Below are 57,671 nucleotides of genomic sequence, written 5' to 3' on the forward strand. Positions count from 1 at the left end.
TGTAGCCAATGTTTACATTGTCTACTTTCATGCCTAGTAAAACTTCAAAACGATCTCTATGGTGTTGTTTAAATATGTTATTATAGGTAAATTCTGTTCCGAAAATAAACAGGGCAACCAAGGCATAAAAGCCTAAAATTTTGTACCAATTAAACCTAAAAAATCTTTTTCCTCCTCTATAAATTATATAGGCTGTAACTATAGAAATAATAATAAAAAGGGAAATAAACATTGTATTTGCTCCAAAAAAAATAGTGAGAACAAATAAGGCAATTACAGCTGCTCCCAATAGAATATAATTAAGCGTTAAACCTTCTCTATTTAGCACAAAAAAGAAGGATAGATAGATAAGTGCAGAACCAGCATCTGGCTGTAAAGTGATTAGGAGTGCCGGAAAGAAAACAATGATAAAAGCTTTTATTTGATTCTTAACCAACTTAAAGTTGTATTGTCTATCACTTAATAATTTAGCAACGGCTAAAGCTGTACAAGCTTTCACAAATTCTGAAGGTTGCAGACTCATAACGCCAAAATTAAACCAAGACTTAGCGCCATTAATTTCATTTCCGAGGGGAAAAGTAAGAGTAAAGAAAAGATAGAAATAAGGTATAAAATACTTGCAAACTTTTCATAAAATTTGAATTAAAGAAAAGAATACTTATGATCAAAGGAACACTTAAGCTAATCCAGAGAATTTGTTTTCCATATTTTGTAGAGAAATCTAAGATTTCATGATTTTCTTCGGTTTTAGAGGTTGCAAAAATGTTTAACCATCCAAAACCAACTAAAATTATATATAGAAAAATAAAAGCCAATCTATACCTGCAAAAATATTATTCTTTTCTTGACGCATTTTTTTATCTTTTGGTGTTTGATTATTATACGTCTCTTGCAAACTCATCATTAATATATTTCGCTCTCTGTATTCGTTTGCTTCAGAAATACTACCGTTTAAATATTTTTCTATTAATAAACTCGTAATTGGAGCTGCAATTGTAGATCCAAAACCACCATTTTCCACAAAAACGGCGATTGCAATTTTTGGATTATCTTTTGGCGCAAAAGCAATTAAAATAGAATGGTCTTTTGCTTGAACCTTAATACCGTCAACCATTTTTATAGAATTTTCTGATGTTCCTGTTTTTCCACAAATTTCAATTCCCTCAACCTGGCTCCATCTTCCGGTTCCTGTTTTAAAAACTTCATGCATAGCTTCTATAACTGGTGTAAAATACTCTTTGTTAATGGTCGTTTGTTTTTTAGACGTAAAATCAGGATTGTTAATTATTTTTCTATTGATTTTTTTAACAATATGTGGTGTGTAAAAAAAGCCTCTGTTGGCAATAGCTGCTGTGAAATTTGCTAATTGAATAGGAGTTGTTAAAATTTCTCCTTGTCCAATTGCATTAGATATGGTTGTAGAAGCGCCCCAAGCATATTTATATCTGGCATCATAATAACTTGCATCAGGAATTAATCCTTTTTGACCTGCAGGTAAATCATATCCTAAGTAATTACCTAATCCAAAGCTTGTTATGTGCTTGTTCCAGTTGTTTAATCCTTGAGAAGGTTTGTTGTTTTTTTCTATAATTTTTTTATAGGTATTAGAGAAATAACTATTACAAGATCGTGCAATTGCAGTATTTAACCTGATAGGAGAATTGTAAATTCCACAATGGCATTTCATAAATGCATTAGCGCTTCTTCCATAGCTGTAACCCCCAAAACATAAAAAGGAAGTTTGTTCTGTAATAACATTTTCTTGTAAACCAATCAACGCATTCATTATTTTAAATGGAGATCCAGGAGGATACGCAGCCAATAATCCTCTGTCATAGGTCGGTTTTTCAGGATTATTTGGGTCCATTAAACTAGCGGAGTTTATAGAGCGTTTTCTACCAACTAACATATTTGGGTCATAAGAAGGAGAAGTCACTAATGCTAAAATTTCTCCCGTTGATGGCTCGATAGCGACAATACCACCGCGTTTTCCATTCATTAATTGTTGTGCAAATAGCTGTAAATCGATATCTATTGTTAGTGTTAAATCTTTTCCATTTTCAGGAAGCGTGTCAATAACACCATTCTTATAAGAACCAGTAACTTTATTAAAACGATTTCTTTGTAAATATTTTTTCCCTTTTCTACCTCTTAAAACGTCTTCATATTGTTTTTCTACACCATCTTTCCCTTCTAATTCTCCAGATTGATAGTAATCGTTTTTTTTAGCTTTTTCTTCATTTACTTCACCTATATAACCGAGCACATTGGCTGCCGCATTTATTGGATAATTTCTAATGATTCTTTTTTGAATATAAAAACCATTGTATTTGTGCATTTTTTCTTGTAAAAAAGCAAAATCTTCTTTGGCTAATTGCTTTAAAAATACGGATGGTAAATAAGACGCATAATGTTCAGCTCTTTGAAATCGTATTAAAAAATCTACTTTATCAATTTTCAAAAGGTTACAAAATTCTAGTGTATCTATTGCTCCTACCTGATTTGGTTGCACCATAACATCATAAGAAAGCTCATTTGCAACTAATAATTTCCCGTTTCTATCATAAATATAACCACGCTCAGGATAATCATATTCAATTTTTACAGCAGCATTATGAATTGGATTGTAAGTCTCCCCTTTTATTATTTGGAGTTGAAACAAACGACCAATAAAAATTAGCCCCATAAGGGTTATTAAAAAATAAAGTAAAAAACTTCTGTTCATTATTCGTTTTTGGTAAAAATATAAGTTCCTAAAAAGTACAATGTCAATGTAAAAATACTTGAGAACAGCGTATTTAATAGTACGTTGGAAAAATTTTGAAAACTAAAATTAGCAAAAGAAAAGTAGATTAAGTGGTGAATTAATGTTAAAGTTACAACAAAGTTAAAATTTTTTCCAAAAGACTCTGAACTTAGCTTAAAAAAAGAATAGTCAGTTTCAACCTTTCTGAAGTATATTCGAACAAAAAATAATCTTAAGTAGGCGATAAATAAAATTGAAAAAGCATGAATTCCTCCAGAATCAGAGAAAAAATCAATAAAAAGGCCAAGTAAAAAACTGTAAAAAAGAAATGGAATTCTATTGCTTTTTAATGGATATAAAAAACGAAAGTAATATATAAATAAGGATTTATATACCCAAGAAACAAAATGTTATTCAGAACAAAAACCTGCAAAAAAAGTAGGAATAAAAATAATGCCACTATGTTAAATGGTTTATTCATTTTGTGCCTCTAGGGTATTAATTTCTTCTTTATTAAAATTCTTTACAATATATACAAAACCTAAATTACTCATATCATTAAAAAGTGTAACATTCACTTTATTGTCTACGGAGTTTCCTTTGTTTATTTCTGATATTGTACCAATTAAGATTCCTTCAGGAAAAATAGTTGATTTCCCACCAGTTTCAATGGTATCTCCAATTTTTAGTGGTGCTTGTCTTGGAATGTCAGAAAGTTGAACTGTATTATAGTTTTTGCCGTTCCAGCCTAAAGTGCCAAAGTAATTACTGTTTTTTAAACGCGCATTAATTTTACTATTTCTATTTAAAATAGATTGTATTCTCGCATAACTATCAGAAACATTGTCTATAATACCAATAATTCCTTTGCTATTAATTACAGCTATTTCTTTCTGTATTCCTTGGAGTTTACCTTTATTAATCGTTAAAAAGTTAAACTCTTTATCGTAATTATTTTTGATTATTTTGGCAGTTGAATAACTATATTTCTGTTGATATTTAGTGGTGTCAATTGTAATAGTATCAATGACAACAGTCTCTTTATTAATATTTAGCAATATATTTTTTCTAAAAGATTTTTTAACCGAGTATTTTCTTCAGCTAGAAATTTATTTTCTGATTTTAAACTCCAGTATTCTGAAATATTTGATGCTTTCAAGTAGATGCCACCAGTTATAGCATTAGCGGAGTTTACAAATTTGCTTTTATGAAAATCAAGATTATTAAATATTAAAGCAAGTGCAATAAACTCTAATAATAAAAAGAATAGAAAATATTTAAACTTTCGAAAAAAATAGATGAGTTGTTGCATTGTTAAACGGTAAGAATGCTAATTCATTAAAATATTTTTGTATTTTTTTAGTTCTTTTAAAGCGATTCCTGTTCCACGAACAACAGCTCTTAAAGGATCTTCTGAGACATAAACAGGTAAGTCTGTTTTACGAGACAAGCGTTTATCTAAACCTCTTAACATAGAGCCACCACCTGCTAAATAAATACCAGTATTGTAAATATCTGCGGCTAATTCTGGTGGAGTTTTAGACAAAGTTTCCATTACAGCATCTTCAATTCTTAAAATAGATTTATCTAATGCTTTCGCAATTTCTCTATAAGAGACTTGTACTTGTTTTGGTTTACCGCTTAATAAATCTCTACCTTGAACCAGCATTTCTTCTGGCGGCGTATCCAAATCTTCGGTTGCAGCACCAATTGTAATTTTAATTCTTTCGGCGGTAGTTTCTCCAACATGCAAATTATGTTGGGTACGCATGTAATACATAATGTCGTTGGTAAATAAATCGCCCGCAACTTTTACAGATTGATCACAAACAATTCCTCCTAAAGCAATTACTGCAATTTCGGTAGTACCACCACCTATATCAATAATCATGTTTCCTTTTGGCTCCATAATATCAATACCAACACCAATTGCCGCAGCCATTGGCTCATAAATTAAATAAATTTCTTTTGCATTCATGTGTTTTGCAGAATCTCTTACAGCTCGTTTTTCAACTTCTGTAATTCCTGATGGAATACAAATTACCATTCTTAATGCAGGTGGAAATAATCTCTTTTTTATTGATGGAATCTGTTTAACAAATTCCTTAATCATTTCTTCGGATGCTTGGAAGTCAGCAATAACTCCGTCTTTTAAAGGACGGATTGTTTTTATATTTTCATGGGTTTTTCCTTGCATTAAATTGGCTTCTTGGCCAATAGCAATTATTTTACCAGTAATTCTGTCTCTAGCAACAATAGACGGGGCATCGATAACAACTTTTCCGTTGTGAATTATCAATGTATTTGCAGTCCCTAAATCGATTGCAATATCTTCAGTCATAAAATCGAAAAAACCCATAAAATAGTATCTTGTTTTGTCTAAATGTGTATGTACAAATCTACTAAATATAATTTGTATTTTACATTAAATTTATTAATGTTTAAAATGTCTTGTTCCCGTCATAACCATAGACAAATTATTGGCGTTACAATAGTCTACACTTAGTTGATCTTTGATAGACCCTCCAGGCTGAATTACGCTTTTAATACCAGCTTTATCTGCAATTTCTACACAGTCTGGAAATGGGAAAAATGCATCACTAGCCATGACAGATCCACTTAAATTGAAACCAAAATTAGTGGCCTTTTCAATTGCTTGGTTTAAAGCATCAACTCTGCTCGTTTGGCCCGTTCCACTTGCTAATAATTGCTTATTCTTAACTAAAACAATTGTGTTGGATTTTGTATTTTTACACAACTTAGATGCAAATAATAAATCAGCCAGCTCATTTTCAGTTGGTTTATTGTTTGTTGCATAGCTTAAATCCGCTAATTTGTCTGTAATATGGTCTTTATCCTGAACCAATAAGCCGTTTAATGAAGTTCGAATTAATTGATTAGGTAATTCAACTTCTTTCTGAATTAAGATTATTCTATTTTTTTTCCCTTTTATGATGGTCAAAGCGTCATCAGAAAAACTTGGGGCAATTACAACTTCGCAAAATAACAAATGAATTTCTTTAGCAGTTGTAGCATCAATTTCTGTATTTGCAATTAAAACACCGCCAAACGCAGAAACAGGGTCTCCTGATAAGGCATCTACGTAAGCTTGTTTAAGTGTTTCTCTTTGCGCAAAACCACAAGCATTATTATGTTTTAAAATTGCAAAAGTTGGTGCTTCTCCTTTAAACTCTGCCATTAAATTTACAGCAGCATCTACATCTAGTAGGTTGTTGTAGCTTAATTCTTTACCATGTAATTTATCAAACATTGCATCTAAATCCCCAAAGAAATATCCTTTTTGATGAGGGTTTTCGCCATAACGTAAGGTTTTTGAAGTTTGATGACTCGCTTTAAAAACAATTTCATCTTCATTAAAATAATTGAAGATTGCAGTGTCGTAATGTGAAGAAATATTAAAAGATTTTGCAGCAAATTTCTTTCTTTGTTCAATGCTTGTTACTCCATTATTTTCTGATAGAATTGATAAAAATTCTTCATATTGATCCATAGAAGAAACGGTAAAAGTATCTTTAAAATTCTTTGCTGATGCTCTAATTAAAGAGATTCCGCCAATATCAATTTTCTCTACAATGTCTTGTTCTGATGCTCCAGAAGCCAATGTTTTTTCAAATGGATATAAATCAACAATTACTAAATCAATTTGCGGAATATTGTATTCTTTTAATTCAGCACTATCAGTTTCGTTGTCTTGTCTGTTTAAAATACCTCCAAAAATTTTTGGATGTAAAGTTTTTACTCTTCCGCCTAAAATAGAAGGATAAGAAGTTACTTCATCAACAGGAATCACATTGATCCCTAGTTCTTTAATGAATTTTTCGGTTCCTCCTGTAGAGTAAATAGTTACATTTAATTCGTTTAGTTTTTGCACAATTGGCGCTAAACCATCTTTGTGAAAAACCGAAATTAAGGCAGATTTAATTGTTTTTGAAGTGCTCATTTAATGTTGTCTTGTTAAGCATACAAAAATACGTAAACATTGAGTGAATCACAATAAAAATATAGTAACAAATAAGGCACCAGTAATCCACAATAAATTTAAGCAAATTTTGTTTTTCTTTTTATCAAAAGGCAAGTTATTATTCATCATTATCTAAAAAATTTCGAAACCAAATAATAAATTGATCTAAAAAAGATTTCTTTTTTATAAATAAATTAGATTCGGGATTCCTAGAAGAAAAGGCAGAAACAGATTCTTGTTTTCTCATTACTTAAAAATTTGAGTCACAATAAGCATGCTATCCCTAGTGGATTTGAGCAAAAATGAAATATTTCCCAACAAAACTATAGAATTTTTGATAATTTTTCGCAAATATATTCCAAAAGGCGCTCATCTTTTTCTGTAAAAGTGTTTGCTGTATGAGAATCTATATCAATTTGACCAATATTTTGTCCAGCAACAAAAATAGGAATCACAATTTCTGATTTCACTTTCCAACCACAAGAAATGTAGTTTTCCTGTGCTGTAACGTCTTGAACTACAAAGTTTTTGTTGCTAACGGCAACTTGACCACAAATCCCTTTTCCGAAAGGAATAATTGTGTGCTCTGTGGGCTCACCAGTAAATTGTGCTAATTTTAATTCTTCTTTATCTCCGTTTTTAAAATAAAAGCCAACCCAATCATAGTAAGAAATTTCGCTTTCTAAAAAATCACAAATCGCTTGTAATTTTTCTTCTTTTGTTGATTTTGATGCAATAATAACATCTATCTTTTGTTGTAAAATAGTTATATCCATATTTCAAAAATTGACTACAAAAGTATATCAAAAAAAATTATTTGATTGTGTTATTTGTTTTTTTAGTAAAAATCTAGAAGAAAATAAATAGGAGTCAGAGTTTGAAATTCTTATCGTAAATTTACAACTAGAACATGAAACAACTATTCACTAAAATATCGACTTTTCTGTTAGCATTCTTTGTCCTTTTTTCTACGTTCTCGTTTACGGTAGAAACGCATTATTGTGGCGATTTATTAGTGGGTGTTTCTTTTGTTGGTGAAGCTGAAAGCTCTACAATGAGTGCAGATTTAGCTGCGTGCGTAAAAAGGGATAACTGCTGTAAAGTAGAAATTCAAAAAGTTGTTGGCCAAAATCAATTGAGATTTCATCAAATAGAGAAGCTGTCTATTAGTAAACAACAGTTTATAGCCCTTTTTTTTGTTTCTAAGAATGATTTATTTACAAAAAATAAATCAAAAAATAAGTTTTACAAAGATTTTTCTCCGCCTGATATTTGTTTAGATTATCAGATTTTATATCAAACTTTTTTAATTTGATTCTTATTTTTTAATAACAGTGATCATCTTTTCGGATGATAAAAACGTATGTTATTCAATAAAAATCAAAACATAAAAATGAAAAAATAATTATAAATAGTTTCTTGCTATTTATTCCAATCCTAGTCTTTTCTCAAGCAACTTTTACAGGAAAGATTATGGATAAAAATAATTCCATTGATAATGCAGGTATTTCTGGCGCTACGGTGCATTGGCTCCATACAAATGTAAGTGCAGTAACCAACGAAAAAGGGTGGTTTACCATTGCTTATAAGGAAGAATTTAAAAAATTAGTTGTCAATTATTTAGGGTATAAAACAGACACCATAACAATAAATAGTTTGGAACCAATTCATCATTTTTTAACCGCAGAAAGCGAATTAGAAGAGGTAACTATTAATACGAGGAGAAAAGCAACTCAAAAATCTTTTTTCTCAACGGCCAATATGTTTACGGTAAACGCAGAGGAATTATTAAAAGCTGCTTGCTGTAATTTGGCAGAAAGTTTTGAAACAAATCCTTCAATCGACGTTAGTTTTTCTGATGCGTTAACAGGAACAAAACAAATACAAATGTTGGGTTTAACGAGTCCTTATTTGTTAATTACACAAGAAAATATTCCTTCAATTAGAGGAGCATCGCAAGCATTCGGACTCACATTTACACCAGGAACTTGGGTAGAAAGTATTCAAATTTCAAAAGGTGCAGGTTCTGTAGTAAATGGTTTTGAGAGTATTTCCGGACAAATAAATGCTGAATTGGTGAAACCTTTTAGCGATAATAAGTTCTTTTTAAATGCGTTCGGATCTGCAAATGGACGATTCGAATTAAATACACATTTTAATGAAAAAGTTTCAGAGAAATGGCAAACAGGTTTGTATGTGCATGGAAATTATACCGGTCAAAAGTTTGACATGAATGATGATAATTTTTTAGACATGCCTATATCAAACCAAATAAATGTAATGAATAGATGGCAATTTACGGATGCAGAAAAAGGTTGGGTAAGTTTTATAAATGTTCGCTTTTTAAAGGATGAAAAACAAACTGGCGAGCTTAATTTTAATCCAAAGATAGATAAAGGAACAACCAATTATTGGGGAAGTGAAATTGATACAAAACGTTTTGAAACATCCGCTAAATTAGGCTATGTTTTTCCTGAAATGCCTTTTCAAAGTATTGGTTTTCAAATTGCGTATAGCAACCATGAACAAGATTCTTATTTTGGATTGAATATATATGATATTCAACATGAAAGCGTGTATTCTAACATTATTTTTAATTCAATTATTGGTGATACTAGAAACAAATTTAGAACAGGAATTAGTTTTACCTATGATCAATTCAATGAACTTGTAAACACGACAGATTTTAGTAGAATGGAAAATGATTTTGGAGCATTTTTTGAATATGCATTTGATAATTTAGATAATTTTAGTCTAACAGCAGGTGTAAGAATTGATAGGCATAATTTATTAGGGACTTTTATAACACCAAGATTACATCTTAGATATGTGCCTTGGGAAAAAGGTGCTTTTAGAGCTTCTGTTGGAAGAGGAAAAAGAAGTGCTAATATTTTTGCGGAAAATCAGCAATTATTTGCAAGTTCAAGACAAATAAATATTGATGATATTGGTGGAAATATCTACGGATTAAATCCTGAAATTGCATGGAATTATGGAGTTTCCTATTTGCAGCGATTTAATTTATTTGATAAAAAAGGAGATATTACCTTTGACTTTTATCAAACAAACTTTCAAAATCAGGTAGTGGTAGATTGGGAAAATCCGCAGGAAATTTCTTTTTATGATCTAAACGGAAAAAGTAGTGCCAATAGTTTTCAAGTTGAGGTAAATTATACACTTGCAGAACAACTTAATTTAAGAACGGCATACAAGTATTTTGATATTTCTACGGATTTTAAAAACGGTAATTTGCAAAAACCAATTCAGCCTCAAAATAGGTTTTTTGCAAATATTTCTTACGAAACTTATTTAGAAGATGACGGCAAACAATGGAGGTTTGATGTTACTTTTAATAATATAGGTAAACAACGTTTGCCAAATACAAGCTCTAATCCTGCTCAATATCAATTGCCAGTTTATTCGGATGCGTATCAATTGTTAAATTCACAAATAACAAAGGTATTTTCGAATAAGTTTGAGGTGTATATAGGAGCAGAGAATTTAACAAATGTTCAACAGAAAAATCCTATTTTAGCAAGCGATGCTCCTTTTAGTCCTTATTTTGATAGTACAATTGTGTATTCTCCAATTTTTGGACGCACAATTTATGCAGGATTAAGATTTAAAATTAAGTAATTTAAAAACTAATAAATAATTACATATTGCTTCAAACGAGTTTATAAGGAACGAATAGATTTATATCGAGAAGTTTTTAATTTTATCGATCTATTTTCTTTCACCTAAAATCCAAAGAAAACATTAAAAAAGTATAACTAAAAAAATCAATAAAAAATGAAAAAAATAATATTCATAGTAAGTATCGTAATGATTGGCTTTTCAGCACAATCACAAGAAATAAAAAAGAACAAAAATGCTAAAGTATCTTTTGAAGTGGATGGAATTTGCGGCATGTGTAAAAAAAGAATTGAAACTGCCGCTTTACAATCGAAAGGTGTAAAATATGCAATTTGGAGTGTAGAAACTCATCAATTAAATTTAATTATGGATGAACGTAAAACGGATTTAAAAACCATACAAAATGCTATTTTGGAAGTTGGTCACGATGTTGTTGGTTTTGAAAATAAGAAACTAAAAGCCACAGACGAAGCTTATAATTCGGTTCATCCTTGCTGTAAATACAGAGATGAAGAAATTGTTTTAGACCATGAAGGCGAGTTGAAAAAGCAAAAAAAGGAGATTAAAAAGAATTAATTTGAACTATTATTTTTTAAGTTAAATAATGATATTAGATAAAAAACATACAGAAGATTTAGAAATATTAGGTGAAAAAATAAAACTTGGAGAAAGTAGAAAGCTTAATTTTAATACTGCAACTTTATTTACAGGCACACCAGTAGAAGTACCCGTATTTATAGAAAGATCAATAAATCCTGGGCCAACCGTTTTAATTACAGCAGGTATTCATGGGGATGAGATTAATGGAATGGAGATTGTTAGAGAAATTTTAACCCATAAATTAAACAGACCTATAAGAGGAACAATAATTTGTATGCCAATCGTTAATATTTTTGGGTTTATTAATAAATCAAGATTTTTTCCTGATGGTAGGGATTTAAATAGGCAGTTTCCTGGAAATTCAAAAGGATCTTTGGCAAGTAGATTTGCCTATAATTTTTCTAAAGAAATTTTACCGCTTGCGGATTTTTGTCTAGATTTTCATACAGGTGGGGCAGATCGTTACAATGCAGCACAAATTAGAATAGAACAGGATAATGAAGTTGTCGCTAAATTAGCATCTATATTTAATGCGCCTTTTACCTTGTATGGTGATCAAATAGAAGGTTCTTACCGCGAATTGTGTAATAAAATGAACATTCCGATTTTGTTAAACGAAAGTGGAAAAAGTTTAAGTTTAGATAAAGTAATTTGCAAAGAGGCTTTAAACGGAGTGAAAAGAGTTCTGGCTCATTTAGAAATGTTGAATCCAAAAATTGAAGTTCCAGCAATTGTTAAGAAGAGTATTTTTATAAATGACACGCATTGGATGCGTGCTGATTGTTCTGGTTTTTTACACATAAAAACAAACTTACAGGATTTTGTAACTAAAGATCAATTGATTGCTAGAATTTCAGATCCTTTTGGAGCTGTAAGTCACCCGGTTTTAGCAACAAATGATGGGTATATTATAAATATTAATCAAGCACCAATGGTGTATCAAGGAGATGCAATATTTCATATTTCCACCAAGACTGAGTAGCTATAAATTTATTAGAAATAAATACGTTAGGCATTTTAAAAAGTAAAAGCTCGAGAATTTCTCGAGCTTTTACTTTTATTTACAATAAATTGAATTACATCATTCCTGGCATTCCGCCGCCACCCATTTGCATTGAAGGCGAATCTTCTTTAATATCTATCAAAGCACATTCTGTAGTTAAAATCATCCCAGCAACAGAAGCAGCATTTTCTAAAGCAACTCTAGTTACTTTTTTAGGATCTATAATCCCAGCTTTTAGCATGTCTACATATTTGTCATTTTTAGCATCATAACCAAAGTTCTTTTTACCTTCTAAAACTTTATTGATAACAACTGAACCTTCACCTCCAGCATTTTCAACTATAATTCTTAAAGGAGCTTCAATTGCTTTGTTTATAATTTGAACACCTGTACTTTCGTCTAAGTTTTCTGTAACTATTTTTTCTAACACTTTTTTAGCACGTACAAATGCAACTCCACCACCAGCAACAATTCCTTCTTCAACGGCAGCTCTTGTAGCATGTAAAGCATCGTCAACTCTGTCTTTTTTTTCTTTCATCTCAACTTCAGAAGCAGCACCAACATATAAAACAGCAACTCCACCAGCTAATTTAGCTAAGCGTTCTTGTAGTTTTTCTTTATCATAATCTGATGTTGTAGTTTCGATCTGAGCTTTAATTTGACTAACTCTTGCTTTAATTAAAGCAGCATCACCAGCACCATTTATAATGGTAGTATTGTCTTTGTCTATTGTTACTGTTTCAGCAGTACCTAATAAGTCTAAAGTTGCGTTTTCAAGAGAAAAACCTCTTTCTTCAGAAATTACAGTTCCACCAGTTAAAATAGCGATATCTTCTAACATTGCTTTTCTTCTGTCTCCAAAACCAGGAGCTTTTACAGCAGCAATTTTTAATCCGCCTCTTAATTTATTTACAACTAAAGTAGCTAAAGCTTGTCCGTCAACATCTTCTGCAATAATTAATAAGGGTCTGCTAGATTGTGCAACTGGCTCTAAAATTGGAAGAATTTCTTGTAAGTTAGAAATTTTCTTATCAAACAATAAAATATACGGATTTTCTAAATCAACAATCATTTTATCAGCATCAGTTACAAAGTATGGAGATAAATAACCTCTATCAAATTGCATACCTTCAACCACGTCAACATACGTTTCCATTCCTTTCGCTTCTTCAACAGTAATTACACCTTCTTTACCAACTTTAGTAAAAGCAGTAGCAATTAAGTCTCCAATAACATCATCGTTATTCGCAGAAATAGCAGCAACTTGTTTTATTTTTTCTGATGAATTTCCAACTTGTTGTGCTTGTTTTGCTAAATCCGCAACGATAGCAGCAACCGCTTTGTCAATACCACGTTTCAAATCCATAGGATTTGCGCCAGCCGCAACATTTTTTAATCCTTCTTTTACAATTGCCTGTGCAAGAACAGTTGCAGTAGTCGTTCCATCACCCGCTAAATCATTAGTTTTTGAAGCAACTTCTTTTACCATTTGAGCTCCCATATTTTCTAAAGGATCTGATAATTCTATTTCTTTTGCTACAGAAACACCATCTTTAGTAACTGTTGGTGCACCAAAAGATTTAGAAATAATTACATTTCTTCCTTTAGGTCCTAACGTTACTTTTACTGCATTTGCTAAGGCGTCAACTCCGCGTTTTAAGCCATCTCTTGCGTCAATATCAAATTTTATGTCTTTTGCCATTTGTTTTTATTTTGCTTTTAGCTGTTAGCACTTGGCTTTTGGCTAAAAAGAATTAATATGAATTTTGTTTTTTTTGCTAAAGGCTAGTTGCCAAAAGCCAATTTCAATTTATATAATCGCTAAAATATCAGATTCACGCATCATTAAATAATCTTTGCCTTCTAATTTTAAATCAGAACCACCATATTTACTATATAAAACAGTGTCACCAACTTTTACAGTTAAAGGTTCGTCTTTTTTGCCAGTTCCAATAGCTACGACAGTTCCTTGTTGTGGTTTTTCTTTTGCATTGTCTGGTATAATTAATCCAGATGCTGTTCTTGTTTCTGCTGGAGCAGGTTCTATAAGAACTCTGTCTGCTAAAGGTTTAATGTTTAATCCCATTTTTTATATAATTTTGATTAATTAAATTAAGTATTATTAATGATTTAATGTTCAGAAACTATGCCACTTGTTTTAAACTGACATTTTTTCGTACATTGAATTTAAAGCTAAATTTTGAACATAAAAAATGCCAACGTGTCATTTACGTTGGCATTTTTTAAGTTCTTTTTTAAAGATTACTTTACCGTGTCTTTAGTTGTAGAAGTTGTATTATTTATAGGAGTTGAGGTAGATTCAATTCCATCTAAAGTATTGTCTAAATTAACATTATTTGATCCTGCTCTAGGAATCGCAAAATTTGATAATAAAATCAAAGCAAACATTGCAATACCAAGTGTCCAAGTTGTTCTGTCTAAGAAGTTATTTGTGTTTTGCACACCACCTAAAGATTGCGCTCCACCACCTCCAAAAGAAGAAGATAAGCCTCCACCTTTAGGATTTTGAACCATAACAATTAAGATTAAAGCTATTGCTACAATCAAAATTAGAATTAAAAATGCTGTATAACTCATGATTTATTTTTTTGTAAAATTTGTATTCTTTTAATTTGGTCTGCAAAGAAACCACTTTTTTCTGGATATTTCAAACTTAAAATTCTATAAGCTTGTATTGCATTTTCATATTTCTTTTGTTCTAGATATACTTTTGCTAAAGTTTCTGTCATTAAAGACGAATCTTGTTTGTTCTGAGTAACTAAAACACTCAAGTTCTTATCTTTTGATAAAGGCGCTATTTTCGGATTATTTTCTATAAACTTCTCAATGATACTCTTTTTTTTGTGAGCTTCATCTGTTGCAGTTTCTTCTCTAATAATGGGTGTTTTTGTTGATAATTGCAACCATTGATTAAAAGAAAAAGTCTCTGATTCTGTAAACGGAATAGGTTTACCAATTTCTAATTTTTCTTCAGACAATTCTATCGGTTTAGAAACTGTTTCAGGTACTATTTCAATATTTTTAATTAAATTATCAGAAGGATTTTCTTCTAAAGTTATTGCTGATATTTCTGGGTGATTTTCTTCTTTTTGAGTATTGTTGAATACTTTTGAAGTTATAAAATCGAACAAAACAGTTCTATCAGTTGTATGAGCTGCCGTTACTTTTAATTCGTTATTGTATTTAAAACTGTTTTGATTTTTTAATCCTTTTAAATACAAAACTCTAGCCGATTGAAAATATGGGAATTCATCAATTACAGACTTTAATTCAGCAGTTTCTAGTTGCTTAATTAAATGATTATTTTCTATGAATTTTATGATAGTATTTGATTCCAAATTTTTAAATTTCTTCTAACTTCTTAGGTTACCATTTTGCAACGGAAGCATTAAATATATCTTGCGTAAGTCGTTCTACAATTTCATCTAAAGCCGCTTCTAAAACACTTCCGGTAAGTTGAGAATTTGCTCCATAATCAGAATAAAAAGAAAATGTTTTTTCGAAATCGTCTTTAACTTCTAATTTATTTATAAAACGAACATTTACAGTAACGGTTAATCTATTTTGAGCTGCTGTTTGGTTCGATGTTCCACTCATTGGTGTCACTCTATACTCTGTAATTTCCCCGCTAAAATGTAAATCGCCGTTAGAGCCTGTAAGCGTTAAATTTGTTTGACGTGTAAATAAATCTTGCAAGTCATTTGTAAATCGCTGTGTTAAAACAGGTTCTACTAAAGGAGCTTGATTTTGGAAAAAATCTATCTGAATTGTTTTTGCATCACCAGTATTTCCGCCGGTAAAAGAGTACGCGCCACAAGCAACTAATAATAAGGTGCTTATTGAGAATACTGTTATGTAGAATATTTTTTCATAATTTTTTAAATGTCCTCGATACAATTTTGATGAAAAATCAAAATCACTCGAACGGATAATTTTAACATAAGCAATTCAAGGGCTGATCAATTAAACGATTCTTTAAAGATCATATTGTTTTATTTTTCGATAAAGAGTCCTTTCAGAAATCCCTAGTTCTTTGGCTGCTAATTTACGTTTATTACTGTTTTTTTCTAGAGATTTTTTAATCATTTCAACCTCTTTGTCTTGTAAAGATAAAGATTCATCTTCTTCAATAGTCTCAATAAAATCATACTCTTTTTCTTCGGATGAATTTTGAGGAATATTTAAAACTTCAAAATTTGAATTTTTTGAATTGCTGCTGCCGTAAATTTTTTCAATTAATTGATGATTTTCTTCTTGAACTTCTTCAATATTTTCATTTTTCAATAAACCTAATGTCAACTTCTTTAAATCGCTGATATCATTACGCATGTCAAATAAAATTTTATACATGATGTCACGCTCGGTAGAGAAATCATTCTCTTTCTTGCCACCAATAACTGCAGGGAAATTCCCTTTATTATTAGGTAAATATTGTTGCATTTTTGCACCGGAAACCACTCTTTCTTCTTCAATCACAGAAATTTGTTCTGCTAAATTTTTTAACTGACGAATATTTCCTGGAAAACGATATTTTAATAAAATAGCAACCGCATTATCATCTAATCGAATAGAAGGCATTCTGTATTTTTGCGCAAAATCTGATGCAAATTTTCGAAACAATAAATGAATATCTTCATTACGATTTCTTAATGCTGGCAAATGAATCTCAACAGTACTTAATCGATAATATAAATCTTCTCTAAATTTTTCTTTTTCAATAGCAGATTCCATATTAACGTTGGTCGCAGCTACGATTCTAACATTTGTTTTTAATACTTTAGATGAGCCTACTTTTATAAACTCGCCATTTTCTAAAACACGTAATAAACGAACTTGAGTTGTTAAAGGCAATTCACCAACTTCATCCAAAAAAATTGTGCCGCCATCAGCAACTTCAAAATATCCTTTTCTGTCCTGAACGGCGCCTGTAAAAGAACCTTTTTCATGACCAAAAAGTTCACTGTCAATTGTTCCTTCCGGAATTGCACCGCAGTTTACGGCAATATATTTTGCGTGCTTTCTGTGTGATAATGAATGTATAATTTTTGGAATATTTTCTTTTCCAACACCACTTTCTCCGGTAACCAAAACAGAAATATCTGTTGGTGCAACTCGTACCGCTTTTTCTATAGCTCTATCAAGTTGCACATCGTTACCAATGATGCCAAAACGTTGTTTTATTGCTTGTATGTTCTCCATGAATAAGCCCCTTTTAATTTCCCCAAAGGGGAAAACACTCTTGTGTTAATATTCTCTTCTTTTTTTTTGACCATAACAGTTCCCTTCGCTTGGGAAGGATTAAGGATGGGCTTTAATTATTATCAGAATACCCAACCACAGTTCCTTTTAAGGTTGCGGAGGTACAATCTTCTACTTTTAATAGTACAAAATCACCTAATTTATAATCGTCTTTTGGAAAAACAGCTACGGTGTTTTGCGTATTTCTACCTTTCCATTCATTCGGATTCTTCTTAGAAGTTCCTTCAATTAAAAATTCTTCAACCTTACCTAAATGTTGCTGAGTTCTATACAAAGCGTGTTCTTGCTGTAAATCTATAATTTCTTGTAATCTTCGTTTTTTAACTTTATGCGGCACATCATCTACCATCTTCTTAGCAGCTAAAGTTCCGGGTCTTTCAGAATAGGCAAACATAAATCCGAAGTCATATTTTACATACTCCATCAACTCTAAAGTATCTTGATGATCTTCTTCGGTCTCGCCACAAAAACCAACAATCATGTCTTGTGATAAAGACATTTCTGGAATGATTTTAAAAATATTATCAACCAACGTTTTGTATTCTTCTCGCGTATGCTGTCTGTTCATCGCTTTCAGCATTTTGTTGCTTCCACTTTGAACCGGTAAATGCAAATATTTACAAATATTTCTATGTTTTGCCATCGTGTGAATCACGTCTAAACTCATGTCTTGCGGATTAGAAGTTGCAAAACGAAAACGCGTTTTTGGAAATCTAGTAGCACACATATCTAACAATTGAGCAAAGTTAACAGCTGTTGCTTGCGCCATTTCTGATGCTTTGTTTAAATCTTTTTTTAAACCACCACCAAACCATAAAAAACTATCTACATTCTGACCTAGAAGTGTAATTTCTTTAAAGTTTTTATCAACCATAGATTGTATTTCCTCTAAAATACTCTTCGGATCTCTGCTTCTTTCGCGTCCGCGAGTAAAAGGAACCACACAAAAAGTACACATATTATCACAACCCCTCGTAATTGAAACAAATGCGGTTACTCCGTTTGAATTTAATCGAACAGGAGAAACATCACCATAGGTTTCTTCTTTTGATAAAATTACATTTACTGCGTCTCTGCCTTCTTCAATTTCTGCTAATAAGTTAGGTAAATCCCTGTAAGCGTCTGGTCCTACAACCAAATCAACAATTTTTTCTTCCTCTAAAAACTTTTCTTTTAAGCGTTCTGCCATACATCCCAAAACACCAACTTTCATATTTTTGTTGATTTTTTTTACGGCATTGTATTTTTGCAAACGCTTTCTAACCGTTGTTTCTGCTTTTTCACGAATTGAGCACGTATTTACCAGCACTAAATCTGCTTCTTCTAAGAATTGTGTGGTGTTATAACCTTGTTCTGCTAGAATTGATGCAACGATCTCACTATCATTCATATTCATTTGACAGCCATAGCTTTCAATGAATAATTTCTTGCCATTTTGTGCTTTATTTTCGGTTACAAGTGCTTTACCTTGTAATTTTTCGTCTATGATTTTTTCTACGTGTTGCATGAATCAATTTTTCATTTAAAAAAAACAAAGATACAACCAAAAATTATTTTTTATGACAGATTGGCAGAAAATATATTGTTGTATTTCTGTTAATTATTTATCGAAAATTGAGGAAATAATTTTTTTTAAAAAAAACTACATACTTTTGCATTCTTAAAGCATACAGTTTATAGTGTGTTTTTTCGACAAAAGAAAGATATATGGCAAAGAATTTAGTAATAGTAGAGTCACCAGCAAAAGCAAAAACCATCGAAAAATTTCTTGGAAAAGATTTTCAAGTTGAATCAAGTTTTGGTCATATTGCAGACTTACCATCCAAAGAATTAGGTATTGATGTTGATGGAGACTTTAGTCCAACATATATAGTTTCTGATGATAAAAAAGCATTGGTAAAAAACTAAAAGCATTAGCTAAAAAGGCAGATACAGTATGGTTAGCGAGTGATGAGGATAGAGAAGGAGAGGCGATTGCTTGGCATTTAAAAGAACAATTAAATTTAAAAGAAGCGAACACAAAGCGTATCGTTTTTCACGAAATCACAAAGAAAGCCATTTTAAAAGCAGTTGAGAATCCTAGAGATATCGACTATAATATGGTAAACGCACAACAAGCGAGAAGAGTTTTAGATCGAATTGTTGGGTATGAGTTATCTCCCGTTTTATGGCGTAAAGTTAAAGGAGGTTTATCCGCAGGAAGAGTGCAATCTGTTGCTGTTCGGTTAATTGTAGAAAGAGAAAGAAGCATTCAAGATTTTAACGCAGAAACACATTATAAAGTAGTTGCAGAGTTTTCTAATAACGAAGGAGCGACTTTTAAAGCCGGAATTCCTAAAAATTTCGAAACTAAAAAAGGAGCAGAAAGTTTCTTGAACTCGTGCACAAATGCTGATTTTTCAATTGCTGAATTAACAAAAAAACCAGCAAAGAAATCACCAGCAGCACCCTTTACAACATCAACATTACAACAAGAGGCATCCAGAAAATTAGGTTTTCCAGTAGGAAAAACAATGCAAGTTGCACAACGGTTGTATGAAGCAGGTTTAATTACCTATATGAGAACCGATAGTGTAAATTTATCGGTGGATGCAAGAGATGAAGCTGCAGAAGAAATTACAAATTATTACGGAAAAGAATATAGCAAGCAACGTGTTTTTAAATCGAAAGTAAAGGGTGCACAAGAAGCCCATGAAGCGATTAGACCAACAAACATGAAAATGCACACGGTTGATACAGAATATGACCAAAATAGATTGTATGATTTAATTTGGAAAAGAACCTTGGCTTCGCAAATGAGTGATGCAGAATTGGAGAGAACCAATGTGAAGATTGAGAATTCTGGAAACACAAAAATATTTACAGCGAACGGCGAAATGATAAAATTTGATGGTTTTCTAAAAGTATATTTAGAAGGTACAGATAATGAAGATGAAGAGCAAGCAGGAATGTTGCCAAATTTAAAAGTAAATCAAAATTTAGAATATACTTTTATAAATGCAACGCAGCGTTTTACAAGTCCGCCATACAGGTTTACAGAAGCATCTTTGGTTAAGCAATTAGAGGAATTGGGTATTGGTCGTCCATCAACATATGCGCCAACAATTTCTACCGTTCAGCGAAGAGGTTATGTAGAAAAAGGTGTAAATGAAGGGGTGGAAAGGGAGTATCAACAGATGATATTGTCAAATGGTGATGTAAGAAATCAGACTTTATCAGAGAAAACAGGTTCAGATAAAAATAAGTTAGTACCTACAGATATTGGGAATATTGTAAACGATTTCTTAGTTGCTAATTTTTCGAATGTTTTAGATTTTGGTTTTACAGCCAAAGTAGAAAGTTCTTTTGATGATATTTCTGAAGGAACAGAAAATTGGACAGAAATGATTAAAGGTTTCTACAAAAAATTCCATGATAATGTAGAGCACGTTAAAGAAAATGCAGAGAGAGAGAGTGGTGAGCGTATTTTAGGAAAACATCCAGAATCTGGAAAAATAGTGTTAGTTCGTTTGGGTAAATTTGGACCGATTGCACAAATTGGTGCTCCAGAAGATGAAGAAAAAGTTTTTGCAAGTTTAAATAAAGATCAGAATTTAGGAACCATTACCATGGAGGAAGCCTTAGAATTGTTCTTATTGCCAAAAACTTTAGGGTTTTATGAAGGCGAAGAAGTAATTGTTTCTAATGGACGTTTTGGACCTTATATTCGATTCGGAACCATGTTTGTTTCTTTGGATAAAGGAGAAAACCCGATGGAAGTTGATTTACCAAGAGCGCAAGAGTTAATTGTTGCAAAACAAGAAGCAGATGCGCCAATTTATCATTACGAAGAATTACCTGTACAAAAAGGGGTTGGACGTTTTGGACCTTTTTTAAAATGGAATAATATTTTTATCAATGTAAGTAAAAAGTACGATTTTGATAATCTTTCGAATGATGATATTATTGAATTAATTGGAGCTAAAAAACAGAAAGAAATAGATAAAGTTATCCATAACTGGCAAGATGAAGGCATTCGTGTAGAAAAAGCAAGATGGGGAAGATATACCGTTCTAAAAGGAAAAATAAAAATTGAGTTGCCAAAAACAACAGAAATTGAGAAACTTTCTAAGGATGAGGCAATTGCCATGATTGAAGCCAAAACCCCAAAGAAAAAAGTTGTAAAAAAGAAAACGGCAGTTAAAAAGATAGCAAAAAAAACAGCTAAAAAGAAATAAAGATTTTGGTATCTTTCCACTCGCAATAAAAATTGATGAATCAAGATTTTTTAACACATGTAGAAGAAGCTGTTTTAGCGCATTTAGCCTTGCAACCGTCTCTGTGCATGGGGAATACAATTAGAGTTTATTCTGAGGAGGGAGGTTTCCCTGATTTAGAAAACGTGCAAATCGCAATTTTTGGAGTTCAAGAAGATAGAAATTCTGAAGGTAATTATGGTTGCGGAAAAAATTTGCATTTTATTAGAAAAAAATTATATCAATTATTTCCAGGAAATTGGCAAACAGAAATTGCCGATTTAGGAAATGTGCTAAAAGGAAATTCTGTTACGGATACGTACTATGCGGTTTCAGAAATTATATCAGACTTATTAAAAAAAAATATCATTCCGATTATAATTGGTGGAGGTCAAGATATTACCTACGTAAATTATAGAGCGTATGATTCTTTGGAGCAGACGGTAAATATTACCGCTGTAGATAGCAGGTTTGATTTGGGTGATTTAGATGCTGAGTTAACATCACAATCGTATTTGAGTAAAATAATTATGCAAGAACCTAGCAACTTGTTTAATTATAGCAATGTTGGATATCAAACGTATTTTAATTCTCAAGAAGAAATACAATTGCTAGATAATTTATTTTTTGATACTTACAGGTTAGGAAAAGCAAAAGAATTAGAAAACATTGAGCCCGCTTTTAGAAATGCAGATATTGTTTCTATAGATATTGGCGCAGTAAGGCAAAGTGAAGCTCCTGCTAATAATAATGCTTCTCCCAATGGGTTTTATGGCGAAGAAATTTGTGCTATTTCTAGATATGCCGGTATTAGTGATAAAGTTTCGTCGTTCGGTATTTATGAGTACAATTCACAATATGATAACAATCATCAAACAGCAAATTTAATTGCACAAATGATTTGGTATTTTATTGAAGGTGTGAATTCTAGAGTAAAAGATTATCCGTTTTCGGGAAAAGAAAACTATCAGAAATTTACCGTTATTTTAGAGGATGATGATCCTTTGGTGTTTTATAAAAGTAATAAAACAGGACGATGGTGGATTGAGATAAATATTTTATCAGATAATAAATACAAAAGACATGCGTTAATACCGTGTACATACAAAGATTACCAAGAAGCAACAAAGCAGATTATACCAGATAGATGGTACAATGCAATGAGGAAAATGCTTTAATAAAATAAATAGTAAAAAATAGTACGTTAAAAACAACTTCAAGATTGTTTTTTAGCAAAAAAAATAATAGGTTTACGAACTTTTAGTAAAGACAAAAATAAAATATGAAGAAAGCAGCAATATTTGCACTTTTAATAGCCGTTTTTTACAGTTGTGGTTCTAATGATAGAGGAGAATTAGTAGGTGTAAAATCTAAGAAAAAATGGTTCGCAGAAAAACCTTACGGAATGGTGTTAATTCCAGGTGGTTCTTTTACAATGGGAAAACAAGATGAAGATATTGTAGGTACTATAAATACGCCCACAAAAACAGTTACTGTGAGTCCTTATTTTATGGATGAAACCGAAATCACAAACAACGAATATAAAGAATTTGTCTTTTGGGTTAGAGATTCTATCGTAAGAACAAAATTAGCTTATCAAGCAGAGTTTGCTGGTTTAGGAGCTACTCCAGATGCAAATGGAAATATACCTTCTGGCGGAATTCAGAATTATAAATTTAAAGATACAGTTGCAAATGCTACACCATATCAAAAATATATGTATGATAACTATTACAGTTTTGATACGATCCAAGCATTAGACTGGAGTGAAGAAATTATTTGGAAAACAGAAGATTTTCCAGATGTGGACTATGTAGAAGTAATGGATACTTTATTTATTAGTAAAGACAATTCTATAGATGGTCTTAGAACTTTTAATACAAAGTATTTAAAATATAAATATTCTTGGTTTGATATAGATAACGCTGCAAGAAAAGGTGGTAATAGAAAAGATTTTGTACAAACAGAAGTTTTGAACGTATATCCAGATACTACAGTTTGGGTTAAAGATTTTAATTATTCTTATAATGACCCGATGCATCAAGATTATTTTTATCATCAATCTTACGGAGATTATCCTGTTGTTGGTGTTACTTGGGGACAAGCGAATGCATTTTGTAATTGGAGAACAAAAAAGAAGAATATTTATTTATTAGGAAAGAAAAATGTAACTCAGGTTCCAGATTTTAGATTGCCTATAGAGGCAGAATGGGAATATGCAGCAAGAGGTGGTTTAGATTTTGCAACCTATCCTTGGGGAACAGGAAGTACTACAAGTGACAGGGGTTGCTTCTTAGCAAACTTTAAACCTGTAAGAGGAAATTATGCAGTAGATGGCGCTTTGTATACAATGGAAGCAAAATCATTTAATGCGAATGATTATGGACTTTATAATATGGCTGGGAACGTTTCTGAATGGACAAATACAGCGTATAATTTATCTTCGTACTACATGGCTTCTACCATGAATCCTAACGTAGAGGATAGAAAAAACAAAAGAAAAATTATTAGAGGAGGTTCTTGGAAAGATGTAGCATATTATTTAGAAGTTGCTTCTAGAGATTATGAATATGCAGATACAGCAAGAAGTTACATTGGTTTTAGAACCGTTCAAAATTACATTGGTACAACAAACAAGAAATAATAAAAAAACAAAATAATTTAAAAGAAAATGGCACAGTCAAGATCATACAAAAAAACAATGAATTTCTTATATGGGATGGGAGCAGCAGTAGTAATTGTTGGCGCTTTATTTAAAATTCAGCATATTACAATTGGGCCACTTACGGGAGGATTAATGTTAACAATTGGGTTATTAGTAGAAGCATTTATTTTTGCAATTTCAGCATTTGATACTCCAGAAGACGAATTTGATTGGACAAAAGTATATCCAGAGTTAAGTCAAGAAGGATTTTCATCAGAAGCTAAATTAGGTACAGATGGTTTATTATCTCAAAAGTTAGATGCTTTATTACAAGAGGCTAAAATAGATTCTACTTTAATGGAAAGTTTAGGAACTAGTATGAAAAATTTTCAAGGAGCTGCAGAGGGATTGTCTGCCGCATCAGAATCTATTTCATCAACAAATAAATACAATGAGCAAGTTTCCTTAGCAGCTGTGCATATGGAATCTTTAAACGGGTTGTATAAAGTTCAAGTAGAAAACTCAAGTAAACAAGAAGCGTTAAATACGGCTGTTGTAGAAAATACAGAAAGATTAAAAGAACAAATGGAATCTTTAGCAAAAAACTTATCTTCTTTAAACGGAGTTTACGGGAATATGCTTTCTGCAATGTCAAGTAAATAATTAGTTAAATAATTTGAATAACCTAAAAACTAATTAGAAAATATGGCTGGAGGAAAAATGTCTGCAAGACAAAAGATGATTAACTTAATGTATCTTGTATTTATTGCTATGTTAGCAATGAATATGAGTAAAGAAGTTTTAAGTGCTTTTGGTTTTATGAATGAAAAGTTAGAAACTAATAATGTTTCAACTACAGAAAAAAATAATCGAGCTTATGAAAATTTAGCAACTAAAGCGGCAGAGCAAGCTGCAAAATTTGATAAGTTAAATAAACAAGCATTACAAATTAAAAAATATTCTTCTGAATTTTATAGTTATTTAGATGATTTAAAGTTAAAAATGACTGCGGACGTAGAAGATAAAAAAGATTACGAATCTATGGATAAAACTGACTTTTTAGATACTCATTTTTTTAAGGGAGATACGTATACAAAAAAAGGACAAGAGTTTTTAGACAAGATCAATGGGTATAGAGAGAATGTAAATGCGGAGTTAGGTGCGGGAAATAAGTTTGAGTCTTTAATAAATAATAGATTTAATACAAACGAAGAAACGGATTCAGATGGTAAAACTGTTGCATGGTTAAAATATAGATATGAAGGTTTTCCTTTAATAGCCTCCATAACAAACTTATCACAAATGCAAGCTGATATTAAGAACTCAGAAAGCGAAATTTTAAATTCTTTGTTAGGTGGAAAATTAGAAGAATCGTTGTCATTAAACAACTATAAAGGGATTGTAGCGCTTGATAAAAACGCATATTTTGCGGGTGAGAAAGTTACTGGTAAAATAGTTTTAGGACGTTATGATGCAACAATGGTTCCTGATAATGTAATCTTGAATGGTCAAAATTATAAGAATATAGAATCTGGTCAAGTAATTATAGATATGCCTGCAGGTACTATTGGTAATCATGACATTAAGGGAAAAATAACCTTTACGCAAGATAGTAAACCGGTTGAGGTTCCTTTTGAGAGTTCTTATTCTGTAATTCCAGAACCCGGCGATGCTGTAGTTTCTGCCGATAAAATGAATGTAGTTTATAGAGGTTTAGATAATCCTATATCGGTGTCTTTGCCTGGCGTAAGTGATAATAACTTAAAGGTTTTAGCAACAGGCGGTAATTTATCTGGTAATAACGGTAAATACAGTATCAAACCAGGTGAAGGAGGTATTGCAACTATTATTGTTAGTGCAACATTAAGTAGTGGTAAAACTGTAAATTCTAAAGCAACTTTTAGAATTAAAGATATACCAGCAGCAATGGGTTCTGTTCGAGATCAATATGGAATCGTTAGAATGCCAAAATCTGGTTTAGCGAATTCACCAATTTCTGCAGGTTTGCCAGATTTTGAGTTCGATTTAAATATTACTGTACAAGGCTTTAAAATTAAAGTGCCTGGAGAGTTAACGATTATTGTTGAAGGAACGACTTTGAGTGCAGCAGCTAAAAAAGTTTTAGACAAAGCACAAAGAGGCGATATTATTAATATCTATGATATTAGAGCAACTGCAAATGGTTATAACCTTAAACAAGTTTTACCGGTAAGTATAGAGTTAACTAATTAGCATTAAAAATTAGATTATGAATAGAAACTTTTTAATATTATTTTTTACTTTTTTAACATCTGGTCTCGTAAATGCGCAAGTTAATTTACTAAATGCAAAATCAGTTGACCAAATTGGTAAAGAAAGCTTGCAACAATTAGCCGCAGATAATGATGGGCCAATTCCTTACGGATATGTAGATGATAGAGATATAATGTGGTCTAAAGTGGTTTGGGAGTTTGTAGATTTAAATCAAAAAATAAATTTACCGTATTATTTTCCAATAGATACTACAAATATTTCCTCTTCAAGAAGGTCATTATTTGATACGTTGTTAAGAGGAATTAAACAAGGTGAAATTAAAGAAGCATATTCAGATTCTTTTTTTACATCAAAAATGACACAAGAAGAAATTAAATCTCGTTTGGTAAATGTACGTACGCAAAATGGATATGAAGATACGTATAGAGTTCAATCACAAGATATTGGAGGATATATGTTAAAAGGGATGTGGTATTTTGACAAGCGTCAAGGAGAGATGAAATACAGATTATTGGCAATAGCGCCAATGGGAAAAGATGTACAAACAATTGGTGCAGAAGGTATTGAAGATGAAAAGTTGTTTGAGTTATTTTGGATTTTCTTTCCAACAGCAAGAGAAACCCTGCATGATTCAAAAGTGTTTAATCCAGACAATGCATCCTATCCAATTTCGTACGATCACTTATTAAATGCTCGAAGGTTTAGCTCGGTAATTGTGAGAGAAGAAAATATTTATGGCAATAGAGCCATCGAAGAGTATGTTCGTGGCAATTCTTTATTCCAGCTTTTAGAGGCAGATAAGATTAAAGAAGACATTAGAAATAGAGAAATTGATATGTGGAGTTATTAATTCGCATTCAAAAATTATCATAAAAACGTTTACGAAAGTAAGCGTTTTTTTTATTTGAAGACATTTCCTGTTTTGACTTTTCGCTTTCTGCAAAAAATCAGAAGAAGAAAAAGAAGGCAAACCTATAGCTCACCTTGGGCTAAAGGAAAGGTTCAAACAGGGCTAAAATTATTTGAAGTTCACAGAAAACTGATAGTTTTAATGAAAACTTAAGTATTTTTGCAACATGAAAGTAGATTATATTATTGTTGGTTTAGGTTTAGCAGGTTTAGCTTTTGCAGAAGAATTACTAGCCGCAAACAAAACTTTTATAGTTTTTGAAGACGATTCCCAAACATCTTCTTTAGTTGCTGGTGGAGTTTATAATCCTGTTATCTTAAAACGATTTACACCAGTTTGGAACGCTAAAGAACAATTAGAAGTGGCGCTTCCTTTTTATCAGAAATTAGAAGAAAAGTTTACTATAAAGTTTGATGAAAAGTTTCTAATCAAAAAAGTCTTTAAATCGATTGAAGATCAAAATAATTGGTTTGAAGCTACGGATAAGCCCTTGTTATCGGCCTATTTAGATCCTAAAATAGACAATCAAAAAAGAAAAGGGGTTATTGCTGATTTTGGTTTCGGAAATGTAAAAGAAGCCGGTAGAATTGATACAAAGCATCTTGTAGAGGTATACAGAGAATATTTAAAAACAGAAAAGAAAATTCAATTTGAAAAGTTTGAACATCAGCAAATAAAGTTCAGAAAAGACCATTTAGAATACAAAGATATTAATACAGATAGAATTGTTTTCTGTGAAGGATTCGGAATGACTAAAAATCTATTTTTTAATTATTTGCCTTTAAATGAGGTGAAAGGGGAATTGATTATAATTCACGCTCCGCAGTTAGAAATCGACTTTTTAATAAAATCAACCTTATTTGTGCTTCCTTTAGGAGATCATTTATATAAAGTAGGTGCAACCTTTAATTGGAGTGATAAAACTTCAAATCCATCCGAAGAAGGAAAAAGCGAATTGGTTGAAAAATTGAAAAAAGTACTTAATGTTCCGTATAAAATTATAGAACAAACTGCAGGAATAAGGCCAACGGTTAGAGATAGAAGGCCATTAGTAGGTATGCATCCGGCATACAATAGGCTGGCTATTTTGAATGGTTTAGGAACACGAGGAGTTATGATTGCACCAACGGTAGCCAAACAACTTTTTAACAATTTAGAAAATGATAAAAAATTAGATTCAGAAATTGATATTAAAAGGTTTGAATAAAGTTCTTCTTTTTGACCTTCTTTTTCAAACTCAATAAACATATTTATCCAAAGTACTCTAGATAGTCGAAGTGTTGAAATAAAATCTAATTATTTATCAGTAGATTTTATTATTTATAAAAATTGCAGTTTAATGAAAAAAGTACTTATAATTATTTTGTTATTTCTTATTCAAATAGTGTACCGCCAAGAATCAGGGTGTTCTGTAGATTGTGAAAATAGGGATGGCATTTGGATAGATAACAATGGAAATAGGTATGAAAGTAATTTGGAAAACGTTACGGAGAGTTTACCTACTTTTATAAAGATGGCGACAAGTTTGTAGGAATGGTAATTAATGATACAATTCATGGGCAAGGAGTATTCGAAACAATAAACAACAAACTGTCTGGTCAGTTAAAGCGGCTATACAATAAAAATAACAGTATCGTATTATTTTAGTTGGTAAAGGGGTTAAATACAGTAAAAAACACAAATATACATATACCGGTAATTTCAGGAATAACCTGTTAAATGGTAACGGAGAAATTAACTACGATAGTACAATCTATAAAGGTTATTTTGTAGATGATAAAATTGAAGGAAAAGGAGTTTTTTATTACAAAGGAGGAGATCGATGGGAAGGTGCTTTTAAAAATGATGAAAAAAATGGCTACGGAATATGATATACTTTTCAAGGAGGTAAGCTTAGAGTTAGGTGGATAAATGGTATTGTTAGTGATGGCTCTGGCTCTAATTTAACAAATGATATTCCTTTAATAACTAATATTGCTGGCGCTTAGTCATAAAACTTCTTTTCAGAACATTTATTATTAAAATTATATAACATTTATTTAAATTATATAACATTTTATATAAAATTATTCACTTCTATTTGTATATTTAGTTTTTCTAAAAGGGAAAAAATTGCTTATTTTCGCGTAAGATTAGTAAAGATTAGAGAAATTATAAATAAAGATGCAAGTTTTATAGATGCTAGTGGAGCAAAGAATAGTGCTATTATTTGCGTAACAGCTAAAATAAAAATTGTCCCCTACACTATTAATGATGTTATTTGTGTTGTAAACCCCGGAGCTTCTAATTCCTCTAATTAATTAGGTATTAGTGCAATTAGAAAATTAGGAAATAATTTTGAAATAAATTTTCAAAAAAACAGTTTATAGGGTTCGTGCGTAAAATTAATTAACAGAATTTATTGTGAAAAAAATAATTAGAACACCATCAAAGCATTTCATTTATATATTATTTTTTGTCTTTGGATTTTTAACAAGTTTTAAGGGGAGTGCTCAAATTACAATATCTAGTGTTGTCGTAAATTCATGCACTGGCAGTATTACTGTAACAGTAGGTGGAGGTGACGGAAATTATGGGTATAAATGGTTTAAAGAGAATCAAGAGCCTCCTCCAAATAATTGGGACCCGCTAATTGATGATGATTGGTTCATAAACGATCAAGCACCAGGAAGGTATAGAGTTATTGTAACTGATGCAAACGATGAGGTAGAAGGAGTTTATGATATTTCTGAGTCTGTTGACTTAATTGTTACAGAAATATTCTCAGGATTAGTCTGTCCAGAAGATCTTAATTCGGGAGTAATTATTTTGCGGTTTCGTAACGGATTTCCCCCTTATACATGGACTCTTGCGGGAAGCACTGAACGTGCTGGAATATTTACCCCTACAGATACACCTTATTACCTGTCTATAGATAATATTCCTGTCGGAAATTACACTTTTGCTTGGACGGATGATTTTGGGTGTTCGGGAACAGAAGAAATCACAGTCTCTGCCCCTCCAATAACTGAATTAACAATCAATACAACTACTGATGTACTTTGTTTTGGAGATAGTAATGGAGGAATAAATATAAGCCTAACAGGTGGATGGGGCCCTAATTATGCAATAAATATAGTATCAGATGGACAGGCACCACAACCGATAGAAAACTTTACAAATATTGGAGATGGAACAAGTTATACTATTAATAACCTTGCTGCTGGTACTTATCAAATATATTATTATGATAAATTAGCAAATCCGCCTCTTACAACTACCTATGGTCTAGATGTTAGCAATTATAATTGTGCAAAATCTAAAACATTTACGATTAATACACCTTTAGAACTAATAAGCACTCCTACTGGTGAGCTGCTTTCTTGCTTTGGAGATACTGATGGAAACATAACAGGTACAATAACAGGAGGAACTGCTCCTTATAGTATAACACTTGATGGCACAGCGACTCAAATTACAGTAATTGCTGATGGCGACAGTTTTAATTTTTCAGGATTAAGTGCTGGAACGTATGATTTCACAATTACTGATGCTGTTAATTGTTCTATTACTGCACAGGCATTAATCACGCAGCCAGACGAACTAATTACAGGTTTTGTTTCTAAACAAGATGTTTCTTGTAATGCAGGTACTGACGGAAATAGTATGGTCTCAGTAACTGGCGGAACCGCTCCTTATATTTTTAAAGTTGATGGGGTACTTGTTACGCCTACTTTAGCTAGCGGTGATAATTACACGATTGGAAACTTATCGGCAGGGACTTATAACATTACCATTACCGATCAAAATAACTGTACTGCTTCAACAGTCATCACACAAACGATCAAAGAACCAAGTTCTTTAGCAGTTGCTGCTTCAGGAGAGACGCTTACGTGTTTTGGGGATTCTGATGGGAATATTACAGGAAGTATATCAGGAGGAACCGCACCATATAATATTACTCTTATGGAAACCGGAGTTCAGTTTACAGGAATTATTGATGGAGGCGCTTTTGATTTTTCAGGATTAAGTGCAGGAACTTATAATTTCACCATCACTGATGCTAAGGATTGTACAACCACAGTGCAAGAAACTATTAATACCCCTTTAGAGTTAATAAGTACTCCTGCTGGTGAGTTGCTTTCTTGCTTTGGAGCTACTGATGGAAACGTAACAGGTACAATTACAGGAGGAACCGCACCATATACTATTAAACTTGATGGCACAGCGACTCAAATTACAGGAATTGCTGATGGCGGCAGTTTTGATTTTTCAGAATTAAGTGTAGGAACGTATAATTTCACCATTACTGATGCTGTTGGTTGTATTGATACTGCACAAGCAGCAATTACTCAGCCAGACGAACTAATTACAGATTTTGTTTCTAAACAAGACGTTTCTTGTAATACAGGTACTGACGGGAATATTATTGTCTCAGTAACCGGCGGGACCGCTGCTTATATTTTTAAAGTTGATGGGGTACTTGTTACTCCTACTTTAGCTAGTGGTACTAATTACACGATTGGAAACTTATCGGCAGGGACTTATAACATTACCATTACCGATCAAAATGACTGTACTGCTACAACAGATATCGAACAAACGATCACAGAACCTGCTGAAATAAGTTTATCACTGGTTTCTTTTGAGAACTTATCTTGCTTCAATTCAGGAAATGGATCCATTACAGTAGGAGTTACAGGAGGAACTTTAAGCACTACCCCAGGAGCGCCAAACTATATTTTTACACTTACAGGACCCAGTGCTGTTATAGCGCAAGATAATGGAGGTGGAACATGGACATTCGGTTCTTTAGATGAAGGTACATATACAATCAGTGTAACGGATCAAAATAATTGTATTTCTAACCCAGCACAAATTACTCAGGAACTTACACAGCCTTTAGCGATTAATTTCACAGCCTTAGAGCAAGATATTAGTTGTAATGGAACTGAAGACGGAAGTATTGATATTATTGTAACAGGAGGAACGATTCCGTATACTTATTTGTGGACAAGTCCAAATGGTTTTAACGCAACCACCCAAGATATTAGTGCATTAGCACCTGGAGAGTATAGCATAACGGTAATCGATGATAATGGATGTACTGTTGAAGAGACCTATACCATTGAAGAACCCGATGTACTTGGTGTATTAGGAGATCCTTTTGATTACTCTGGATATGGAGTATCAGGAAACGGTTTGAGTGATGGAATTATTGATATTACTGTAACTGGAGGAACGACTCCATACACATACTCTTGGACAAGTCTAAACGGAACAATCCCTGTTGGTCAAGAAACGCAACAAAACCTCAGCAATCTTAACGCGGGAACGTATACCTTACTAATTACCGATAAAAATGGCTGTACAATTACTAAAACTTGGGAAATTACAGAACCTTTTGAACTACTGATTAACGAGAATCCAGCTTCTCATGTAGATGTTTTGTGTTTTGGAGAAAACACAGGTGTTATAAAAGTTGTTGTAACACAACAATCCGTTGGTCCTTATGATTATGCGATTACCGATAGTTCAGGGGTTGAGGTAGAACGAGTGACTGACCAAAACGCAGTTAGCTATGTGTTTGATGATTTACTAGCAGACACGTATACTGTAACGGTAACCGATGCAAATGGAATTAGTAAGTCTATCAATAACATTATAATTGCACAGCCTTTAAGTTTGTTAGAAATTTCTAGTGAGATCATTTCAGATTTTAATGGATTTGGTATTAGTTGTAATGGAGCTGCTGATGGGAGTATTGACATCACTGTAAGTGGAGGTACGACTCCGTACACATATGTGTGGGAAGGTCCAAATGGTTTTAGTGCAACAAGCCAAGATATTAGTGCATTATCTCCTGGAGATTATACCATAACGGTAACCGATGCAAATGGATGTATTACTTCTCCAGAAACCTATACGATTACAGAACCCGATGTACTTGGTTTAGCAGGAGACCTTTCAGATTATAATGGATTTGGAGTCACAGGAAACGGTTTGAGTGATGGAATTATTGACATTACTGTAACTGGAGGCGCTATTCCATATAGTTACTCTTGGGCAAGTCTTGATGGATCCATCCCTGTTGGTCAAGAAACGCAACAAAACCTTAGCAATCTTAATGCGGGAACGTATACGGTACAAATTACCGATACAAATGGCTGTACAATTACCGATACTTGGATAATTACGGAACCTCAAGAACTACTAATTTTGGAGGAAATAGCTTCTCATGTAGATGTTTTGTGTTTTGGAGAAAACACAGGTGTTATAAAAGTTGTTGTAGACCAAGGATCTGTTGCACCTTATGATTATGCTATTACCAATAGTTTGGGAGTTGAGGTAGAACGAGTGACTGACCAAAACGCAGTTAGCTATGTGTTTGATGAGTTACTAGCGGACACGTATACTGTAACGGTAACCGATGCAAATGAAATTAGTAAGTCTATCAATAACATTATAATTGCACAGCCTGCAGCTATTTTAAGCATAGATACAGTAGATCTATCACTAAACAATGGGTTTAATATTTCCTGTAATGGAGCTGCTGATGGGAGTATTGACATCACTGTAAGTGGAGGTACGACTCCGTACACATATGTGTGGGAAGGTCCAAGTGGTTTTAATGAAACAACGCAAAACATTAGTGCATTATCTCCTGGAGATTATACCATAACGGTAACCGATGCAAATGGATGTATTACTTCTCCAGAAACCTATACGATTACAGAACCCGATGTACTTGGTTTAGCAGGAGACCTTTCAGATTATAATGGATTTGGAGTCACAGGAAACGGTTTGAGTGATGGAATTATTGACATTACTGTAACTGGAGGCGCTATTCCATATAGTTACTCTTGGGCAAGTCTTGATGGATCCATCCCTGTTGGTCAAGAAACGCAACAAAACCTTAGCAATCTTAATGCGGGAACGTATACGGTACAAATTACCGATACAAATGGCTGTACAATTACCGATACTTGGATAATTACGGAACCTCAAGAACTACTAATTTTGGAGGAAATAGCTTCTCATGTAGATGTTTTGTGTTTTGGAGAAAACACAGGTGTTATAAAAGTTGTTGTAGACCAAGGATCTGTTGCACCTTATGATTATGCTATTACCAATAGTTTGGGAGTTGAGGTAGAACGAGTGACTGACCAAAACGCAGTTAGCTATGTGTTTGATGAGTTACTAGCGGACACGTATACTGTAACGGTAACCGATGCAAATGAAATTAGTAAGTCTATCAATAACATTATAATTGCACAGCCTGCAGCTATTTTAAGCATAGATACAGTAGATCTATCACTAAACAATGGGTTTAATATTTCCTGTAATGGAGCTGCTGATGGGAGTATTGACATCACTGTAAGTGGAGGTACGACTCCGTACACATATGTGTGGGAAGGTCCAAATGGTTTTAGTGCAACAAGCCAAGATATTAGTGCATTATCTCCTGGAGATTATACCATAACGGTAACCGATGCAAATGGATGTATTACTTCTCCAGAAACCTATACGATTACAGAACCCGATGTACTTGTTTTAGGAGGTGTTCTTTCAAATTACAATGGATTTGGAGTGTCAGGAAACGGTTTAAGTGATGGAAGTATTGACATTACTGTAACTGGAGGAACGACTGAGTACACCTACTCTTGGACAAGCTCAGATGGAATAATCCCTTCTGGACAAGAAACTCAAGAAGACCTTACAGGTCTTAATGCGGGAACGTATACGGTTCTAATTAAAGATGCAAATGACTGTACAATTACCAAAACTTGGGAAATTACAGAACCACAAGAACTACTAATTTCGGAGGAAACAGCTTCTCATGTTGATGTTTTGTGTTTTGGAGAAAACACAGGTGTTATAGAAGTTGTTGTAGACCAAGGATCTGTTGCACCTTATGATTATGCTATTACCAATAGTTTGGGAGTTGAGGTAGAACGAGTGACTGACCAAAACGCAGTTAGCTATGTGTTTGATGAGTTACTAGCAGACACGTATACTGCAACGGTAACCGATGCAAATGGAATTAGTAAGTCTATCAATAACATTATAATTGCACAGCCTTTAAGTTTGTTAGAAATTTCTAGTGAGATCATTTCAGATTTTAACGGATTTGGTATTAGTTGTAATGGAGCTTCTGACGGAAGTATTGATATTACTGTAAGTGGTGGAGCAGCAGGCTACACCTATGCATGGACAAGTCCAAATGGTTTTAATGCAACCACCCAAGATATTAGTGCATTTGCACCTGGAGCGTATAGCATAACAGTAACCGATGCAAATGGATGTAGTACTTCTCCAGAAACCTATACGATTACAGAACCTACTGCACTTGTTTTAGGAGGTGTTCTTTCAAATTATAATGGATTTGGAGTGTCAGGAAACGGTTTAAGTGATGGACGTATTGACATTACTGTAGCGGGAGGAACGACTCTATACACATACTCTTGGACAAGTCTAAACGGAACAATACCTGTTGGGCAAGAAACTCAAGAAGACCTTACAGGTCTTAATGCGGGAACGTATACGGTTCTAATTAAAGATGCAAATGACTGTACAATTACTAAAACTTGGGAAATTACAGAACCACAAGAACTACTAATTTCGGAGGAAATAGCTTCTCATGTAGATGTTTTGTGTTTTGGAGAAAACACAGGTGTTATAAAAGTTGTTGTAGACCAAGGATCTGTTGCCCCTTATGAGTATACAATTACCGATAGTTCAGGGGTTGAGGTAGAACGAGTGACTGACCAAAACGCAGTTAGCTATGTGTTTGATGAGTTACTAGCAGACACGTATACTGTAACGGTAACCGATGCAAATGGAATTAGTAAGTCTATCAATAACATTATAATTGCACAGCCTTTAAGTTTGTTAGAAATTTCTAGTGAGATCATTTCAGATTTTAATGGATTTGGTATTAGTTGTAATGGAGCTGCTGACGGAAGTATTAATATCACTGTAAGTGGTGGAGCACCAGGGTACACCTATGCATGGACAGGTCCAAATGGTTTTAGTGCAACAAGCCAAGATATTAGTGCATTAGCACCTGGAGCGTATAGGATAACAGTAACCGATGCAAATGGATGTAGTACTTCTCCAGAAACGTATACTATTACGGAGCCTACTGCACTTGTTTTAGGAGGTGTTCTTTCAAATTACAATGGATTTGGAGTGTCAGGAAACGGTTTAAGTGATGGACGTATTGACATTACTGTAACTGGAGGAACGACTGAGTACACCTACTCTTGGACAAGCTCAGATGGAATAATCCCTTCTGGACAAGAAACTCAAGAAGACCTTACAGGTCTTAATGCGGGAACGTATACGGTTCTAATTAAAGATGCAAATGACTGTACAATTACCAAAACTTGGGAAATTACAGAACCACAAGAACTACTAATTTCGGAGGAAACAGCTTCTCATGTTGATGTTTTGTGTTTTGGAGAAAACACAGGTGTTATAGAAGTTGTTGTAGACCAAGGATCCGTTGCACCTTATGATTATGCTATTACCAATAGTTTGGGAGTTGAGGTAGAACGAGTGACTGACCAAAACGCAGTTAGCTATGTGTTTGATGAGTTACGAGCAGACACGTATACTGTAACGGTAACCGATGCAAATGGAATTAGTAAGTCTATCAATAATATTATAATTACACAACCTGCAGCTATTTTAAGCATAGATACAGTAGATCTATCGCTAAACAATGGGTTTAATATTTCCTGTAATGGTGCTGCTGATGGGAGTATTGACATCACTGTAAGTGGAGGTACGACTCCGTGCACATATGTGTGGGAAGGTCCAAGTGGTTTTAATGAAACAACGCAAAACATTAGTGCATTAGCACCTGGAGCGTATACCATAACAGTAACCGATGCAAATGGATGTAGTACTTCTCCAGAAACGTATACTATTACGGAGCCTACTGCACTTGTTTTAGGAGGTGTTCTTTCAAATTACAATGGATTTGGAGTGTCAGGAAACGGTTTAAGTGATGGAAGTATTGATATTACTGTAAATGGAGGAACGACACCGTATAACTACTCTTGGACAAGCTTAGATGGATCCATCCCTTCTGGACAAGAAACGCAACAAAACCTTAGCAATCTTAATGCGGGAACGTATACAGTGCAAATTACCGATACAAATGGCTGTACAATTGCGGATAGTTGGACAATTACGGAGCCTAATGAACTCGTAATTTCGGAGGAAACAGCTTCTCATGTTGATGTTTTGTGTTTTGGAGAAAACAAAGGTGTTATAGAAGTTGTTGTAGACCAAGGATCCGTTGCTCCTTATGATTACAAGATTACCAACAGTTTGGGAGTTGTTGTAGAACAAGTAAATGCTCAAACGGCGCTTAACTATGTATTTGATGTATTGTTTGCAGACACTTATACTGTAACGGTAACCGATGCAAATGGAATTAGTAAGTCTATCAATAACATTATAATTACAGAGCCTTTAAGTTTGTTAGAAATTTCTAGTGAGATCATTTCAGATTTTAACGGATTTGGTATTAGTTGTAATGGAGCTTCTGACGGAAGTATTGATATTACTGTAAGTGGTGGAGCAGCAGGCTACACCTATGCATGGACAAGTCCAAATGGTTTTAATGCAACCACCCAAGATATTAGTGCATTAGCACCTGGAGAATATACCATAACAGTAACCGATGCAAATGGATGTAGTACTTCTCCAGAAACGTATACCATTACGGAGCCTGATGAAATAATAATCAACACCACCCTGCTTCAGGATGTACAATGTTTTGAAAACAGTGATGGCAAAATTGAAATTACAATTACGGGAGGAACTGGGGATTTTACATATAATTGGACTAAAAACAGCACTCCTTACGCAACAACTAAAAATCTCGCGGGGCTTTCCCCTGGAGAATATGTATTAATTGTTCAAGAAGATGGCAATGCACAGTGTTATAGAACGAAAACCTTTACCATTACGCAACCTGATTTATTAGAAATTGCTTTTGAAAGTAAAACAGATATTCTTTGTTATGGCGATTCAACTGGTAGTGCTCAAATTTCTGTTACAGGAGGTACGAGTCCTTATCAATATTCTTGGATGGAAGCTAGCGGAGCAACATACAATACACAAGATTTAGTAGGGGTTCCAGCCGGAGATTATCAGCTTACAGTAATCGACGCCTTAGGATGTAGCGATACGTTTAATGTAATTTTGAACGAGCCTGATAATATAGTATTAAACGAAAGTAAAACTGACATTACTTGTTTCGGATCCAATGATGGAACAATAAGCATCGCTGTAACTGGAGGCGTTTCGCCTTATACGTATGTCTGGAGTGATTTAGGAAGCGGCCCTTTGAGAAGAGACTTGGCTCCCGGTATTTATGACGTTACAGTTACAGACAGTAATAACTGTCAAAAAATGGTACAATTTGAGATAATTGAAGCACCGCTATTTAAGATCGACCCAATAACAACTCATATTTCTTGTTTTGGAGCAACAGACGGCTCAATTGACTTAAATTTAGTTGGAGGTATAGCTCCTTTAAATATTACTTGGGGTGATGGCAATAGTGCAGGACTTATCCGAAACAATTTGTCTGCAGGCTCTTACAGTGTTTTTATTGAAGATGCAGTAGGATGTTCAATTGCAAAGAACTTCTCTATTATTGAACCTAATGAAATTGTATTAGATGCTGTTGTTATTAATGCTATTGATTGTACAGACCCAAATAGTGGTAGTATAGACCTACAAGTTGTTGGAGGAACAGCTCCATTTATATTTCTATGGAGTAATGGATCTACTACCGAGGATTTACAAAATATTGGAGCTAATAATTATACGGTGACTGTTACAGATAGTCGTGGTTGTGAAGAACAAAAAACAGTTGTAGTTACGCGTCAAACATCCTTAGTTTTAAGTTTAAACACTAGTATTATTCCTGATTGTATAAATAAAACGGTAACACAACGAAATGAACTAGAAGTTACTGGTGGTGTTGCACCTTATAGTGTTAGTTGGTCTAATGGCATGGTAAGTGGTGCTAATAGTGAAATTATGGAGACCACACAAAATGGCACTGTTATAGTTGAAGTGATCGATAGTTTGGGATGTACAGAGCAGTTGGTTTTTGATATCAACCTATTTATATTAGGAGACCCTAGTTTTAATTATAGTTCCTTTGCGAACACTAACTACGGAATACTATCTATAGAAGATCCAATTACATTTAATAGCACGTCTACAGGAGATATTCTGACTTACCTTTGGTCTTTTGGTGACGGAAATACCTCAACAGATAAAGACCCTATTCATACATATGTAGCTGAAGGGACATATGAAGTAACTTTAACCGTTCAATATCCATACGGATGTTCTTATGTAGATACGATGACAGTAAATATTGGGAAAGGGTATGATATTGTAATACCAAATGCTTTTACACCTAATGATGATGGGTTAAATGATGTAATTAGACCTGTTTATATTGGTATGATTGATGTAGAGATGAGTATTTATAGTACTTGGGAAGGGTTGATTTATTTTGAAAAGGGACTCGAGTTAAACGGGTGGAATGGGACTATAAAGAATAGTTTAGCTGAAAATGGGAATTATATAATAAAAGTTAAGGCAACCACTTTTTATGGATTAGTATTAAGTTTTAATAGACCTATAACTTTAATAAAATAAGTTTGAAATGCGACAAGTTATTATTTTTATATTTTTAGTATTTACGAAATCCACATATGCCCAAGATCCTATATTTACGCAAGCATTTGCAATTCCTGAAACACTAAACACAGGGTTTACTGGAGCGATAGAAGGCACAAAAGCAGGAATGATTCATAGAACACAGTGGCCAGGGATAGATTTTGGTATCACCACTCAATTTGCTTTTGTTGACACGTGGTTTGATGAGTTTAATAGTGGTATAGGAATAAGTATTTTGAATCATAAAGAAACAAAATCAAGATATACTTTTACACAACTTAATTTAAATTATGCACTTGCTTTTCAAATAAGTAATGCATGGTATTTTAGACCGAGTGTTTCAGTCGGAATAGGGTCAAAGGATTATGGTTTTCAAAATTTGCTTTTAGAGGATCAAATTAATATTCCTAATGGAATTATAAATACCTCAAGTATGGATCCTATATTATTAAACCAGCAGAATTTATTTGTTGATTTATCTACATCACTGCTGCTTAATAATGAGCATTCATGGATAGGGCTTACTTTGAGACATTTAAATAAACCGAATATTTCAATGACACATAATGGGGAAACCTCATTAGGAATTTTTTTATCTGTACATGGTTTAATAGAGATCCCGTTATCTTATTTTTCTGTAGGTAATCAAAACAGCATCTATCTTTTTTCGAATTTCATGAAGCAAGATAAATATGTTAGATTTGATTTTGGATCCCAGTATGTTTTTAATGAATTTTCTATTGGAGTATCTATAGCTACAAATCCAGTTAAAAATGAGTATAATGATTCTTTGGTAACATCTGTAAATCCGTTTATAGGATTCAAATGGGAAGGTTGGAAATTCAATTATTCATATGGTGTTAATACAAGTAAAATTGGGCAAACAGGAGGAGTATATGAATTGTCAATTACACATGAGTTTTCAGAAAATGGATTTGGAAATAAAGGAAAATATAGAGGAAGAAGATTGAAATGCCCTACATTTTTCTAATTAAATTCCTCAAAAGAGACAAACATGTTTATCCAAATAATTCTAGATAAACGCAAATTTATTGGCGCTAAAACAACTAATGCTACAAAAACGCTAAAAAATGATTGTAATAAATTTAGTTGAAAAGCGAGTGTGGTTATTAAAAAAACAACAATAGAGATTCCAACCGTAATTCCGTAGTTTACATACATAGCTCCATAAAAAAACGAAGGTTCTAGCATGTATTTTAGATTACAATTAGGGCAATGATCATGAATTTTGCTAACTTTTAAAGGATTAAAAGTAAACCCATACTTAAAAAAATCGCCTTCTTGGCATTTTGGGCATTTACCTTTAGAAATGCTGTATAATTTTGTTCCTTTTTTAAACATCATAAAATTAAAAATTTATACTTTTGCAAAGATAAATTTTTATCAATCTAACTTAGTAACATTTATAGCATTTAATGTTAAACGTACACAATTTAACAGTTTCTTTTATGGGAACTGAATTATTTTCAGGAATCACTTTTAAACTAAATAAAGGTGATAGAATAGGCTTAATAGGTAAAAACGGTGCAGGGAAATCTACGCTTCTAAAAGTGCTTTCTAAAGATATAGAAAGTAGCGGAACAATGGCTTTTGATAAAGACGTTAAAATTGGTTTTTTAAGACAAGATATAGATTTTGTTGAAGGAAGAACTATTTTAGAAGAGGCTTACCAAGCTTTTGTAGAGATTAAAGAAATTGAGGTTTTACTCGATGAAATAAATGAGCAATTAATTACAAGAACCGATTACGAAAGTGACGGTTATAGTCAATTAATTCATGATTTAACGGATAACACAGAACGTTATGAATTGCTTGGAGGTTATAATTATCAAGGAGACACCGAGAAAATTTTACAAGGTTTAGGTTTTCAAAGAGACGATTTTGATAAATTGACAGATACTTTTTCTGGTGGATGGAGAATGCGTATCGAGTTGGCAAAATTATTATTGCAAAATAATGATATTCTATTATTAGATGAGCCTACAAATCACTTGGATATTGAGTCTATTATCTGGTTAGAGAATTTCTTAAGATCTTATTCAGGAGCAATTGTATTGGTTTCTCACGATAAGATGTTTTTAGATAATGTAACGAACAGAACTATTGAAATTTCTTTAGGTCAGATTTACGATTATAAAAAACCATATTCTCAATTCCTATTATTAAGAGGAGAGATTAAAGAAAAACAGTTACAAGCTCAGAAAAATCAAGAGAAAGAAATTAAGCAAAAACAGTTTTTAATTAATAAATTTAAGGCAAAAGCGAGTAAAGCATCGATGGCACAATCTTTAATGAAACAACTTGATAAAGTTGAGTTGATTGAAGTGGATCAAGATGACAATCAAGCAATGAATATTCGTTTTGCAATTTCTAAAGAACCGGGAAGAATTATTGTTGAAGCAGAAAATCTATCTAAAAGTTATGGTGATAAACATGTTTTAGAAAACGTAGATTTACTAATAGAGAGAAATAGTAAGATTGCTTTTGTTGGTCAAAATGGTCAAGGAAAATCTACTTTGGCTAAAATGATGGTTGGTGAAATTCCGTTTAAAGGCCATTTAAAACTTGGGCATAATGTGGAACTTGGTTATTTTGCACAAAATCAATCAGAAGAATTACCACCAGAAAAAACCGTTTTAGAAATTATGGAAGACGCCGCAACTGATGGAAACAGAATGCGTGTTAGAGATATGCTTGGATCCTTTTTATTTGGTGGAGATACTGTAGATAAAAAAGCAAAAGTACTTTCTGGAGGAGAAAGAAATAGACTTGCTTTGTGTAAATTATTGTTGCAGCCATTTAACGTTTTGATAATGGATGAGCCAACAAATCACTTAGATATTGCCTCTAAAAACGTACTAAAAGAAGCTTTAAAGCAATTTAGCGGAACATTAATCTTAGTTTCTCACGATAGAGATTTTTTACAAGGATTAACTTCGACTGTTTATGGTTTTAAAGATAAAATTATAAAAGAATATTTAGGTGATATCGATTATTTCTTAGATCAGCATAAAATTGAAAATCTACGTGAAGCTGAAAAAAGAACAGTTGTAAAAGTAGAAAAATCAAGCGCTAAAGTTGAAGCAGATCAGCTTTCAAAAGAAGAAGAGAAAGAGTTGAAAAAACTAAATAACAGACTTTCTAAAATAGAATCAGAAATAGCTGATTTCGAGTCAGAAATTGTGAAAATCGATTTAGAATTGGCTAAAAACTATGACGAAGTTTCTTCTAGGCCTAACTTCTTTGAAAAATATAAAGCTAAAAAAGCAAAAATAGATAGCTTGATGGAAGAATGGGAAAAAGTGGAAGCAGAAGTAGCTGTATTTTCTTAGATTCTTCTATTTCTGATTAGGCAGAAATTTAATTGCAGTAAAATGCATTGCTTTTAAGTACCTGTAAAGAATCTGTTTTTTAATTTTATAGTTATTTCGTTTTTAATAAGAAAAACCCTGTTTCCTGTTTTTGCAGGAATGATACATAATGAACTTCGATTCTCAAATAGAAACACAAAATCAACAAGTTTTTCTTCCAATTTTGGAAGAAAAGAAAGTAGAACTCTTTATAAAAAGAGAAGATTTAATTCATCCTTATATTTCGGGTAATAAATTTAGAAAATTAAAATATAACCTAGAAGAAGCTAAAAAGCTTAAAAAGAAATCGCTACTTACTTTTGGTGGCGCTTTTTCTAATCATATTGTGGCAACTGCAGTTGCAGGTGAAATAGCTGGTTTTAAAACTTTTGCAATTATTAGAGGAGAAGAATTAGGATTAAATCTTACGAAAACATTAGAAGAAAATGCTACGCTGAGAAAGGCACATGAAAGCGGAATGAAATTCCATTTTGTTTCTAGAGAAGTATACAGACAAAAAGCTTCGTTTGGTTTTATTGAAAAAATGAAAAATAAATGGGGCGATTTTTATTTAATTCCGGAGGGAGGAACTAATATTTTTGGGGTACAAGGTTGCCAAGAAATTTTAACAAATGAGGATAAAAAATTTGATTTTATTTGTTGCTCAGTTGGCACAGGAGGTACTATTTCTGGATTGATAAATGCATCAAAAAAACATCAAAAGATTGTTGGTTTTCCTGCTTTAAAAGGAAATTTTTTATCCGAAGAAATAAAAAAATATACAATTAAAAAGAATAAGTGGCGTTTACTAAAAAACTATGATTTTGGTGGTTATGCCAAAAATAATGAAGAGTTGATAGCTTTTATCAATAGTTTTAAAAAAGAAACCGATATTTTATTAGATCCTGTTTATACAGGAAAAATGTTATTCGGTATTTTAGATTTAGTCAAAAATGATTCTTTTGAAGAAAACAGTAAAATATTAGCGATTCATACTGGTGGAATTCAAGGGATTGAAGGCGTGAATCAGAAATTAAAGGAAAAGAATAAAGAAATTATACAATTATAATGAAGCTAAAAATTTTACTTGGTTGCTTGTTGCTATTGATGCTGTCTAATTGTGGATCTAGCAGGAAGACAGTTAAAGGTAAGGTTAAAGTAGTTCATAAACAGAAAGGAGCAAAAATTGAGAATTTACCAGATGTAAATCAGAATGCACACATAGAAAGGTTAGAAGAAGGCTCAAAAAGATTAAATGAATTTTCATTAGAGTATATTAAAAAATATGCGGCAATTGCTGTTAGAGAGATGCATTTACATAGCATACCAGCAAGTATAACTTTAGCTCAAGGCGTGCTTGAATCAGGTTCAGGACGAAGTGAGCTTGCTTCTAAATCTAATAATCATTTCGGAATAAAATGTCATACTGGGTGGGAAGGAAAAAAAGTATTTCATGATGATGATGAAAAAGGAGAATGTTTTAGAAAATACAAATACGTATCTTCCTCTTTTAAAGATCATTCACTTTTTTTAGTTCACAGAAGTCGTTACCGTTTTTTATTTTCTTACGGAGTTACAGATTATAAAAATTGGGCACACGGTTTAAGAAAAGCAGGTTATGCAACTGATCCACAGTACCCTGCAAAATTGATTTCGATCATAGATGATTATCAATTGCATGAATTTGATCGGGTAAAAAAAGATGGTTTTACTTATAAAAGTACCAATGAAGAAGGCGAAGAAAATAACCATGAAGAAGTAAATTATTATACCGTACAAAAAGGCGATACTTTATACTCAATTTCTAGAAAATTTAAAATAACAGTAAGTGTTTTGAAAGAATTAAATGGTTTAATAGGTAACGATTTGTCCATTGATCAAAAATTAGTGATCAATTATTAAAAGCGTTTTTAATTCTTTAAAAATTGCGTTAATAACTATTTTGGACTTTAACATCTCAAGTGATCATTTTTTTATGGACATGTATCCAAATAAATAAATATTTTTATCATATAACTAAAAAATTAATATGATGAAAAAATTAAATTTACAACGTATTTGTTGTCTTTTTACAATTGCGTTTTCTTTGGTTGCGTTTATATTAAATGCCCGAACGAAAATGGATTCTGTCAAAGGGATTGATTAGTCTAGGTTAGACAACGGATTAAAAGTATTCCTATTTCAAGACAAATCGGCTCAAACAAGTACTGTAAATGTTATCTACAGAGTTGGTTCTCGATATGAAGGTTATGGTGAAAAAGGAATGGTACATTTATTAGAACACTTGGTTTTTAAAGGAACGCCTAATCATCCTAATATTCTTGAAGAATTGACTGCTCATGGTGCAAGACCAAATGGACCTTCAAGAGTTTTAACAGAAGGGTTAATAAATACGGCGTATTTATGGCATAATTGTGGAAATACTACCATTGGAAATAAATTGGATAAAGATAGAACGAGTGCAATTGAAAATTTAAAAGCATTCTGCAAAAAATAGTACAGACAGACAATGCCGTTTTAATGTTTACTGGTAAATTTGTTTCAGAAAAGACTTTAGCGCACTTGTCAATAAATAGTTTGGCGTACTTAAAACCCGTCGACACCTTTAGTTGATACGCCAATTATAAAGCCAGCATAAGACGGCGAAAAGCGAAGCAGTCTTATGTCTTTTAATAGACAGCAATTATTTTTATTAAAAGTTTAATTATTATTATTATAAATAAAAAAATAAAATATGCCAATTATTAAACCCGTAAACGGAAAACATCCACAAATACCAGAAGATTGTTATGTTGCAGAAAACGCCACAATTGTTGGTGAAGTTTCTCTAGGCAAAGAATGCAGTATTTGGTTTAATGCCGTTCTTAGAGGAGACGTTCATTATATCAAAATAGGCAATAAAGTAAACATTCAAGATGGCGCAGTTATCCACGCAACCTATCTAAAATCGCCTACAAACATTGGTAATAATGTTTCTATTGGTCATAACGCAATTGTACATGGTTGCACAATTCACGACAATGTTTTAATTGGTATGGGAGCTATTATTATGGATGATTGTGTTATAGAATCTAACTCAATTATTGCTGCAGGCGCTGTTGTAACTAAAAATACAAGAGTAGAAAGTGGTAGTATTTATGCAGGCGTGCCGGCTAAAAAAGTGAAAGATATTTCAGAAGAATTAATCTCTGGAGAAATTGATAGAATTGCCAATAATTACGTAAAATACTCTAGTTGGTTTAAAGAGTAAATAATTTCGATTGATTGTATTTTTTTTAATTGTATCGAGGTTTGGGCGTTACACGAGGTCGCGCTTTCACTACTCGCTTTTTTTAAAAAAACAAAAAGAGCTCAAACAAACCGTTCAATCGCTAACGCAAAATTTAGCAAACATCAAAAACCCGATTTCAATTAAGAAATCGGGTTTTATTTAAAACTAATCAACCAAACTAATTACTAAATATCATTTTTATCGTCTTTCTTTTTCGCCTTCTTTAGTTTTCTTTTTCTCATTATCATTTTCTTCCTTTTTCTTTTCTATTGTTTTTCATTTGCTCAAACTTCTCGAATTGTTCTTTATTTAAGATGTTTCTCAATTTGTTTTTAAAAGCAATTTGATTGTCTAATTGCGCACTTCTCATTGCATAAATTTCATCTGCAGAAGGTTTTTTATTTGTAGCTCTATTTTCCTTTCTACTTTCCATAGCTACTTTTCTTGCCGCAGCTTGCGAATTAATTAAAGGTTTAATTTGACTTTGTTGCTTTTCAGATAAATCCAAACCTAAAGTCATTTTTTTAACCGCTAAACTGGTATTTTGTTCCACTGTTAATTTTGGACCTCTTTCATTTTGCTTTCCTTTTTTTTGTGCTTGAACTGTTACTGTAAAAGCGAATACTAAAATTAAAATGCTTGCTAATTTTTTCATGGTATAAATATTTAATTATTTTTTATGTATACTTCTTTGACATTTCAAAAGTGAAAAGGTTTAATTTAGTATTGTGATTAACAGTTTTTTAACTTTAAAAAGGAAGCAATAAAAAAACTCGAATTCAATTAAGAACCCGAGTTTTAGAGATATTAATCAACCAAAATTATTTTTTATTGATTGTCTTTCTTCTTTTTAGAATTCATTCCTTTTTTATTCTTCATCTCTTCTTTTTGCAAATTGTATTTTTCTAATTGCGAAGCATCCAAGATACTTGCCATTTTAGCGTCCATATCACTTTCTTTTTCCTTTCTATCTTCTTTCATTTTTTTGCTAGCTTCTTTCGATGGTTTTTCTCCAGAATTTTCTTGCTCTTTTCTTTTGTCAGCCATCATTTTTCTCTCGGCAATTTGTACTTCTAATAACGGTTTAATGTCATTTTGTTGGGCAATTGTTAAACTCAAATTTGTTGTCATTTTTAACAGCATTTTATCAACTTGATTTTTCTTTCCTTTTTTTTGAGCCTCCGTAGTTAAAGTAAAAGCGAATACTAAAACTAAAATTGTTATTAATTTTTTCATATTAAATAATTTGTTTTTTTAATTGTTTGATCTTAGACCTTTCAAAAGTGAAAAGGTTTAAATTTGTATCAAATTTTTAATAATATATGAAAATGAAAAGATTCACTTGGTTATTTCTCTTTATAACATGCTACGCTAATGCACAAGAAACAATAGAAGTAGATTTAAGCAATCCGCACGCAACTATTTACACACATTTTTATTTTTTACAAAATGATTCTTATCAACCTAAAAAAGCAGCAGCAACAATTTTAGGATTATCAGAAAGTAAAGCAATAGAAAAAGTTTTAAAAATTAAAAAAGTATTAGATGGTAAAGGCTTATCTATAGACTTTAATAAGATACCAAGTAACCCTAATTATAAAGATTCAATAGGCTATACTACCTTTCATAAATATATATTGTTTCCGCAAAGAATGCCTAAAATTTATGTAGAAAAAATTGATAATAAATGGTATTATTCCTCAGAAACTGTTGCGAGTATAGATCAAATTTATAAAGAGGTTTTTCCTTGGTACGTGGACAAGTTACAAAATTTAATACCTGCCTCTGGTCATAAAAAATTTCTGGGAATGGAACTTTGGCAACTTCTAGGAATCGTATTGTTATTAGTTTTGGTGGTTGTTATTTTTATTCTGACAAAAAAAATAGCCTTTTTTATATTGCGAAAAATTCAACATCAGATTACACATAGAACATCAAATCTAGAATTAGATAAAGTCCTTAAAAAATTGGCACACCCAATTAGTCTATTGATTTCGCTAGCTTTTATTGATAAAATTTTTCCGTCATTACAGTTTTCTTTAGAAGTAAATACGTGGGTTTTCTTAGGTTTAAATATTGCTGAAACTGTTTTTTGGATTTATGTACTATTAAAATTGGTGAAAGTGGTAATGCGTATTTATGAAGAATTTACACAAAGAACAGATAGTAGATTAGACGATCAATTAGTGCCCATTTTAAACAATTTTTTAAAAGGATTGGTACTCGTTTTTGGGTTGTTTAAAGTACTGAGATTGTTTGGTGTAGATACAACAACCTTGGTTGCAGGAGCAACAATTGGTGGTTTGGCCTTTGCTTTAGCGTCTCAAGACACGGTAAAAAACTTAATTGGTACCATCATGATTTTTCTTGATAAACCTTTTCATATTGATGATTGGATCGAAGCAGGAGAAATCTCTGGTACTGTTGAGCAAGTTGGATTTAGATCTACAATAGTGCGCGCTGCGGATACCTCTATTTACCAAGTACCAAATAGTAAATTGTCAGAAATTGTTATTAATAACAAGGGTTTGCGCTTGTTTAGACGCTATAATACCAATTTAGGAGTCCGTTATGATACACCTCCAATTTTAATTGAAGCATTTGTAAAAGGAATTAGAGAAATTATTATTGCACATCCAGAAACGAGGTCTGATTCATACAATGTAGAGTTTACTGGTTTTGGTGATTCCGCTTTGTTAATTATGGTAAATGTTTATTTTAAAAGTTTGGTTTGGGGAGTTGAGCAATCTTCTAAACACAGATTGCACATGGCAATTATTAAATTAGCGAAAGAATTAGGAGTAGAATTTGCATTCCCATCAACTACTGTTACAATTGAGCAATTTCCTGAGAAAAAATCACTAAGTTTAAGGTATAATACAGATCAGGAAACAATTGATGCCACCGTAGCTAAGATTGTTGCAGATTTTACTGGCGAAAATCCAATTGAAAACCCAACAGAAAACGTATGAAACCTTTCTTAAAATTCTTTTATCGCTTGTTATTGTTTCTGATAATAGCCTTTGTAATTTTCTTTTTTTGGGCTTCTTCAGCAACTTTGGATGAAATTGAATATGCTAAAATAATAGAAGATGATAGTATAGAAGTTCCTGTTAATGATTCCGTTTTTAGCATCTTAACGTATAATATTGGTTATTTAAGCGGAATGACTAATAATCTTCCGATAGCAAAGCCAAAAGAATTGTTTGATGATAATATGGCTAAAGTTTTATCAGAAACAAAAAAGGTAAATCCAGATATTATTGCTTTTCAAGAAATAGACTACAATGCTTCTAGAAGTTATCATATAAATCAGCAGGAAGAAATTGCAAAATTAGGCTATGGTTACAGAGCACAAATTATAAATTGGGATGAGCGTTATTTGCCTTTTCCTTATTGGCCAATAGCTATGAATTTTGGGAAAGTAGTTTCTGGGCAGTCAATTATCAGTAAATATCTTTTAAAGGAGCAGCAAAGAATTGTGTTATCAAGAGTTGCTGATGAACCTTATTATAGAGATGTTTTTTACTTAGAACGTTTAGCACAAGTGGTCAAAGTTGTTTTAAATGGCAAAGAAGTTATATTGATAAACACACATTTAGAAGCATTCGATAAAGGTACTAGAGAAAAACAATTTGAAGAAGTTTTAAAAATATTCGATACCTATAAGGATACATATCCTACTATTTTATTGGGTGATTTTAACTCAAGTGCAACCGATGAAACCGCTATTGTTCAAAAAGTATTTGCAATGAATACAATTGGTAACGCTGCTTTTGATCTTCTGTATCTTGAAAATACCTTTAATTCAAAGGAGCCTTATGAAAGAATTGATTATATCTTTTATACCAAAAATTCTATTGAATATATTTCAGGAAAAGTGTTAACTGAATTCGGTCAAGCTTCAGATCATTTGCCTGTTTTGATGGAGTTTAGGTTGAAATAAATTGTAAGACTTCTACGATATTTAAATCATTTTTGACTCTAAAAAACACAGATAAAACACTTTTCTTTTAGGACTAAATTTCGAGAAGCTTTAGTTTAAAAGCATTCAATAAGGTTTTGTTAAAGCGCTATTTATCCCAATTTGTAAATTTCGTCTTTTTATGAGTATGATATGAATAAAATCAAAAAAAGAGGAGCCCTTTGTTATATAACTCCTCTAAATTTATTTTTAGATTTTAGACACTGTAATAGTTTCGTCTTTTTTAATTATTTATCATTTTTTAAATACTAAACGTAACTGCTTCCCAAAAATAGCAGTAACACCAGCAGCAAAGGCACCAACAATTCCTGTTACTAACATTAATACAAATGGATTTCCTCCTAAAGGTAATAAAATTGCAATCCGTTTGGCAAGTGTATAATCATTGCTGCTACTCAGTATAAAACTATACATTGTCCAAAATAAAAGGATAGCTAAAAAAGGGACAAAGAATACAGCAGACCTTTTAATCGGAATAAATAGAGCGGTTGCTAAAGCCGCAATCATAACAGACCACCACGGAAGAAATAATGATAGAATAATCGCTAAAACAAGCGTGATTATAAAATTGGTTGTAGTTGTTTTCATCAATTGCTAGGTGTTAAGATTTGTGTACCAATGATAGCTTCTGTTGCTTCGTTGGATTGTAAAAAGTTAAGATGGTGATATTTTCCAGCAGCCCAATCGTCTATAAAGTTATCATAGTATTTACTGCCAGGATTTCCAGATTGTCCTCCAGGATAAATACCTAAAGCCGTTGGTGGAGAGGTCATTTCTACAATCATTCTCCAGGAAGGGCCCCAATTTTCTGACGTGGCATTCACGATATTTTTACCTCCTCCAATCGGAATATCAAACCTAGAAAATGCGGGTAATGCTTGTAATAAATGTCCAGCATACGTGCCTTTATAGTGTACCCATTTAAAATCACCATTTTTAGTTTTCCAATTATTTAGTTTTTCAACAGCTTTACTAAAGCTTAACTTAAATAAATCTTTAGCGGTTTCTTTTTCTTTTGTTTTTAAAATATCCATAAAAGAATCGTCTCCTTTGTTTTTTAATAAATAAATAGTTTGGTAGGTAAATGGAGTATTTAAAGCCGTAGCTTTTACATCAAATTCATCCCAAACCATATCATAAAGTACATTCCACCAAGCTTCCCATATACTAGGTCCAACTTCCTCCATATCATTATTGTATTGCCATTTTTTGGCGATTTTGTAGATCTCTTTTTCTGCTGCCGTTTGGTTAGAAATATCCATAGTTTCTAGCATGTAGGGCATTAATTCTGCTGCTTTAAGGTTGTAATTGTTATTCTGTAAATCTTTAAAATCTTGAACACTAAATTTTTCTTTAGAGCTAAAGAAATCGTTAATAACACGATTGCGATAGGTTTCATATCCATCATTAAAAACAAAATAAGGATAGGCTTCATCGACAGGATGTTGATTAGCAGAACTTACAAAACCACGTTCTGGGTTTTTGGTATGTGCATTAAATTGCTGCGGAATAAAACTTTGCCAATCGTTTTCCGACTTACTACCGTCCATTACAAATTTACCTTGTCCTTCCCATTTATTAGGAAATAGGCCTTGTATCCACAAAGCAATATCACCTTTAGTTGAGGCAAAAACAATATTTTGTGCTGGTGCAACCCAATATTTTAATGCGGCAACGTATTGATCATAGTTTTTTGCTTTATTTAATTCTGTAAATAGCCTTTGACCATTACTAGGAATATGCCCTGTCCATTGCATTGCATAACCAGCTAATGCTTGATCAGATTTAAAATTTTTATCATAAACCACAGGTCCATGATGCGTATATAAAACAGAATCCTTATAACTTGGCATTCCTTTTATTTTAATCTCCTCAACTCTAACAGAAATGTCTTTCCACTGTTTATCTACTTTATATTTTGTTCTGTCTTCATTAAATTCGATTTTATACCAATCAATAACATCTCTTGTGGCATTGGTTTCTCCCCAGGCGATATTTTTATTAAAACCTGAAATAACTGCTAATGCTCCAGGAAGTGTCGCTCCAAATGCATTATGATCTGGGGTGCTTAACTGCATTACAAACCATATCGATGGTAAGTTAAGACCCAAATGAGGATCGTTAGCCAAGATCGCATTTCCGGTGGCTGATTTAGAACCAGAAATAGCCCAATTATTACTACCGTAATTTGGGTCTGGTTTATCAATTGTTTCAGCAATAGAGTCTAAAATAATGGTATTTTCTGGTGTCGGAGTTTGAGGCACATCAATATAGCTCCAGTCGGTTTCTTTTGGGATTATAGGATCCGTAATGTCAAAGAAATCTGGGTATAACAAATCAAAACGCTCTTTACCAAATAAACGCAGCGCATTTGTGTTTTCTATATCTTCGTCACCACCTGCTAACATTTTGGTCATGTACATTAATAATAACGCTGTCTTTTTAGGCGACCAAGCTTCGGGTTTATAATCGAGTAATTTATATTCTACAGGATAATTTTTAGCAACTAGTTGATTGATATAACTATTAACTCCATCAGCATAGGCGTTAACTAAAGCCAGATTCTCTTTGTCTTTAGACATTTTAATTACGGTCTGCTCGGCTCCATAATCCATACCTCGTCTTCGTTCTTGTCTGTCATAATTTAGCGCAGTTTCTCCTAGAATTTCAGATAAGCGACCTGCTGCGGCAAAAGTTTGAAACTCCATTTGCCAAAGTCTGTGTTTCGCGGTAATGTAACCTTGTGCCCTGTATAAATCAAGATCATTTTGAGCAAAAACATGCGGAATTAACTCTGAATCATAATGAACGGTAACTTTATCCTTTAATCCAGAAATTGAAATCTCGCCTGTAATAGATTCATCGGTTTCATTTTGCCAAACTCCAGTGTATGGGTTTAAAAATTTACCGATTGGAGGAATAGATCCGAATTTGGTGTTGAGTGCAAAAAATACACTTATAGCTAATATAAAAGAGAGTGTCAGTTTAAAATACTTCATAAATTGAAATTATAGAGAATTTAAAAGTACTAAATTATATCATATAATTTGATCCAAATTGTTCAAAATATACTACAGATTAGAGTGTTTCTTTTATACCAAAAGGGTTATTGAATATATTTAATAAAAAGTGCGAAATGAATTGGGATAATTTTATGCCTATTTGCTTGTTTTCAAGCTCATTTTAAACATTGAATTTAGGATTAATACCAATTTAGTTAATAAATGCCGCATTAAATGCATTTAGAAAATGATGATTTCCAGTTATAGATTTAATCGTTTCACTATCCATTTTCGTGACGGTTTTATGTAGCCATTCTTTAAGGTTTTCCATTTTTTCAAAGCGTTGATTTTTAAATCTATTTTTAATGTATTGCCAAACTTGTTCACAAGGATTTAACTCTGGATTATAAGGGGGGATTCTTAATAAATGAATATTTTCAGGTATTTCGATATTCTTTGTTGAATGAAAACCTGCGTTATCGATCACCACAATTTTATATTCCTTAGGCTTATATAAAGAGAATTCTTTAAGATAGGCTTCGAATATTTTAGTATCAACACCATTAATTTCCCATACAAAACAATCTCCATTGATTGGGGAATAACTTCCATATAGATAAGTTGTTTTGAAAATATGCTGATAAGTAACTATTGGTTTGACTCCACTAGCTGTTAAATATTTTCCTAAATGATTCATCATTCCAAATCTAGCTTCGTCTTGAAAATATAGATTTACCTCTTTATATTTATTTTTATTTAGACTTAATCTAATGTTGTTTAGCGTATTAGGTAGTTTTTAAAAAGGCTTTTTCAGCCTCTACATTTTTTTTGTAATGAGATTTTCGCGGGCTTTTAAGTTTTGTTTTAAAATGTTGCTTTAAATACTCTCGAATACGTTGATATTTTATCTCAATCCCATAGGTTTCATTTACCCATATTTGCGCATCCCAATATCCTAAAAAAGGGTTGAGAGGGTCATTAACTCTTTGCGATAAACCTAAATGAATTTCAGAAGTAATAATTTTTGATTGTTTATTTTTTGGCTTATCACTAATCATTTGATCAATTCCAAATAATTTATAGGTTTCTACCCATCTTTCTAATGTTCTGATGTGAACTCCTACAGAAGCTGACACTTCTTGTCGAGTTTTAAACTTTTTTGTCTTTATATAAATTAAAGATTTTACTCGCTTTTCCCCTTTTAATGTTGTTTGCTTTGACACTAGTTCTTTAAGCTCAATTAGTGATTCTGAAATATCTAAACTTGCTATTCTTCCCATAACGTAATATAATGAAAATATACGGCATTAAAAAACTATTTTGGTATAACTCATAAGAAGAAAAAGAAAATGGATTAAGAAATAAATGGAAGAAAGGATACTTGTTTTATCAATATAATAATAATAATAATAATAATAATAATAATAATAAATTCAAAGGTTCAAGTACCTATGGTTATATTCAATGAAATGAAAGCAAGAGCAAATCCAAAAAGCATAATTTCATAAAATATTTCATTATTACTGTTATATTTATTTTTTGTTTATATCAACTTATTAATATACAGATTTTTATAATAAATATAAATTCAACACAAGTTCAATATATCAGAAAATAACAAAGTTTACGGTTTTTATAGTACGTTAGATTTTAGCATAAAATAAACTAATAACTTCTCGCTTCCTTAAAAATTTCATCAACAGCAATGGCATAATTTTTTACATTACCTGCTTTTTTAATTTTTTTAAAAGTTTTCTGCGGATTATCAAAACTCTGAGAAAAGTACTCCCAAAAGCCAAGCATTTTCATTTTAATTGGAGTTGGTCCAGAGAGCGCTGCATCATATTCTTGAAAAATACGATCGTGAAATTCGTTGAAAACAGCAAACCTGTTTTTAGGATATTCAGTAGTATCTGCTTTAATCATACTTGGTAAAAAAGGATCAGCAATTAAACCTCTACCAATCATCCAATGATCTATAGAAGGGAAACGCTTTTTTAGTTTTTTATACGCGGCAACAGAAGTAATATCACCATTATAATACATTTTGTGTTTGCTATTATCCAAACATTTTTGAAACGCTTCTAAATTTGTTCCGCCTTTGTAAAGTTGTTTTCCTATTCTTGCGTGAATTGCAATATTCTTTATAGGATAGGTGTCTAAAATTGGTAAAACGTCTAAAATTTCATCTGGAGTATCATACCCCATTCTCATTTTCATAGATACTATAATATCCGATTCGTTATGAACTTTATGAAGAATACTATTTATTTTTTCAAAATCGCTTATTAATCCAGAACCCATTCCTTGTTTTGTAACCATTGGGTAGGGGCAACCTAAATTCCAGTTTAATTCTTTATAGCCTAATTCTTGCACATATTTAGTTACGAATAAAAACTCATCAGCATCATTGGTCATTATTTGTGGAATTACGGTTAACTCCGTATTATTTTCCGGAAGAATATCTCTTTGATAAGAGTTTTTAATGATGAGTTTTCCGTTTAGGCGAATATAGGGCGCGTAAAAAGTGTCAATTCCTCCAAAGAAATGATTAAATGCATTTCTAAACTTATGATCTGTAAAGCCTTGAAGTGGAGATGATAAAAGTGTCTGATTCATGAAAAATAAAGTTATGCAAATATAGCACACTTTTTAATCCTTTTTAGAAACAAATTAGCGGAAATAAAACGCAATAACTTCTAAGAATTTATTTGGTTGATGAAGGTTGAATTAAAAATGAACTTTTAATTGTCTAACCAATACTTACCTCTTTTTGCAGCTTCTTTTATGGCTAAATTGATATCCTCAAAAATAAAATCAGGAACTGAATTACTTGCAGAAGGCTTTAAAAGTGATAATATACCGGTTTTAGACTTTTCTGATGTCAAAATCAAAATAGGGAAATTAGGCTCGTTTGCGGTATTTCCTGCATTCTTAAGTTGTTCTAGATCTTGAAAAACAGCTAATAAAGAATTTCCCCAATTGTATTCTAATTCTCTAAAATCTAAAATTAACGCATCAGGATTAAAATCAATAATTCCTGAAACTGTTTTTTTTGAAATATAAGTACCGTGATTTTTTCCTTGTGAGCCATTAGGGTATTCCCCAAAAAAAGAAACAATTAGTACCTCAATTTTATCAATTAATTCCTCTTTCGGAGTAAAGTACTTGCAACCAATAGAGATAGGTTTCGTCTCCTTATTTTGTAAAAGGGTATATTTCATTTTTAATAATTATTTCTTGAAAGATAAACAAAACCTTACAGTTTGCTTGGATTTATAGTTAATAAGGTTGTTATTTTAAATTTTTTTGATAGTTTAGTAGGGATTACTAATCTTTAGAATCAATTGGTAAGTAAGAATCATAGGCTTTGATAGCCTCTATAATTAACCTAACGGCATCAATATAAAAAGATTTATTAATATTTTGAAAGGTGTCAGTTGACTTATGATAATCCTTATGGTCTTCTACCCCAAAATAGATATAAGGAATCTTTTTTTCGTGAAATATTCTATGATCAGACGAAAAAGTCCAATCTTCAACGCCCTTCTTGTTTGGTTCGTCGTGGCCAAATAGTAGGTTTATTTTAGTAGATTTTAAACCAGCTAAGGGTTGTTTTAAACTTGGATAATGATACAAGTCAGAAGCATAAAGTTGCAACGAGTCATTGTGGGCAATCATATCCATATTAATATTTAAAGCAATGTCTTCTATCGCAACAGGAAAATTATTAAGTAAGTATTCACATCCTAAAGATCCAATTTCCTCAGCATCTACCGCGGCAAAAATAAATGGATGGTTTAAAGATTTATTCTTAAAATAAGTAGCAATAGAAAGTAAAAGCTAAGAAATTCTAGAAAGTCTTATAAAACTAACAATAAATTAAACCTGTTATTCATGCGGTTCATTTTTTTTACTCAGATATACATTAATATCAGATAATAATAAAACGATGTCTTTTATGCTTCGATGAAAATAGGAGATATCAATTTTATCTAATATTATATACTTATGATTTCAAATCTTTGTAAAATGCTTTATTAAATTTGGTATA

General features: G+C 32.2%; 43 protein-coding genes and 2 pseudogenes. 21 read left to right on the forward strand and 24 right to left on the reverse strand.

Annotation, left to right across the window (positions count from 1 at the left end; all coding sequences use genetic code 11):
• The 7 genes from rodA to BST83_RS00200 all read right to left on the reverse strand — a co-directional run.
• Positions 1 to 610 (reverse strand): rod shape-determining protein RodA (rodA, locus tag BST83_RS00170; RefSeq protein WP_367889116.1); only part of this gene is annotated, 610 nt, incomplete at its 3' end.
• A 180-nt stretch (positions 611 to 790) separates the two neighbouring features.
• The gene (gene mrdA, locus BST83_RS00175) at positions 791 to 2,725 is read right to left on the reverse strand and encodes a penicillin-binding protein 2 (RefSeq protein ID WP_104808051.1); all 1,935 of its coding nucleotides are present in this window, start codon (positions 2,723 to 2,725) and stop codon (positions 791 to 793) included.
• 494 nt (positions 2,726 to 3,219) lie between these two features.
• Complete coding sequence (gene mreC, locus BST83_RS00185; protein ID WP_367889112.1) at positions 3,220 to 3,804, reverse strand: rod shape-determining protein MreC; 585 nt, start codon at positions 3,802 to 3,804, stop codon at positions 3,220 to 3,222.
• 272 nt (positions 3,805 to 4,076) lie between these two features.
• Positions 4,077 to 5,105: a rod shape-determining protein gene (locus BST83_RS00190; protein ID WP_104808052.1), complete on the reverse strand. Its 1,029-nt coding sequence runs from the start codon at positions 5,103 to 5,105 to the stop codon at positions 4,077 to 4,079.
• A gap of 75 nt (positions 5,106 to 5,180) precedes the next feature.
• On the reverse strand, positions 5,181 to 6,707 hold the full coding sequence (gene purH / locus BST83_RS00195; protein WP_104808053.1) for a bifunctional phosphoribosylaminoimidazolecarboxamide formyltransferase/IMP cyclohydrolase: 1,527 nt from the start codon (positions 6,705 to 6,707) through the stop codon (positions 5,181 to 5,183).
• Positions 6,708 to 6,846: 139 nt separating this feature from the next.
• Complete coding sequence (locus BST83_RS21115) at positions 6,847 to 6,975, reverse strand: hypothetical protein (RefSeq protein ID WP_302849435.1); 129 nt, start codon at positions 6,973 to 6,975, stop codon at positions 6,847 to 6,849.
• A 76-nt stretch (positions 6,976 to 7,051) separates the two neighbouring features.
• Positions 7,052 to 7,504 carry a GAF domain-containing protein gene (locus tag BST83_RS00200; protein ID WP_104808054.1) on the reverse strand — a complete coding sequence of 151 codons (453 nt, stop codon included), beginning with the start codon at positions 7,502 to 7,504 and terminating at the stop codon, positions 7,052 to 7,054.
• Between the two features lie 134 nt (positions 7,505 to 7,638).
• Here BST83_RS00200 and BST83_RS00205 point away from each other — a divergent pair, with 134 nt between their 5' ends.
• From BST83_RS00205 to BST83_RS00220, 4 genes are all read left to right on the forward strand, one after another.
• A complete protein-coding gene (locus BST83_RS00205; RefSeq protein ID WP_104808055.1) occupies positions 7,639 to 8,043 on the forward strand; it encodes an HYC_CC_PP family protein in 405 nt (134 codons plus the stop codon).
• A 158-nt stretch (positions 8,044 to 8,201) separates the two neighbouring features.
• Positions 8,202 to 10,364, forward strand: coding sequence for a TonB-dependent receptor (locus tag BST83_RS00210; RefSeq protein ID WP_170062695.1), 2,163 nt, complete (start codon positions 8,202 to 8,204; stop codon positions 10,362 to 10,364).
• Positions 10,365 to 10,520: 156 nt separating this feature from the next.
• Complete coding sequence (locus BST83_RS00215; protein WP_104808057.1) at positions 10,521 to 10,940, forward strand: heavy-metal-associated domain-containing protein; 420 nt, start codon at positions 10,521 to 10,523, stop codon at positions 10,938 to 10,940.
• Between the two features lie 28 nt (positions 10,941 to 10,968).
• Positions 10,969 to 11,946 (forward strand): succinylglutamate desuccinylase/aspartoacylase family protein, encoded by a 978-nt coding sequence (locus tag BST83_RS00220; RefSeq protein ID WP_104808058.1) that lies wholly within the window; start codon positions 10,969 to 10,971, stop codon positions 11,944 to 11,946.
• A gap of 94 nt (positions 11,947 to 12,040) precedes the next feature.
• Here BST83_RS00220 and groL read toward each other — a convergent pair whose 3' ends face one another.
• The 7 genes from groL to miaB all read right to left on the reverse strand — a co-directional run bounded on the left by groL (position 12,041) and on the right by miaB (position 18,754).
• Entirely contained in the window at positions 12,041 to 13,669 is a 1,629-nt protein-coding gene (gene groL / locus BST83_RS00225; protein WP_104808059.1) for a chaperonin GroEL, read from the reverse strand.
• A gap of 108 nt (positions 13,670 to 13,777) precedes the next feature.
• Complete coding sequence (locus BST83_RS00230; protein WP_104808060.1) at positions 13,778 to 14,053, reverse strand: co-chaperone GroES; 276 nt, start codon at positions 14,051 to 14,053, stop codon at positions 13,778 to 13,780.
• A gap of 176 nt (positions 14,054 to 14,229) precedes the next feature.
• Complete coding sequence (secG, locus tag BST83_RS00235; RefSeq protein WP_104808061.1) at positions 14,230 to 14,565, reverse strand: preprotein translocase subunit SecG; 336 nt, start codon at positions 14,563 to 14,565, stop codon at positions 14,230 to 14,232.
• Positions 14,562 to 15,326 (reverse strand): DUF8458 domain-containing protein, encoded by a 765-nt coding sequence (locus BST83_RS00240; RefSeq protein WP_104808062.1) that lies wholly within the window; start codon positions 15,324 to 15,326, stop codon positions 14,562 to 14,564. The genes secG and BST83_RS00240 overlap by 4 nt, the downstream gene beginning before the upstream one ends.
• 28 nt (positions 15,327 to 15,354) lie before the next feature.
• Positions 15,355 to 15,885: an LptE family protein gene (locus BST83_RS00245; RefSeq protein WP_104808063.1), complete on the reverse strand. Its 531-nt coding sequence runs from the start codon at positions 15,883 to 15,885 to the stop codon at positions 15,355 to 15,357.
• A 78-nt stretch (positions 15,886 to 15,963) separates the two neighbouring features.
• Positions 15,964 to 17,187: a sigma 54-interacting transcriptional regulator gene (locus BST83_RS00250; protein ID WP_104808064.1), complete on the reverse strand. Its 1,224-nt coding sequence runs from the start codon at positions 17,185 to 17,187 to the stop codon at positions 15,964 to 15,966.
• Positions 17,188 to 17,299: 112 nt separating this feature from the next.
• Entirely contained in the window at positions 17,300 to 18,754 is a 1,455-nt protein-coding gene (miaB, locus tag BST83_RS00255) for a tRNA (N6-isopentenyl adenosine(37)-C2)-methylthiotransferase MiaB (protein WP_104808065.1), read from the reverse strand.
• Positions 18,755 to 18,954: 200 nt separating this feature from the next.
• Here miaB and topA point away from each other — a divergent pair.
• From topA to BST83_RS00310, 10 genes and pseudogenes are all read left to right on the forward strand, one after another.
• Positions 18,955 to 21,464, forward strand: a pseudogene (topA, locus tag BST83_RS00260) (type I DNA topoisomerase).
• Between the two features lie 35 nt (positions 21,465 to 21,499).
• A complete protein-coding gene (locus BST83_RS00265) occupies positions 21,500 to 22,660 on the forward strand; it encodes a formimidoylglutamase (RefSeq protein WP_104808066.1) in 1,161 nt (386 codons plus the stop codon).
• Between the two features lie 104 nt (positions 22,661 to 22,764).
• Positions 22,765 to 24,126 carry a T9SS ring complex lipoprotein PorK/GldK gene (gene porK, locus BST83_RS00270; RefSeq protein WP_104808067.1) on the forward strand — a complete coding sequence of 454 codons (1,362 nt, stop codon included), beginning with the start codon at positions 22,765 to 22,767 and terminating at the stop codon, positions 24,124 to 24,126.
• Positions 24,127 to 24,153: 27 nt separating this feature from the next.
• Positions 24,154 to 24,789, forward strand: a complete 636-nt coding sequence (porL, locus tag BST83_RS00275; protein ID WP_104808068.1) for a type IX secretion system motor protein PorL/GldL — start codon at positions 24,154 to 24,156, stop codon at positions 24,787 to 24,789.
• 42 nt (positions 24,790 to 24,831) lie between these two features.
• Complete coding sequence (gene porM / locus BST83_RS00280) at positions 24,832 to 26,358, forward strand: type IX secretion system motor protein PorM/GldM (RefSeq protein ID WP_104808069.1); 1,527 nt, start codon at positions 24,832 to 24,834, stop codon at positions 26,356 to 26,358.
• 16 nt (positions 26,359 to 26,374) lie between these two features.
• The gene (porN, locus tag BST83_RS00285; protein ID WP_104808070.1) at positions 26,375 to 27,229 is read left to right on the forward strand and encodes a type IX secretion system ring subunit PorN/GldN; all 855 of its coding nucleotides are present in this window, start codon (positions 26,375 to 26,377) and stop codon (positions 27,227 to 27,229) included.
• Positions 27,230 to 27,455: 226 nt separating this feature from the next.
• Positions 27,456 to 28,496: an NAD(P)/FAD-dependent oxidoreductase gene (locus BST83_RS00290; RefSeq protein WP_104808071.1), complete on the forward strand. Its 1,041-nt coding sequence runs from the start codon at positions 27,456 to 27,458 to the stop codon at positions 28,494 to 28,496.
• 544 nt (positions 28,497 to 29,040) lie between these two features.
• Complete coding sequence (locus BST83_RS21240; protein WP_367889117.1) at positions 29,041 to 29,160, forward strand: hypothetical protein; 120 nt, start codon at positions 29,041 to 29,043, stop codon at positions 29,158 to 29,160.
• Positions 29,161 to 29,692: 532 nt separating this feature from the next.
• Complete coding sequence (locus BST83_RS00305; protein WP_104808073.1) at positions 29,693 to 39,967, forward strand: PKD domain-containing protein; 10,275 nt, start codon at positions 29,693 to 29,695, stop codon at positions 39,965 to 39,967.
• 7 nt (positions 39,968 to 39,974) lie between these two features.
• Complete coding sequence (locus tag BST83_RS00310; protein ID WP_104808074.1) at positions 39,975 to 40,979, forward strand: PorP/SprF family type IX secretion system membrane protein; 1,005 nt, start codon at positions 39,975 to 39,977, stop codon at positions 40,977 to 40,979.
• Here BST83_RS00310 and BST83_RS00315 read toward each other — a convergent pair.
• Positions 40,976 to 41,353: a DUF983 domain-containing protein gene (locus BST83_RS00315; protein ID WP_240614576.1), complete on the reverse strand. Its 378-nt coding sequence runs from the start codon at positions 41,351 to 41,353 to the stop codon at positions 40,976 to 40,978. The two genes, BST83_RS00310 and BST83_RS00315, sit on opposite strands and share 4 nt — an antisense overlap.
• 71 nt (positions 41,354 to 41,424) lie before the next feature.
• Between BST83_RS00315 and BST83_RS00320 the strand changes: the two genes are divergently transcribed.
• The 5 genes and pseudogenes from BST83_RS00320 to BST83_RS00340 all read left to right on the forward strand — a co-directional run bounded on the left by BST83_RS00320 (position 41,425) and on the right by BST83_RS00340 (position 46,609).
• The gene (locus tag BST83_RS00320; RefSeq protein ID WP_104808075.1) at positions 41,425 to 43,341 is read left to right on the forward strand and encodes an ABC-F family ATP-binding cassette domain-containing protein; all 1,917 of its coding nucleotides are present in this window, start codon (positions 41,425 to 41,427) and stop codon (positions 43,339 to 43,341) included.
• 148 nt (positions 43,342 to 43,489) lie between these two features.
• Entirely contained in the window at positions 43,490 to 44,428 is a 939-nt protein-coding gene (locus tag BST83_RS00325; RefSeq protein WP_104808076.1) for a 1-aminocyclopropane-1-carboxylate deaminase/D-cysteine desulfhydrase, read from the forward strand.
• Positions 44,428 to 45,261, forward strand: a complete 834-nt coding sequence (locus tag BST83_RS00330; RefSeq protein WP_104808077.1) for a glucosaminidase domain-containing protein — start codon at positions 44,428 to 44,430, stop codon at positions 45,259 to 45,261. Before BST83_RS00325 ends, BST83_RS00330 begins: the two co-directional genes overlap by 1 nt.
• Before the next feature lie 280 nt (positions 45,262 to 45,541).
• Positions 45,542 to 45,856: pseudogene (locus tag BST83_RS20070) on the forward strand (insulinase family protein); the annotation flags it as partial.
• Between the two features lie 237 nt (positions 45,857 to 46,093).
• Positions 46,094 to 46,609 (forward strand): gamma carbonic anhydrase family protein, encoded by a 516-nt coding sequence (locus BST83_RS00340; RefSeq protein WP_104808078.1) that lies wholly within the window; start codon positions 46,094 to 46,096, stop codon positions 46,607 to 46,609.
• 265 nt (positions 46,610 to 46,874) lie between these two features.
• On the opposite strand, the gene BST83_RS00345 is transcribed toward BST83_RS00340, so the two are convergent.
• Together BST83_RS00345 and BST83_RS19500 are read right to left on the reverse strand one after the other, a co-directional pair.
• Complete coding sequence (locus BST83_RS00345) at positions 46,875 to 47,285, reverse strand: DUF4890 domain-containing protein (protein WP_104808079.1); 411 nt, start codon at positions 47,283 to 47,285, stop codon at positions 46,875 to 46,877.
• A gap of 173 nt (positions 47,286 to 47,458) precedes the next feature.
• A complete protein-coding gene (locus BST83_RS19500) occupies positions 47,459 to 47,866 on the reverse strand; it encodes a hypothetical protein (RefSeq protein ID WP_146092074.1) in 408 nt (135 codons plus the stop codon).
• A gap of 92 nt (positions 47,867 to 47,958) precedes the next feature.
• Here BST83_RS19500 and BST83_RS00350 point away from each other — a divergent pair, with 92 nt between their 5' ends.
• Both BST83_RS00350 and BST83_RS00355 read left to right on the forward strand, forming a co-directional pair.
• Positions 47,959 to 49,602, forward strand: a complete 1,644-nt coding sequence (locus BST83_RS00350; protein ID WP_205853525.1) for a mechanosensitive ion channel family protein — start codon at positions 47,959 to 47,961, stop codon at positions 49,600 to 49,602.
• Complete coding sequence (locus tag BST83_RS00355) at positions 49,599 to 50,576, forward strand: endonuclease/exonuclease/phosphatase family protein (RefSeq protein WP_104808081.1); 978 nt, start codon at positions 49,599 to 49,601, stop codon at positions 50,574 to 50,576. The genes BST83_RS00350 and BST83_RS00355 overlap by 4 nt, the downstream gene beginning before the upstream one ends.
• A gap of 273 nt (positions 50,577 to 50,849) precedes the next feature.
• Here BST83_RS00355 and BST83_RS00360 read toward each other — a convergent pair whose 3' ends face one another.
• From BST83_RS00360 to BST83_RS00390, 7 genes are all read right to left on the reverse strand, one after another.
• Complete coding sequence (locus BST83_RS00360; RefSeq protein WP_104808082.1) at positions 50,850 to 51,203, reverse strand: hypothetical protein; 354 nt, start codon at positions 51,201 to 51,203, stop codon at positions 50,850 to 50,852.
• A complete protein-coding gene (locus BST83_RS00365) occupies positions 51,203 to 53,614 on the reverse strand; it encodes a penicillin acylase family protein (protein ID WP_104808083.1) in 2,412 nt (803 codons plus the stop codon). The genes BST83_RS00360 and BST83_RS00365 overlap by 1 nt, the downstream gene beginning before the upstream one ends.
• A gap of 214 nt (positions 53,615 to 53,828) precedes the next feature.
• Positions 53,829 to 54,389, reverse strand: a complete 561-nt coding sequence (locus BST83_RS00370; protein WP_104808084.1) for an IS630 family transposase — start codon at positions 54,387 to 54,389, stop codon at positions 53,829 to 53,831.
• Positions 54,390 to 54,402: 13 nt separating this feature from the next.
• Positions 54,403 to 54,897, reverse strand: a complete 495-nt coding sequence (locus tag BST83_RS00375; RefSeq protein WP_104808085.1) for a winged helix-turn-helix domain-containing protein — start codon at positions 54,895 to 54,897, stop codon at positions 54,403 to 54,405.
• A gap of 385 nt (positions 54,898 to 55,282) precedes the next feature.
• Positions 55,283 to 56,236, reverse strand: coding sequence for a tRNA dihydrouridine synthase (locus BST83_RS00380; RefSeq protein WP_104808086.1), 954 nt, complete (start codon positions 56,234 to 56,236; stop codon positions 55,283 to 55,285).
• Between the two features lie 125 nt (positions 56,237 to 56,361).
• Entirely contained in the window at positions 56,362 to 56,841 is a 480-nt protein-coding gene (locus BST83_RS00385; protein WP_104808087.1) for a hypothetical protein, read from the reverse strand.
• Between the two features lie 106 nt (positions 56,842 to 56,947).
• Positions 56,948 to 57,448, reverse strand: coding sequence for a M28 family peptidase (locus BST83_RS00390; protein WP_104808088.1), 501 nt, complete (start codon positions 57,446 to 57,448; stop codon positions 56,948 to 56,950).
• Positions 57,449 to 57,671 lie beyond the last annotated feature (223 nt).

Origin of the sequence: Polaribacter filamentus, assembly GCF_002943715.1 — a bacterium.
GTDB lineage: Bacteria > Bacteroidota > Bacteroidia > Flavobacteriales > Flavobacteriaceae > Polaribacter > Polaribacter filamentus.

Bases quoted from the DNA above. Each gene is read 5' to 3' on its own strand.
- mrdA (WP_104808051.1), bottom strand. From the start codon at position 2,725: ATGAACAGAAGTTTTTTACTTTATTTTTTAATAACCCTTATGGGGCTA.
- BST83_RS00190 (WP_104808052.1), bottom strand. From the start codon at position 5,105: ATGGGTTTTTTCGATTTTATGACTGAAGATATTGCAATCGATTTAGGG.
- purH (WP_104808053.1), bottom strand. From the start codon at position 6,707: ATGAGCACTTCAAAAACAATTAAATCTGCCTTAATTTCGGTTTTTCAC.
- BST83_RS21115 (WP_302849435.1), bottom strand. From the start codon at position 6,975: ATGAGAAAACAAGAATCTGTTTCTGCCTTTTCTTCTAGGAATCCCGAA.
- BST83_RS00200 (WP_104808054.1), bottom strand. From the start codon at position 7,504: ATGGATATAACTATTTTACAACAAAAGATAGATGTTATTATTGCATCA.
- BST83_RS00205 (WP_104808055.1), top strand. From the start codon at position 7,639: ATGAAACAACTATTCACTAAAATATCGACTTTTCTGTTAGCATTCTTT.
- BST83_RS00210 (WP_170062695.1), top strand. From the start codon at position 8,202: ATGGATAAAAATAATTCCATTGATAATGCAGGTATTTCTGGCGCTACG.
- BST83_RS00215 (WP_104808057.1), top strand. From the start codon at position 10,521: ATGAAAAAAATAATATTCATAGTAAGTATCGTAATGATTGGCTTTTCA.
- BST83_RS00220 (WP_104808058.1), top strand. From the start codon at position 10,969: ATGATATTAGATAAAAAACATACAGAAGATTTAGAAATATTAGGTGAA.
- groL (WP_104808059.1), bottom strand. From the start codon at position 13,669: ATGGCAAAAGACATAAAATTTGATATTGACGCAAGAGATGGCTTAAAA.
- BST83_RS00230 (WP_104808060.1), bottom strand. From the start codon at position 14,053: ATGGGATTAAACATTAAACCTTTAGCAGACAGAGTTCTTATAGAACCT.
- secG (WP_104808061.1), bottom strand. From the start codon at position 14,565: ATGAGTTATACAGCATTTTTAATTCTAATTTTGATTGTAGCAATAGCT.
- BST83_RS00250 (WP_104808064.1), bottom strand. From the start codon at position 17,187: ATGGAGAACATACAAGCAATAAAACAACGTTTTGGCATCATTGGTAAC.
- miaB (WP_104808065.1), bottom strand. From the start codon at position 18,754: ATGCAACACGTAGAAAAAATCATAGACGAAAAATTACAAGGTAAAGCA.
- BST83_RS00265 (WP_104808066.1), top strand. From the start codon at position 21,500: ATGAATCAAGATTTTTTAACACATGTAGAAGAAGCTGTTTTAGCGCAT.
- porK (WP_104808067.1), top strand. From the start codon at position 22,765: ATGAAGAAAGCAGCAATATTTGCACTTTTAATAGCCGTTTTTTACAGT.
- porL (WP_104808068.1), top strand. From the start codon at position 24,154: ATGGCACAGTCAAGATCATACAAAAAAACAATGAATTTCTTATATGGG.
- porM (WP_104808069.1), top strand. From the start codon at position 24,832: ATGGCTGGAGGAAAAATGTCTGCAAGACAAAAGATGATTAACTTAATG.
- porN (WP_104808070.1), top strand. From the start codon at position 26,375: ATGAATAGAAACTTTTTAATATTATTTTTTACTTTTTTAACATCTGGT.
- BST83_RS00290 (WP_104808071.1), top strand. From the start codon at position 27,456: ATGAAAGTAGATTATATTATTGTTGGTTTAGGTTTAGCAGGTTTAGCT.
- BST83_RS00310 (WP_104808074.1), top strand. From the start codon at position 39,975: ATGCGACAAGTTATTATTTTTATATTTTTAGTATTTACGAAATCCACA.
- BST83_RS00315 (WP_240614576.1), bottom strand. From the start codon at position 41,353: ATGATGTTTAAAAAAGGAACAAAATTATACAGCATTTCTAAAGGTAAA.
- BST83_RS00320 (WP_104808075.1), top strand. From the start codon at position 41,425: ATGTTAAACGTACACAATTTAACAGTTTCTTTTATGGGAACTGAATTA.
- BST83_RS00325 (WP_104808076.1), top strand. From the start codon at position 43,490: ATGAACTTCGATTCTCAAATAGAAACACAAAATCAACAAGTTTTTCTT.
- BST83_RS00330 (WP_104808077.1), top strand. From the start codon at position 44,428: ATGAAGCTAAAAATTTTACTTGGTTGCTTGTTGCTATTGATGCTGTCT.
- BST83_RS00340 (WP_104808078.1), top strand. From the start codon at position 46,094: ATGCCAATTATTAAACCCGTAAACGGAAAACATCCACAAATACCAGAA.
- BST83_RS00345 (WP_104808079.1), bottom strand. From the start codon at position 47,285: ATGAAAAAATTAGCAAGCATTTTAATTTTAGTATTCGCTTTTACAGTA.
- BST83_RS19500 (WP_146092074.1), bottom strand. From the start codon at position 47,866: ATGAAAAAATTAATAACAATTTTAGTTTTAGTATTCGCTTTTACTTTA.
- BST83_RS00350 (WP_205853525.1), top strand. From the start codon at position 47,959: ATGAAAAGATTCACTTGGTTATTTCTCTTTATAACATGCTACGCTAAT.
- BST83_RS00355 (WP_104808081.1), top strand. From the start codon at position 49,599: ATGAAACCTTTCTTAAAATTCTTTTATCGCTTGTTATTGTTTCTGATA.
- BST83_RS00360 (WP_104808082.1), bottom strand. From the start codon at position 51,203: ATGAAAACAACTACAACCAATTTTATAATCACGCTTGTTTTAGCGATT.
- BST83_RS00365 (WP_104808083.1), bottom strand. From the start codon at position 53,614: ATGAAGTATTTTAAACTGACACTCTCTTTTATATTAGCTATAAGTGTA.
- BST83_RS00375 (WP_104808085.1), bottom strand. From the start codon at position 54,897: ATGGGAAGAATAGCAAGTTTAGATATTTCAGAATCACTAATTGAGCTT.
- BST83_RS00380 (WP_104808086.1), bottom strand. From the start codon at position 56,236: ATGAATCAGACACTTTTATCATCTCCACTTCAAGGCTTTACAGATCAT.
- BST83_RS00385 (WP_104808087.1), bottom strand. From the start codon at position 56,841: ATGAAATATACCCTTTTACAAAATAAGGAGACGAAACCTATCTCTATT.